The sequence below is a fragment of the Phytohabitans maris genome (genome assembly GCF_031085175.1).
Classification (GTDB): domain Bacteria; phylum Actinomycetota; class Actinomycetes; order Mycobacteriales; family Micromonosporaceae; genus Phytohabitans; species Phytohabitans maris.
The window spans coordinates 1-55,672 of record NZ_JAVHUY010000045.1 but is presented as its reverse complement, the minus strand read 5'-3'; the positions used below and the strand labels follow the sequence as shown (position 1 = coordinate 55,672).

The 55,672-nt window shown below is 73.5% G+C and carries 55 protein-coding genes and 2 riboswitches (1 of these 57 cut by a window edge); of the genes, 20 read left to right on the top strand and 35 right to left on the bottom strand.

Annotated elements, in window-relative coordinates; all coding sequences use genetic code 11:
- Positions 1 to 486: the 3' portion of a cobalt-precorrin-6A reductase gene (locus tag RB614_RS34770; protein ID WP_308716957.1), read on the top strand. It extends 246 nt beyond the left edge of the window; 486 of the gene's 732 nt are visible here — the last part of the coding sequence; its start codon lies off the left edge, out of view; its stop codon occupies positions 484 to 486.
- Here RB614_RS34770 and RB614_RS34765 read toward each other — a convergent pair.
- From RB614_RS34765 to cobG, 3 genes are read right to left on the bottom strand one after another with little or no spacing between them, the layout of a single operon-like run.
- Positions 464 to 1,957 (bottom strand): precorrin-2 C(20)-methyltransferase, encoded by a 1,494-nt coding sequence (locus RB614_RS34765; RefSeq protein WP_308716956.1) that lies wholly within the window; start codon positions 1,955 to 1,957, stop codon positions 464 to 466. The two genes, RB614_RS34770 and RB614_RS34765, sit on opposite strands and share 23 nt — an antisense overlap.
- Positions 1,957 to 2,577: a precorrin-8X methylmutase gene (locus RB614_RS34760; protein WP_308716955.1), complete on the bottom strand. Its 621-nt coding sequence runs from the start codon at positions 2,575 to 2,577 to the stop codon at positions 1,957 to 1,959. Before RB614_RS34760 ends, RB614_RS34765 begins: the two co-directional genes overlap by 1 nt.
- Complete coding sequence (gene cobG, locus RB614_RS34755; RefSeq protein ID WP_308716954.1) at positions 2,574 to 3,686, bottom strand: precorrin-3B synthase; 1,113 nt, start codon at positions 3,684 to 3,686, stop codon at positions 2,574 to 2,576. The genes RB614_RS34760 and cobG overlap by 4 nt, the downstream gene beginning before the upstream one ends.
- 9 nt (positions 3,687 to 3,695) lie before the next feature.
- Positions 3,696 to 3,832, top strand: a riboswitch (cobalamin riboswitch).
- A 31-nt stretch (positions 3,833 to 3,863) separates the two neighbouring features.
- Here cobG and RB614_RS34750 point away from each other — a divergent pair.
- The gene (locus RB614_RS34750) at positions 3,864 to 7,376 is read left to right on the top strand and encodes a cobaltochelatase subunit CobN (RefSeq protein ID WP_308716953.1); all 3,513 of its coding nucleotides are present in this window, start codon (positions 3,864 to 3,866) and stop codon (positions 7,374 to 7,376) included.
- 4 nt (positions 7,377 to 7,380) lie between these two features.
- Here RB614_RS34750 and RB614_RS34745 read toward each other — a convergent pair whose 3' ends face one another.
- From RB614_RS34745 to RB614_RS34730, 4 genes are all read right to left on the bottom strand, one after another.
- Positions 7,381 to 7,590 (bottom strand): hypothetical protein, encoded by a 210-nt coding sequence (locus RB614_RS34745; protein WP_308716952.1) that lies wholly within the window; start codon positions 7,588 to 7,590, stop codon positions 7,381 to 7,383.
- 182 nt (positions 7,591 to 7,772) lie between these two features.
- Positions 7,773 to 9,116: a cobyrinic acid a,c-diamide synthase CobB gene (locus RB614_RS34740; RefSeq protein WP_308716951.1), complete on the bottom strand. Its 1,344-nt coding sequence runs from the start codon at positions 9,114 to 9,116 to the stop codon at positions 7,773 to 7,775.
- 10 nt (positions 9,117 to 9,126) lie between these two features.
- The gene (cobO, locus tag RB614_RS34735) at positions 9,127 to 9,729 is read right to left on the bottom strand and encodes a cob(I)yrinic acid a,c-diamide adenosyltransferase (RefSeq protein ID WP_308716950.1); all 603 of its coding nucleotides are present in this window, start codon (positions 9,727 to 9,729) and stop codon (positions 9,127 to 9,129) included.
- Complete coding sequence (locus RB614_RS34730; RefSeq protein ID WP_308716949.1) at positions 9,729 to 11,600, bottom strand: VWA domain-containing protein; 1,872 nt, start codon at positions 11,598 to 11,600, stop codon at positions 9,729 to 9,731. The genes cobO and RB614_RS34730 overlap by 1 nt, the downstream gene beginning before the upstream one ends.
- 51 nt (positions 11,601 to 11,651) lie before the next feature.
- Positions 11,652 to 11,825, top strand: a riboswitch (cobalamin riboswitch).
- 34 nt (positions 11,826 to 11,859) lie between these two features.
- Between RB614_RS34730 and RB614_RS34725 the strand changes: the two genes are divergently transcribed.
- Genes RB614_RS34725 through RB614_RS34710 form a run of 4 tightly spaced genes read left to right on the top strand, consistent with a single transcriptional unit; the run spans position 11,860 to position 13,546 of the window.
- A complete protein-coding gene (locus RB614_RS34725; protein WP_308716948.1) occupies positions 11,860 to 12,048 on the top strand; it encodes a CbtB domain-containing protein in 189 nt (62 codons plus the stop codon).
- Between the two features lie 4 nt (positions 12,049 to 12,052).
- Positions 12,053 to 12,778 carry a CbtA family protein gene (locus RB614_RS34720; protein ID WP_308716947.1) on the top strand — a complete coding sequence of 242 codons (726 nt, stop codon included), beginning with the start codon at positions 12,053 to 12,055 and terminating at the stop codon, positions 12,776 to 12,778.
- A complete protein-coding gene (locus RB614_RS34715) occupies positions 12,775 to 13,134 on the top strand; it encodes a hypothetical protein (RefSeq protein ID WP_308716946.1) in 360 nt (119 codons plus the stop codon). The genes RB614_RS34720 and RB614_RS34715 overlap by 4 nt, the downstream gene beginning before the upstream one ends.
- 4 nt (positions 13,135 to 13,138) lie before the next feature.
- Complete coding sequence (locus tag RB614_RS34710) at positions 13,139 to 13,546, top strand: VOC family protein (protein WP_308716945.1); 408 nt, start codon at positions 13,139 to 13,141, stop codon at positions 13,544 to 13,546.
- Here the strand turns inward: RB614_RS34710 and RB614_RS34705 are convergent.
- Positions 13,535 to 13,882, bottom strand: a complete 348-nt coding sequence (locus tag RB614_RS34705; protein WP_308716944.1) for an MmcQ/YjbR family DNA-binding protein — start codon at positions 13,880 to 13,882, stop codon at positions 13,535 to 13,537. The genes RB614_RS34710 and RB614_RS34705 overlap by 12 nt on opposite strands.
- A 78-nt stretch (positions 13,883 to 13,960) precedes the next feature.
- On the opposite strand from RB614_RS34705, the gene RB614_RS34700 reads away from it, so the two are divergent.
- The 3 genes from RB614_RS34700 to RB614_RS34690 are packed head-to-tail and all read left to right on the top strand — an operon-like array spanning position 13,961 to position 15,187.
- Positions 13,961 to 14,368, top strand: a complete 408-nt coding sequence (locus RB614_RS34700; protein ID WP_308716943.1) for a hypothetical protein — start codon at positions 13,961 to 13,963, stop codon at positions 14,366 to 14,368.
- Between the two features lie 4 nt (positions 14,369 to 14,372).
- Complete coding sequence (locus RB614_RS34695; RefSeq protein ID WP_308716942.1) at positions 14,373 to 14,753, top strand: MmcQ/YjbR family DNA-binding protein; 381 nt, start codon at positions 14,373 to 14,375, stop codon at positions 14,751 to 14,753.
- Positions 14,754 to 14,788: 35 nt separating this feature from the next.
- Positions 14,789 to 15,187: a DUF3224 domain-containing protein gene (locus RB614_RS34690; protein ID WP_308716941.1), complete on the top strand. Its 399-nt coding sequence runs from the start codon at positions 14,789 to 14,791 to the stop codon at positions 15,185 to 15,187.
- Between the two features lie 179 nt (positions 15,188 to 15,366).
- Here the strand turns inward: RB614_RS34690 and RB614_RS34685 are convergent, their stop codons facing one another.
- The 6 genes from RB614_RS34685 to RB614_RS34660 form a co-directional block, all read right to left on the bottom strand.
- Positions 15,367 to 16,014 (bottom strand): SRPBCC family protein, encoded by a 648-nt coding sequence (locus RB614_RS34685; RefSeq protein WP_308716940.1) that lies wholly within the window; start codon positions 16,012 to 16,014, stop codon positions 15,367 to 15,369.
- On the bottom strand, positions 16,011 to 16,868 hold the full coding sequence (locus RB614_RS34680) for an FAD binding domain-containing protein (RefSeq protein ID WP_308716939.1): 858 nt from the start codon (positions 16,866 to 16,868) through the stop codon (positions 16,011 to 16,013). The genes RB614_RS34685 and RB614_RS34680 overlap by 4 nt, the downstream gene beginning before the upstream one ends.
- Entirely contained in the window at positions 16,865 to 19,252 is a 2,388-nt protein-coding gene (locus RB614_RS34675) for a xanthine dehydrogenase family protein molybdopterin-binding subunit (RefSeq protein WP_308716938.1), read from the bottom strand. The genes RB614_RS34680 and RB614_RS34675 overlap by 4 nt, the downstream gene beginning before the upstream one ends.
- Positions 19,249 to 19,794, bottom strand: a complete 546-nt coding sequence (locus tag RB614_RS34670; RefSeq protein ID WP_308716937.1) for a (2Fe-2S)-binding protein — start codon at positions 19,792 to 19,794, stop codon at positions 19,249 to 19,251. Before RB614_RS34670 ends, RB614_RS34675 begins: the two co-directional genes overlap by 4 nt.
- Positions 19,795 to 19,883: 89 nt before the next feature.
- Entirely contained in the window at positions 19,884 to 20,987 is a 1,104-nt protein-coding gene (locus tag RB614_RS34665) for a vWA domain-containing protein (protein ID WP_308716936.1), read from the bottom strand.
- Positions 20,988 to 21,043: 56 nt separating this feature from the next.
- Entirely contained in the window at positions 21,044 to 21,922 is an 879-nt protein-coding gene (locus RB614_RS34660) for an AAA family ATPase (RefSeq protein ID WP_308716935.1), read from the bottom strand.
- 82 nt (positions 21,923 to 22,004) lie between these two features.
- On the opposite strand from RB614_RS34660, the gene RB614_RS34655 reads away from it, so the two are divergent.
- Positions 22,005 to 22,205, top strand: a complete 201-nt coding sequence (locus tag RB614_RS34655; protein ID WP_308716934.1) for a hypothetical protein — start codon at positions 22,005 to 22,007, stop codon at positions 22,203 to 22,205.
- Between the two features lie 97 nt (positions 22,206 to 22,302).
- Here the strand turns inward: RB614_RS34655 and RB614_RS34650 are convergent, their stop codons facing one another.
- Both RB614_RS34650 and RB614_RS34645 read right to left on the bottom strand, forming a co-directional pair.
- Positions 22,303 to 23,841, bottom strand: coding sequence for an LPXTG cell wall anchor domain-containing protein (locus tag RB614_RS34650; protein WP_308716933.1), 1,539 nt, complete (start codon positions 23,839 to 23,841; stop codon positions 22,303 to 22,305).
- Positions 23,842 to 24,018: 177 nt separating this feature from the next.
- Positions 24,019 to 24,180 (bottom strand): hypothetical protein, encoded by a 162-nt coding sequence (locus RB614_RS34645; RefSeq protein ID WP_308716932.1) that lies wholly within the window; start codon positions 24,178 to 24,180, stop codon positions 24,019 to 24,021.
- A 161-nt stretch (positions 24,181 to 24,341) separates the two neighbouring features.
- Here RB614_RS34645 and RB614_RS34640 point away from each other — a divergent pair, with 161 nt between their 5' ends.
- Positions 24,342 to 27,776, top strand: coding sequence for an ATP-binding protein (locus tag RB614_RS34640; protein ID WP_308716931.1), 3,435 nt, complete (start codon positions 24,342 to 24,344; stop codon positions 27,774 to 27,776).
- Positions 27,777 to 28,371: 595 nt separating this feature from the next.
- Here the strand turns inward: RB614_RS34640 and RB614_RS34635 are convergent.
- The 12 genes from RB614_RS34635 to RB614_RS34580 form a co-directional block, all read right to left on the bottom strand.
- Positions 28,372 to 29,523 carry a Gfo/Idh/MocA family protein gene (locus RB614_RS34635; RefSeq protein WP_308716930.1) on the bottom strand — a complete coding sequence of 384 codons (1,152 nt, stop codon included), beginning with the start codon at positions 29,521 to 29,523 and terminating at the stop codon, positions 28,372 to 28,374.
- A complete protein-coding gene (locus RB614_RS34630) occupies positions 29,520 to 30,263 on the bottom strand; it encodes a GntR family transcriptional regulator (RefSeq protein WP_308716929.1) in 744 nt (247 codons plus the stop codon). Before RB614_RS34630 ends, RB614_RS34635 begins: the two co-directional genes overlap by 4 nt.
- The gene (locus RB614_RS34625; RefSeq protein ID WP_308716928.1) at positions 30,260 to 31,267 is read right to left on the bottom strand and encodes a Gfo/Idh/MocA family oxidoreductase; all 1,008 of its coding nucleotides are present in this window, start codon (positions 31,265 to 31,267) and stop codon (positions 30,260 to 30,262) included. Before RB614_RS34625 ends, RB614_RS34630 begins: the two co-directional genes overlap by 4 nt.
- Before the next feature lie 10 nt (positions 31,268 to 31,277).
- On the bottom strand, positions 31,278 to 32,048 hold the full coding sequence (locus RB614_RS34620; protein ID WP_308716927.1) for an ATP-binding cassette domain-containing protein: 771 nt from the start codon (positions 32,046 to 32,048) through the stop codon (positions 31,278 to 31,280).
- A gap of 2 nt (positions 32,049 to 32,050) precedes the next feature.
- Entirely contained in the window at positions 32,051 to 33,034 is a 984-nt protein-coding gene (locus RB614_RS34615) for an ABC transporter permease (RefSeq protein ID WP_308716926.1), read from the bottom strand.
- Positions 33,031 to 34,038: a sugar ABC transporter substrate-binding protein gene (locus tag RB614_RS34610; protein ID WP_308716925.1), complete on the bottom strand. Its 1,008-nt coding sequence runs from the start codon at positions 34,036 to 34,038 to the stop codon at positions 33,031 to 33,033. Before RB614_RS34610 ends, RB614_RS34615 begins: the two co-directional genes overlap by 4 nt.
- Before the next feature lie 12 nt (positions 34,039 to 34,050).
- Complete coding sequence (gene iolD, locus RB614_RS34605) at positions 34,051 to 35,937, bottom strand: 3D-(3,5/4)-trihydroxycyclohexane-1,2-dione acylhydrolase (decyclizing) (protein WP_308716924.1); 1,887 nt, start codon at positions 35,935 to 35,937, stop codon at positions 34,051 to 34,053.
- Positions 35,934 to 36,716: a 5-deoxy-glucuronate isomerase gene (iolB, locus tag RB614_RS34600; protein ID WP_308716923.1), complete on the bottom strand. Its 783-nt coding sequence runs from the start codon at positions 36,714 to 36,716 to the stop codon at positions 35,934 to 35,936. The genes iolD and iolB overlap by 4 nt, the downstream gene beginning before the upstream one ends.
- The gene (locus tag RB614_RS34595) at positions 36,713 to 37,576 is read right to left on the bottom strand and encodes a Cgl0159 family (beta/alpha)8-fold protein (RefSeq protein ID WP_308716922.1); all 864 of its coding nucleotides are present in this window, start codon (positions 37,574 to 37,576) and stop codon (positions 36,713 to 36,715) included. Before RB614_RS34595 ends, iolB begins: the two co-directional genes overlap by 4 nt.
- Positions 37,566 to 38,525, bottom strand: coding sequence for a 5-dehydro-2-deoxygluconokinase (gene iolC / locus RB614_RS34590; RefSeq protein ID WP_308716921.1), 960 nt, complete (start codon positions 38,523 to 38,525; stop codon positions 37,566 to 37,568). Before iolC ends, RB614_RS34595 begins: the two co-directional genes overlap by 11 nt.
- Entirely contained in the window at positions 38,525 to 39,370 is an 846-nt protein-coding gene (locus tag RB614_RS34585) for a TIM barrel protein (protein WP_308716920.1), read from the bottom strand. Before RB614_RS34585 ends, iolC begins: the two co-directional genes overlap by 1 nt.
- A 109-nt stretch (positions 39,371 to 39,479) precedes the next feature.
- Complete coding sequence (locus tag RB614_RS34580) at positions 39,480 to 40,265, bottom strand: phosphatase PAP2 family protein (RefSeq protein WP_308716919.1); 786 nt, start codon at positions 40,263 to 40,265, stop codon at positions 39,480 to 39,482.
- Positions 40,266 to 40,386: 121 nt separating this feature from the next.
- On the opposite strand from RB614_RS34580, the gene RB614_RS34575 reads away from it, so the two are divergent.
- Complete coding sequence (locus RB614_RS34575; RefSeq protein WP_308716982.1) at positions 40,387 to 41,307, top strand: GNAT family N-acetyltransferase; 921 nt, start codon at positions 40,387 to 40,389, stop codon at positions 41,305 to 41,307.
- Here RB614_RS34575 and RB614_RS34570 read toward each other — a convergent pair.
- Positions 41,215 to 42,135, bottom strand: coding sequence for a cytochrome c biogenesis CcdA family protein (locus RB614_RS34570; protein WP_308716918.1), 921 nt, complete (start codon positions 42,133 to 42,135; stop codon positions 41,215 to 41,217). The genes RB614_RS34575 and RB614_RS34570 overlap by 93 nt on opposite strands.
- 3 nt (positions 42,136 to 42,138) lie before the next feature.
- Complete coding sequence (locus RB614_RS34565; protein ID WP_308716917.1) at positions 42,139 to 42,717, bottom strand: redoxin domain-containing protein; 579 nt, start codon at positions 42,715 to 42,717, stop codon at positions 42,139 to 42,141.
- A gap of 93 nt (positions 42,718 to 42,810) precedes the next feature.
- Between RB614_RS34565 and RB614_RS34560 the strand changes: the two genes are divergently transcribed.
- Complete coding sequence (locus RB614_RS34560; RefSeq protein ID WP_308716916.1) at positions 42,811 to 43,725, top strand: aminoglycoside phosphotransferase family protein; 915 nt, start codon at positions 42,811 to 42,813, stop codon at positions 43,723 to 43,725.
- Between the two features lie 20 nt (positions 43,726 to 43,745).
- On the opposite strand, the gene RB614_RS34555 is transcribed toward RB614_RS34560, so the two are convergent.
- Entirely contained in the window at positions 43,746 to 44,015 is a 270-nt protein-coding gene (locus RB614_RS34555) for a helix-turn-helix domain-containing protein (RefSeq protein WP_308716915.1), read from the bottom strand.
- An 88-nt stretch (positions 44,016 to 44,103) separates the two neighbouring features.
- Between RB614_RS34555 and map the strand changes: the two genes are divergently transcribed.
- Entirely contained in the window at positions 44,104 to 44,919 is an 816-nt protein-coding gene (map, locus tag RB614_RS34550; protein ID WP_308716914.1) for a type I methionyl aminopeptidase, read from the top strand.
- A gap of 79 nt (positions 44,920 to 44,998) precedes the next feature.
- On the opposite strand, the gene gsmA is transcribed toward map, so the two are convergent.
- Positions 44,999 to 46,057 (bottom strand): sporangiospore maturation cell wall hydrolase GsmA, encoded by a 1,059-nt coding sequence (gene gsmA, locus RB614_RS34545; RefSeq protein WP_308716913.1) that lies wholly within the window; start codon positions 46,055 to 46,057, stop codon positions 44,999 to 45,001.
- A 136-nt stretch (positions 46,058 to 46,193) separates the two neighbouring features.
- On the bottom strand, positions 46,194 to 47,558 hold the full coding sequence (locus RB614_RS34540; protein WP_308716912.1) for a VTT domain-containing protein: 1,365 nt from the start codon (positions 47,556 to 47,558) through the stop codon (positions 46,194 to 46,196).
- 96 nt (positions 47,559 to 47,654) lie between these two features.
- On the opposite strand from RB614_RS34540, the gene typA reads away from it, so the two are divergent.
- Genes typA through RB614_RS34520 form a run of 4 tightly spaced genes read left to right on the top strand, consistent with a single transcriptional unit; the run spans position 47,655 to position 52,239 of the window.
- Complete coding sequence (typA, locus tag RB614_RS34535) at positions 47,655 to 49,517, top strand: translational GTPase TypA (protein WP_308716911.1); 1,863 nt, start codon at positions 47,655 to 47,657, stop codon at positions 49,515 to 49,517.
- Entirely contained in the window at positions 49,507 to 50,271 is a 765-nt protein-coding gene (locus RB614_RS34530) for a serine hydrolase (RefSeq protein ID WP_308716910.1), read from the top strand. The genes typA and RB614_RS34530 overlap by 11 nt, the downstream gene beginning before the upstream one ends.
- Positions 50,268 to 51,350: a mandelate racemase/muconate lactonizing enzyme family protein gene (locus tag RB614_RS34525; protein ID WP_308716909.1), complete on the top strand. Its 1,083-nt coding sequence runs from the start codon at positions 50,268 to 50,270 to the stop codon at positions 51,348 to 51,350. The genes RB614_RS34530 and RB614_RS34525 overlap by 4 nt, the downstream gene beginning before the upstream one ends.
- On the top strand, positions 51,340 to 52,239 hold the full coding sequence (locus RB614_RS34520; protein ID WP_308716908.1) for a C40 family peptidase: 900 nt from the start codon (positions 51,340 to 51,342) through the stop codon (positions 52,237 to 52,239). The genes RB614_RS34525 and RB614_RS34520 overlap by 11 nt, the downstream gene beginning before the upstream one ends.
- 565 nt (positions 52,240 to 52,804) lie before the next feature.
- Here the strand turns inward: RB614_RS34520 and RB614_RS34515 are convergent.
- A complete protein-coding gene (locus tag RB614_RS34515; RefSeq protein WP_308716907.1) occupies positions 52,805 to 53,806 on the bottom strand; it encodes a TerC family protein in 1,002 nt (333 codons plus the stop codon).
- A 306-nt stretch (positions 53,807 to 54,112) separates the two neighbouring features.
- Here RB614_RS34515 and RB614_RS34510 point away from each other — a divergent pair, with 306 nt between their 5' ends.
- Positions 54,113 to 54,406, top strand: coding sequence for an antibiotic biosynthesis monooxygenase family protein (locus tag RB614_RS34510; protein WP_308716906.1), 294 nt, complete (start codon positions 54,113 to 54,115; stop codon positions 54,404 to 54,406).
- On the opposite strand, the gene RB614_RS34505 is transcribed toward RB614_RS34510, so the two are convergent.
- On the bottom strand, positions 54,387 to 54,839 hold the full coding sequence (locus RB614_RS34505) for an SRPBCC family protein (protein ID WP_308716905.1): 453 nt from the start codon (positions 54,837 to 54,839) through the stop codon (positions 54,387 to 54,389). The genes RB614_RS34510 and RB614_RS34505 overlap by 20 nt on opposite strands.
- Positions 54,840 to 54,853: 14 nt before the next feature.
- Between RB614_RS34505 and RB614_RS34500 the strand changes: the two genes are divergently transcribed.
- A complete protein-coding gene (locus RB614_RS34500; RefSeq protein WP_308716904.1) occupies positions 54,854 to 55,447 on the top strand; it encodes a TetR/AcrR family transcriptional regulator in 594 nt (197 codons plus the stop codon).
- Positions 55,448 to 55,672: the final 225 nt, after the last annotated feature.

The following is a 55,672-nucleotide window of genomic DNA, read 5'->3' as shown; positions in this document are numbered from 1 at the left end:
GCCGCCGCACGGGCCACCGGCGTACCGCTGCTGGCGCTGCACCGCCCCGGCTGGACCGAGGAGCCGGGCGACGACTGGCGGCGCGTGCCCAGCGTCGAGGCGGCCGCCGCGGCGTTGGCCACGCTGGGCACGCGCGTGATGCTCACCACCGGGCGCCAGAGCCTCGCCGCCTTCGCGGATCTGGACCTCTTCTTCCTGGTCCGCACCGTGGACCCGCCGCAGGCGCCGCTGCCCCGGCGGCATCACCTGCTGCTCGACCGTGGACCGTACACGGTGGAGGGTGAGGCGGGGCTCATGCGGAAGCACGCGATCGACGTACTGGTCACAAAGGACAGCGGCGGCACCATGACGGCCGCGAAGCTGGTCGCCGCCCGGGACCGCGGCATCCCGGTCGTGCTGGTGGACCGGCCGGCGAAGCCCGGCGTCCAGTCGGTGTCCACAGTAGACGAGGCGGTCGAGTGGCTCAGGGATACCGGCGCGGCGTGAACACCGCACCGCCGCTCCCCTGCCGCGTGGCGGAGGAGCCGACGATCAGCAGGCAGCGCATGTCCACGCCAGACGGGTCGAGGTCGGCGAGGCGTACCACGCGCACGTGCTCCGCCGGCCCGCCCACGTCCCGCCCGACGACCACGGGCGTGTCCGGCGCGCGGTGCTCCAGCAGGAGGTCGCGGGCCTTCTCCACCTGCCAGGTGCGGGTGCGCGAGGCCGGGTTGTAGATGGCGATGACCAGGTCGGTACGGGCGGCGGCGGTGAGCCGCTCCACGATGACGTCCCAGGGCTTGAGCCGGTCGGAGAGGGAGAGCACGCAGTAGTCGTGGCCGAGTGGCGCGCCCGCCCGGCTCGCCACGGCCTGCGCGGCGGTGAGCCCGGGCACGACCCGCACCGGCACGTCCGCGTACCGGGGCTGGGCGGCCACCTCCAGCACCGCGCTCGCCATCGCGAAGACGCCCGGGTCGCCCGAGGAGACGACGGCGACCCGGGAGCCGGCGGCGGCCAGGTCCAGCGCGTACGCCGCCCGCGCCGCCTCCTCGGTGTTGCCGGAGGGGTGGCGCCGCTGGCGCGGGTTGGGCGGCACCCGGTCGAGGTACGGCCCGTAGCCCACCAGGTCGTCCGCCGCGGCCAGTACCGCCTGCGCCTCCGGTGTCGTCCACTCCCGGCCGGCCGGGCCGAGCCCCACGACCGAGACCTCTCCGGGGCCGGAGCGCGCGGCGGCGTCCACGAGCGGCGGCGGCACCGCCGCGACCCGGCTGGGCAGGAGCGCGAGCGAGAAGTACGGCACCGTCGACGGGTCGACATCGGACAGCGGCGCGACGCGCTGGCCGGCGGTGGTGGCCCGCTCCACGTACCAGGCCTCGTCCAGCCGGCCGGCCCGCGCCAGTGCCTCGCGGACCGCCGTGAACGTGCGGCCCAGCTTGAGGATCGCCGCCGGACCGGACCCGTCCAGGCGCCGGGCCAGCTCCTCCGGGGCGAGCGTGCCGGGGAGCACGGTGAGCACCTCGTCGCCTTCCACGAGCGGGCGTCCCAGCACGGCCGAGCCGCCGCTGACCGAGGTGACGCCGGGCACCACCTCGGTGGCGTACCGGGGCGACAGTCTCTTGTGGATGTGCAGGTACGAGCCGTAGAAGAACGGGTCTCCCTCGCAGAGCACCACCACGTCCCGCCCGGCGTCGAGATGGGCGGCGAGGCGGGCGGCGCACTCGGCGTAGAACTCGTCGATCGCGCCCCGGTAGCCGCCCGGGTGCGCGGTCGTCTCGGTCGTCACCGGATAGACCAGCGCCTCCTCGATCTGCCCCTCCCGCAGGTACGGCTCGGCGATCGCGCGGGCGATGCTGCGGCCGTGGCGGGCACTGTGGTACGCCACCACGTCCGCTCGTTCGACCAGCCGGGCGGCCTTGACGGTCACCAGCTCCGGGTCGCCCGGCCCGAGTCCCACGCCGTACAGCCGCCCCGCACCCATCACTCCTCCTCGCTGGCGATGGCGTTGATGGCCGCCGCCGTCATCGCGCTGCCGCCGCGGCGGCCGTGTACCACAAGGTGTTCGAGGTCGGTGGCGGCGAGCGCGCGCTTCGACTCGGCCGCGCCGATGAAGCCGACCGGGATGCCCAGCACCGCCGCCGGCCGGCCGGCGCCCTCGGCGACCAGCTCCAGCAGGCGGAAGAGGGCGGTCGGCGCGTTGCCCACCGCGACGAGCGCGCCGTCGAGCCGGTCCCGCCACAGCTCCAGCGCGGCGGCGCTGCGGGTGGTGCCGAGCCGCTCCGCGAGCGCCGGCACGCGGGGGTCGCCGAGCGTGCAGACCACCTCGTTGCCCGCGGGGAGCCGGCGGCGGGTCACCCCGGCGGCCACCATCGCGGCGTCGCAGAGGATCGGGGCGCCGGCGCGCAGGGCCGCCCGGCCGGCCGCGACCGCCCCCGCCGACCAGGCCAGGTCGGTGACGAGGTCGACCATCCCGCACGAGTGGATCATCCGGACCGCGACCCGGGCCACGTCGTCCGGGAGCCCCGACAGGTCGGCCTCCGCGCGGATCGTCGCGAACGACCGCCGGTAGATCTCCGCACCGTCCTTGAGGTAAGCCGTCACGCCGTCACGTACCCGTCCACTGTGGCCACCATCCGCAGGTGCTCGCCGGCCGGGCTGCCGCAGGCGCGTTCGCAGCCGACCCAGTGCACCGGCAGGCCGTGCGACGGGTGTCCACTGTGGTGGTCGAGCGCGTCGGCCCGCACGTCGGCGTACGCCCGGGCGCATCCGGGCGAGCCGACGCAGGCGGTCACCCCCACCCACGGCGAGTCGGGATCCGTGGCGAGGCCGGCCTCCGCCAGCCGGGCGAGGAAGCTCCCGTCGGGAAGGTCCGGCACCACGACGCCCCGCCACGGCGTGACCACGACGGCCGGCGCGCCGCAGAGGACCTCGACCTGCGCGGGAGAGAGCCGCCCCAGCGGCACCGCCGCCGCGACCGCGATCCGGCCGTCCACTTGGGACACCGCGCCGATCGGCCCCCACGAGACGGGTCGCGCCGCCGGCAGCCCGGGTGGTGTCGCGCCGAGCCGCGCCGCGACCCGGTTCACGCCGTCGTCCAGTTCGGACAGTCGCCAGTGGCCGTCCCGCTCGGCCAGGAACGCGTGCGCGGCCGCCAGCAGCGCCGGTACGGCCTCGTCGGGCGCCACCCGCAGCCCGCTGTCCCGCCCGGCGAGCAGGAGGGTCCGCCCGCGCAGCCCGACGTCGGCGCCGAGCCCGGCGACGTCGCCCCGCCCGTCGTCGAGCGCGAAGAGGAAGCGCCCGGGCAGGCCGGCCAGCACCGGGTCGGCGCGGAGGGCCGCGTCGAGCGCGGCGACGAGCGGGCGCACGTCGAGCACGCCCCGGCCGTCCCGCCCACTGAGCGGCGAGGCGACGATGTTCCGTACCCGATCGTGGGTGACCGACGGCAGCAGGCCGGCCACCGACAGCCGCTCGGCGAGCGACGCCTCCGCGCCGGCCGCCAGACCGCGGACCTGGAGGTTGCCCCGCGAGGTGAGCTCCAGCTCACCGGCGCCGAGGGCGGCCGACGCCTCGGCGACCGCGCGCCACTGGTCGGCGGTGAGCGCGCCGCCCGGCACGCGGACCCTGGCCAGGCCACCGTCGAGCGCAGGGTGCACCTGGACGGCGCCGGGACAGGCGTCCGGGCCGGAACGAGCTGGTAAGGAGGCGACCACGGGCCGGATACTACGGCCAGCTACGCTGGTCTCCGCAACCCGCGGCGACAAGCGGAGGAAGCCGGTGCGAGTCCGGCGCGGTCCCGCCACTGTCACTGAGCGTCAGCTCAGGAGCCAGACACTCCGGTCGCCGCGACCTTCGACCCGGGACGCGGATCCCGAGGGAGGCGGTGGGCCGTGTTCGTGCTGCTGTCGACGTCCGACACCGACCTGTTGAGCGCGCGGGCGAGCGGCGCGCCGTACCGGCTGGCCAACCCGGCGCGCACCGCGGTGGCCGACGTTCCCGACCTGGTGGAGGGCGCCGACCTCGTGGTCGTCCGCCTGCTCGGCGGGCGCCGCGCCTGGGAGGAGGGGCTCGACGCGCTGCTGGCCGGCCCCCGCCCGGTGGTGGTGCTCGGCGGCGAGCAGGCGCCCGACGCCGAGCTCATGCGCCTCTCCACGGTGCCGAGCGGGGTCGCCGCGGAGGCCCACGCGTACCTCGCCCACGGCGGGCCGGGCAACCTCGCCCAGCTGCACCGGTTCCTCTCCGACACGGTGCTGCTGACCGGGCACGGCTTCGCGCCGCCGGAGCCGACACCGGTCTGGGGCGCCGGCGACCTGCCCGAGGGCGGCGGGCCGGTCGTGGCCGTGCTCTACTACCGGGCGCACCACGTGGCCGGCAACACCGCGTTCGTCGAGGCGCTCTGCGCGGCCGTCGCGAGCGCCGGTGGGCGGCCACTGCCCGTGTACTGCGCGTCGCTGCGCACCCCCGATCCGGAGCTGCTGGCCACGCTCGGGCGGGCCGACGCGCTGGTGGTGACCGTGCTCGCGGCCGGCGGCACCCGCCCCGCGCGGGTGGGCGCGGGCGGCGACGACGAGGCGTGGGACGTGGGCGCGCTCGCCGCGCTCGACGTGCCGATCCTGCAAGGGCTCTGCCTCACCAGCGACCGGGCGGCGTGGGCCACCGGCGACGACGGACTCTCCCCATTGGACGCGGCGACGCAGGTGGCGATCCCCGAGTTCGACGGGCGGATCATCACGGTCCCGTTCTCCTTCAAGGAGATCGACCCGGACGGCCTGACCGTGTACGTGGCGGACCCCGAGCGCGCCGCCCGGGTCGCCGGCATCGCGGTCGCGCACGCCCGCCTGCGCCATGTGCCGCCGGCCGAAAAGCGGGTGGCGCTGATGCTGTCGGCGTACCCGACCAAGCACTCCCGCATCGGCAACGCGGTCGGCCTCGACACGCCCGCCAGCACGGTGCGGCTGCTGGGCGCGCTGCGCGAGCGCGGGTACGACGTCGGCGACCTCCCGGACGACGGTGACGCGCTGATGCACGCGCTCATCGCGGCCGGCGGGCAGGACCCCGACTGGCTCACCGAGGAGCAGCTCGAGGGCAACCCGGTGCGCATCCCGGCCACCGACTACATCGCGTACTACGAAACGCTCCCCGCCGAGCTGCGCGCGGCGATGGAGCGGCACTGGGGGCCGCCGCCGGGCGAGCTCTACGTCGACGCCGGCGGCGACATCGTGCTCGCCGCCCTCCGCGCCGGCAACGTCGTCGTGATGGTGCAGCCGCCGCGCGGCTTCGGCGCCAACCCGATCGCCATCTACCACGATCCGGACCTGCCGCCGAGCCACCACTACCTGGCCGCGTACCGGTGGGTGGCCGGCAGCTTCGGGGCGCACGCGATCGTCCACGTCGGAAAGCACGGCAACCTGGAGTGGCTGCCCGGCAAGACGGTCGGCATGTCGGCCGCGTGCGGGCCGGACGCCGCGCTGGGCGACCTGCCGCTCGTGTACCCCTTCCTGGTCAACGATCCCGGCGAGGGCACGCAGGCCAAGCGGCGCGCGCACGCCACGCTGGTCGACCATCTGGTACCGCCGATGGCGCGCGCCGAGACGTACGGCGACATCGCCCGGCTCGAACAGCTCCTCGACGAGCACGCCACCATCGCCGCGCTCGACCCGGCCAAGCTGCCCGCCATCCGGGCGCAGATCTGGACGCTCGTCCAGGCCGCCCGGCTCGACCACGACCTGGGCGTGGACGACCGGCCGCACGACGCCGAGTTCGACGACTTCCTGCTGCACGTCGACGGCTGGCTCTGCGAGGTCAAGGACGCGCAGATCCGCGACGGCCTGCACGTGCTCGGCGTACCGCCGGTGGGCGAGGCCCGGGTCAACCTGGTGCTCGCGATGCTCCGCGCCCGGCAGATGTGGGGCGGCCAGGTGGCGGCGCTGCCGGGCCTGCGCGAGGCGTTGGGCATGGGCGACTCCTTGAAGGAGGTCGACCGCGTCGAGGCGGAGGCCCGGGCGCTGGTCACCCGCATGGAGGAGGAGGGCTGGGATCCGGCCGCCGTACCGGACGGGCCCGCCGCCGAGGTCCTCCGCTTCGCGGCGACCGAGATCGTGCCCCGGCTGGCCCGCACCACCGACGAGCTCACCAACGTGCTCCGCGCGCTCGACGGGCGGTACATCCCGGCCGGGCCGAGCGGCTCACCCCTGCGCGGCCTGGTCAACGTGCTCCCCACCGGGCGCAACTTCTACTCCGTCGACCCGAAGGCGGTGCCGAGCCGGCTGGCCTGGGAGACCGGGCAGGCGATGGCCGACTCGCTGCTCGCCCGGTACCGCGCGGACACCGGCGAGTGGCCCCGCTCGGTCGGGCTGTCGGTGTGGGGTACCAGCGCGATGCGCACCGCCGGCGACGACGTGGCCGAGGTGCTGGCGCTGCTCGGGGTCCGTCCACAGTGGGACGAGGCGTCCCGCCGGGTGAACGGCTTCGCGCCCGTCCCCCTCGCCGAGCTCGGCCGGCCCCGGATCGACGTGACCGTGCGGATCAGCGGGTTCTTCCGCGACGCGTTCCCGCATGTGGTCGTGATGCTCGACGACGCCGTGCGGTTGGTCGCCGGCCTGGACGAGCCTCCGTCGGAAAACTATGTGCGCGCCCACGTCGAGCAGGACCTCGCCGCGCACGGCGACCAGCGGCGGGCGACCGCGCGGGTGTTCGGCTCCAAGCCCGGCGCGTACGGCGCCGGCCTCCTCCCGCTCATCGACAGCCGCAACTGGCGCGACGACGGCGACCTCGCCGAGGTGTACGCGGCGTGGGGCGGTTTCGCCTACGGGCGCGACCTGGACGGCGTGCCGGCCCGCGCGGACATGGAGACCGCGTACCGCCGGATCGCCGTCGCCGCCAAGAACGTGGACACCCGCGAGCACGACATCGCCGACTCCGACGACTACTTCCAGTACCACGGCGGGATGATCGCCACGGTGCGCGCGCTGACCGGCACCGCGCCCGCCGCGTACATCGGCGACAGCACCCAGCCCGAGGCGGTGCGGACCCGCAGCCTCCACGAGGAGACCGCGCGGGTCTTCCGCGCCCGCGTGGTCAACCCGCGATGGCTGGCGGCGATGCGCCGGCACGGCTACAAGGGCGCCTTCGAGCTGGCGGCCACAGTGGACTACCTGTTCGGCTACGACGCGACGGCCGGCGTGGTCGCCGACTGGATGTACGACAAGCTGGGCGAGACCTACGTGCTGGACGAGGAGAACCGCGCCTTCCTCGAACGCTCCAACCCGTGGGCCCTGCACGCGATCGCCGAACGCCTGCTCGAAGCGGCCGACCGCAAGATGTGGGAGTACCCGGACCCGGCCGTGCTCGACGGGCTGCGCGAGGCGTACCTGAGCACGGAAGGTGACCTGGAGGGGCGTTAGGGCCCTAGCTCTCCGGGTCGGGCATCGGCGGCCAGCCCTCGGAGTCCGGGCCGGCCTCGCGCAGATAGGGCGAGCCGGCCTCCAGCACCGCACGCGCGATCGTCTCGCACTGTGCGGGGGTCGGGTCGAAGCCGAACTCGTGGGCGTGCCGGGCCACCGCGACCGCCCCCACGGAGATGGCGACGTCGGGCAACGTACCGGATGAGTCGTTCACGGGGTTGTCCTCCTCGGTCGGTCCTTGTCGCAGTATTGCCAACGCGGTGAAGTCTCCTCCGGGAGGAAAATTGGTACAAGCACCCCAACTTATTGCAGGTGTGCGGAGCGTCAGAGTCCGACGACCAGGGGAGGTTGATCCAGCGGTCGGTGCACTTCACGCTCCTCCGTCATGCCGCCACATTAGGCGGCGGCCGCCGCCGCGACGAGACGATGGGCGATCTCGGGGTGGCCGGCCCAGTGGAGGTGGAGGTAGGAGGCGTGCACCCCGCCCGAGACGAAGCCCTCCGGGTCCGCGCCGCGCCAGGCCCACGCCGGCGCCGCGCCCGCTCTCGGGGTGACCGCCGTGCGGTGGAACTCGTGCCCGGTGACCCTCGTGCCGGCCGGCGTGACTGAGCTGCCGGTCAGCGCGACGGCGTCCCGGTAGCCGAGGGTCAGGCGGCCGGTCATCGTGGCGTCGGCGTCGAGCACGCCGCACATCTCGGCGCCGTCCAGCGTGCGGCAGAGCCACAGCAGCCCCGCGCACTCGGCCGAGATCGGCGCTCCGCGCGCGGCCAGAGCGGCCACGGCGGCGCGGAGCGGGGCGTTGGCGGCCAGGCGGTCCGCGTACACCTCGGGGAAGCCGCCACCCACCACGAGCGCCCGCGTCCCGTCGGGGAGCGCCTCGTCGCGGAGCGGGTCCACCGTGGACACCTGAGCGCCCGCCGCGCGCAGGAGCTCGACGGTCTCGGTGTATCCGAAGCTGAACGCCGGCCCACCCGCGACCGCGACGACCGGACCGGCCGGCACCGGGTCCACACAGGAGGGTGACCACGCCGTAGCGGCCAGCGGCGGTGCGGTCCGCGCCACCGCGAGCACCGCGTCCAGGTCGACGCCCGCCGCCACAAGGTCGGCCAGCGCGGCCACCGACGACGCCGCCGCCGCGGAGCGCTCGACCACCGGCACCAGGCCGAGGTGCCGCGACGGCGCGGCCACCGCCGGATGGCGGCGCAACACACCGAGTACCGGCGTGCCCACCTCCTCGCACGCGTCCCGCAGCAGCGCCTCGTGCCGGTCGGAGCCGACCCGGTTGAGGACGACGCCGGCCAGCCGCACGCCGCCGAACGACCGGAACCCGTGCACCAGCGCCGCTACCGACCGCCCCTGCGCGGACGCGTCCACGACGAGCACGACCGGCGCGGCGAGCAGCGCGGCCACGTGCGCGGTGGAGCCGAAGTCCCCGGCGCCCACGCGCCCGTCGTACAGCCCCATCACGCCCTCGACCACGGCCAGGTCGGCCCCGGCGGCGCCGTGCGCGAAGAGCGGGCCGATCCGCTCCTCCCCCACCAGCACGGGGTCGAGGTTGCGGCCCGGCCGGCCGGCGGCGAGCGCGTGGTATCCCGGGTCGATGTAGTCGGGCCCCACCTTGAAGCCGGCCACCCGCGTGCCCCGCGTGGCGAACGCGGCCAGCAGTCCGGTCGCGACCGTCGTCTTGCCGTGTCCGGAAGCCGGTGCCGCGACGACGAGGCGGGCGACATCGGTTACCACGCCGAGCCTGTCACCATTCCAACCCCCGCTGCCCCTTGCGCCCCGCGTCCATCGGATGCTTGACCTTCGCCATCTCGGTGACCAGGTCGGCCGCCGCGACGAGGTCGCCGTGCGCGTCGCGGCCGGTGACGACGACGTGCTGCGAGCCGGGCCGGTCGCGCAGCGTCGCGACGACGTCCGCAACGTCGACCCAACCCCACTTCATCGGGTACGTGAACTCGTCGAGCACGTAGAACCGGTAGGCTTCCGCGGCCAGGTCGCGTTTGACCTGTGCCCAGCCCTCGGCGGCCTCGGCGGCGTGGTCGCGCTCGGTGCCGGGGCGCTGGATCCACGACCAGCCCTCGCCCATCTTGTGCCAGGTGACCGCGCCGCCCTTGCCGGTCTCGCCGAGCGCCCGCAGGGCCGCCTCCTCGCCCACCCTCCACTTCGGGCTCTTCACGAACTGGTACACCACGATCGGCCATCCGGCATTCCACGCGCGCAGCGCCATCCCGAACGCCGCCGTGGACTTGCCCTTGCCCTGTCCGGTGTGGACGGCGAGCACGGGCTGGCGCCGCCGCTCCCGGGTGGTGAGCCCGTCGTCCGGCACGGTGTCCGGCTTTCCTTGCGGCATCAGGCGGCCCTTCCCATGCGGTTCGTCGCGGAGAGCTGGGCGAGCGGCACGCACGGGGCGTCCAGCGCGGCCGCCAGCCGCCGGGCCAGGCCGAGCCGCACCGGGCCGGCCTCGCAGTCGACCACGACCGCGGAGGTGCCGGCCAGCGACGGCACCACGGTCAGCGGGTCGGCGCCGGACGTGTTGCGGCCGTCGGTGACGAGTACGAGCAGCGGCCGGCGGCGCGGGTCGCGGCGGCGCTCGGCCCGGAGCGTACGGGCGGCCGCCTCCAGTCCCGCCGCGAGCGGGGTACGGCCGCCGGTGCGGAGCCGGGCCAGCCGCTGCACGCCCACCTCGTGGCTGGAGGTGGGCGGGAGCACCTCGTCCGCGCCCGTACCCCGAAATGTGATCATGCCCACCCGGTCCCGTCGCTGGTACGCGTCGCGCAGCAGCGACAGCACCGCCGCCTTGACCGTGCTCATCCGCTGCCGGGCGGCCATCGAGCCCGAGGCGTCGACGACGAAGAGCACGAGGTTGGCCTCCCGCCCGACGTGCACCGCCTCACGCAGGTCGCCCGGGGCCACGGTGCGGCTCCCCCGGGCGGCCGCGGCCCGGAGTGTGGCCGGCAGGTGCGGCGCGCCGGCCCCGAGCGGCAGGCGGGCGCCGACCACCCGTCCCCGCCGGGCGTACGCGAGCGAGCGGCGGCCGGCGTGCGCCCGCTCCCCGGTCTTCGGCAGCGTCAGCACCCGTGGCCGGTACGCCTGCCCGGGCGCGGCCACCGGCTGCTCGCCGGCACCACCCTCGCTTTCCGCACCGTCCACACCGTCCTCGCCGCGCGGTGCGCCGCCGCCCGGAGGCTCGGGCTCGGGCTCGGGCTCGAAGTCCTCATTGGAGAGTGTCTCCTCCAGGCGCTCCTCGTCCGTGCCGGGTGGGTCGAGCGGATCGCGGCGGCGCCGGTGCGGCAGCGCCAGCCGGGCCGCGTCCCGTACGTCCTCGGCGGTCACCGCGTCCCGCCCGTGCCACGCGGCAAGGGTCAGCGCCGCCCGGGCCACCACGATGTCGGCGCGCAGGCCGTCCACCCCGTACGCCAAGCAGATGCGGGCGATCCGGTCGAGCTCCCGGTCCGGTAGCTCCACGGCCGCCAGCCGCTCCCGCGCGTCCGCGATCCGGTGCGCCAGCGAGGCGTCCTCGGCCGCCCAGCGCGCGGCGAACCCGTCCGGGTCCGCGTCGTACGCGAGGCGCCGCCGCACCACCTCGGCCCGGGGCGCGGGCTCGTCCGGCGACGTCACCGACACGACCAGCCCGAAGCGGTCGACGAGCTGCGGGCGCGGCTCGCCCTCCTCCGGGTTCATCGTGCCGACGAGCAGGAATCGCGCCGCGTGCTTGACCGACACCCCGTCCCGCTCCACGTGCGCCCGGCCCATCGCGGCCGCGTCGAGCAGCAGGTCGACGAGGTGGTCGGGGAGCAGATTGACTTCGTCCACATAGAGCAGTCCACGGTGGGCGGTGGCCAGAAGCCCTGGCTCGTAAGCCTTTACGCCCTCCTTGAGCGCCCGCTGGATGTCGAGCGTACCCACGACGCGGTCCTCGGTCGCGCCGACCGGGAGCTCCACAAGGGACGATCGTCGGCGCACGGCCGGTGCGGTGGCGTCGTGCGGGCCGTCCGGGCACTCCGGGTCGGGACCGCTCGGGTCGCAGCCGAAGCGGCAGCCCCGCACGGCGTCGAGCTCGGGCAGCAGGATGGCAAGGGCACGCACGACCGTCGATTTCGCCGTACCCTTCTCACCCCGGACCAGCACGCCGCCGATCGCCGGGTTGACGGCGGTGAGCAGCAGCGCGAGCCGCAGGTCGGCGAGGCCGACGATCGCGGAAAACGGATAGGCGGCGGGCATGCGGGCCATGCTGACCCAGCCGGAGGGCTGGCGTCAAACGCCGGTCCGGCGTTACGCTGCCTAGGCCACGGTGTTCGGGAAGCCGGTGAAAATCCGGCGTGGTCCTCGCCACTGTGACCGGGGAGTGCTCCCCCTGCTGCACCACTGGGCCGGCGACGGCCTGGGAAGGTCGAGGGAGCGTGTCGATCCGGGAGCCAGGAGACCGGCCGTGGCAGTTCGACCGCATCGCCACGAGGCATGGACGAGAGGAACACCCGATATGGCCGCACCTTCGGCGCCCACCGCATCCGCCACCCCGATCCGCGTGCCCGTCGCCGCTTGGCTGATCGTGGCCTTCGCGCTGCTCGCGGTCTTCGTGTTGTTGCAGCTCAACAGCACCGCGTTCGCGGAGCAGATCCACGAGTTCACCCACGACGGGCGGCACGCGCTCGGCGTTCCCTGCCACTAGCGCGATGGCCTCCCTCACCCTCGGCGCCGTGCTGCGCCGGGCGGCTCTCGCCGGGCTGTTCGCCGGCGTCGCCGCCGCGCTCATCGCGTTCCTCGTCGTGGAGCCCCGGATCGACGACGCTCTCGCCATCGAGGCGGCGCGCTCCACATCGGACGAAGAGCCGCTGTTCGGCCGCACCACGCAGGTCTTCGGCGGCATGGTCGCCGCGGCGGCGGTAGCGGTCTGCCTCGCACTCGTGGTGGGCGTGGTCTTCGCCCGCGTACGGCACCGGCTGCCGGCCACCACCGACTTCGGTCGCGCGGCGCTGCTGGCGTTCCTCGGCTTCACGACGGTGGCGCTGCTGCCCGCGCTCAAGTACCCGGCGAACCCGCCCGGCGTCGGCGATCCGGACACGGTGACCGAGCGCACCGTGCAATACCTCACGCTCATCGCGGCGGCGGCCGCGGTGACCTGGCTCGCGTTCCTCGTCCACGATCGGTTGTCCGCGCGGCCGTGGCCACCGGCCTACCGCGCGGCGGTCGGCGTCGCGGTCGCCGCCGTCGGCTACACCGCGCTGCTCATGACCTGGCCGGCCAGCCCCGACAGCGTGCCGGCCGACATCCCGGCCGCGCTGCTGTGGGACTTCCGGCTGGCGTCGCTGGCCGAGCTCGCGACACTGTGGACGGTCTTCGGGCTCGGCTTCGGGCTGCTGCTCACACCGCGCCCGGTCCCGGCCGCCGCGGTGGCGTGAGCGCCGCGGTCACGGTCACGGTGTGCCGCGGCTGCTGCTGCGGCACCACCCGCAAACACCCGGGCGTCGACCATGACGGCCAGGTGGGCCGGCTGCGCGCCGCGGCCGGTCCACCCCATCGGGTACGGGTCAGCGACTGCCTCAACGTCTGCGGCGAGTCCAATGTGGTCGTCGTGCAGCCCACGCCCGCGGCCCGCCGCGACGGCGCCCGCCCGGTGTGGCTGGGCGGCGTCCTCGACGGCGACGTGGAGTCCCGCGTCGCCGCGTGGGTGAGCGCGGGTGGCCCCGGTGTGGCGCCGCTCCCATCCGCTCTCCAGGCGCACGCCTTCCCCGCGCCGCGCTGGAAGGCACACTGAGGGCATGACAGTGCGACAACTGCGGCTGGCCGTGACCGCCGACGACTACGAGGCCGCGCTCCGCTTCTACCGCGACGTGCTCGGCCTGACCGAGCAGGCGACCTACCACCGCCCGGACGGCGACGGCCGGGTGACGATCCTGGAGGCCGGCCGGGCGACCCTGGAGCTGATCGAGCCCGCCTACGCGGAGTACATCGACGAGGTCGAGGTGGGGCGCCGGGTGGCCGGGCACGTCCGGGTTGCGTTCGAGGTGGACGACTCGGCGGCGGCGACCGCGCGGGCGGCGGAGGCGGGCCTCGAGGTCATCGCCGAGCCCCGCCGCACCCCGTGGGACTCGCTCAACGCCCGCCTCGACGGCCCGGCCCACCTGCAGCTGACCATCTTCCAGGAGCTGGGCGGCTCAGCGCGGTGACGCCTCGTACTCGGCGATGACCTTCTTCGGCACGCACATCCGCCACGCGTCGACGACGAGCTCGCGCATCTCGTCCTCGTCGAGCTTGGCGAGCCAGACCCGCACCCAGTTGTACCGCTCGTCCGACTTGATCGGCATGAAGAACTTGTCGGGCTCGGCCGCGATCAGCGCGGCCCGCTCCTCCTTGGGGTAGCCGAAGCCCATCTCGGTCTCGTCGCGGGAGAGCGCCACGAACACGATCTGGCCGACCCGAAACTTCACCCGGTCGCGCACGAGCGCCTCGTAGGCCCGCGGGAGGGAGAGCGCCACCCGCCGGACGTCGTCGGCGGTCACCATCGGCCTACCGTACCCCGGCCGCCCGTGTTATGGTCGGCCCATAACTAGACACTGGCTAGATCGAGGGGTGGCGACATCATGGTGCTGAGCGACGAGAGCCGGTACGTCGCCGGGATAATGCTCATCACGATCGTGACCATCGAGTTCGGCGGCTGGTTCATGACCAGGATCGTGCGCGGCCAGGTGCCGATGACCGACTTCCAGAAGGCGTTCGCGCGGGCCGGTCACGCCCACGCCGGCGTGCTCGTGACGCTCGGCCTGATCTGCCAGGTCCTCGCCGACGCGACCACGCTCACCGGCGTGGCCGGCGCGGTCGCGCGGCTCGGCGTGCCGGCCGCCGCGATCCTCATGTCCGGCGGCTTCTTCGCCTCGTCCGCCGGGCGCGACCGCACCCAGCCCAACAGCTTCTTCTGGATACTCTGGCTGGGCGCCGCCGCCCTCGCCGCCGGGACGCTCACCCTGGGCGTCGGTCTTCTCATAGCCTGAGGTCATGACGTGGGATGAACTGCTGGCGTACTGCCTGGCCAAGCCCGGCGCGTGGCAGGACGAGCCCTGGGAGGGCGACGTCGTGGTGAAGGTCGGCAGCAAGATCTTCGCATTCCTGGGATCCGGCGCGCGGGACGCGGGCGGCCAGCCCGGTGCGGGCGGCGGGCCGGGCGTGGGCGTCAAGTGCGGTCCCAACCGCGAGGCGGCCGACGAGTGGCTGGCCCGCTACCCGCGGGACGCGTCGGTACTGCCGTACATCGGCCGCGCCGGCTGGAACTCGCTCCGGGTCGGCGGCGACATCCCCGACGACGAGATCCGCGAGGCGGTCGACGGCTCGTACGACGCCGTGGTCAGCAAGCTGCCCAAGCGGGAACGGCCAACCTGACAGCAGTTGTCAGGATCACGCGGCATGCTGGGCGCATGACCGAGTACGCCAAGGGCACGTTCACGATCGACGGCTGGGATCAGGAGACCTTCGACGAGGCGGAGGGGGCGACGCTGGCCCAGGCGAAGGTGACGAAGACGTTCACCGGCGACCTGGCCGGCACCAGCAGCACCCGCATCATGATGTGCACGACGCAGGTGGAGACCTCCGCGGCGTACGTAGGGTTCGAGCGGTTCAGCGGCACGGTCGGCGGCCGGGCCGGCACGTTCGTGCTGCACCACAGCGCCACCGCGGACGCCGAGGCCGGGCAGGCGCTCCACTGGGCGATCGTGCCCGACTCCGGCACCGGCGCCCTACGCACGATCCGCGGCGCCGGCCAGATCGTCGTCGACGCCGACGGCAGCCACACGTACTCACTGGAGTACACGATCTAAAGAGCGATGGGCCGTGATCGAAGCTCCCGTCAAGGCGTTCTAGCGACTGGACGGGAGCTTCGATCACAGGCGTGGGGAGAGCCCCTTTGTAGCGCGGAGGGTGAGGCCGCGGGAGCAACGGTCCGGACCACGACGGGCATCGCGGTAGCCCAAGTCTTTGTCTTGAAACAGCTCCCCGGTCAGCGGCGCAGCGCGCGGATCACCAGCCAGGTGAGGACGGCGGCGCCGGCGCTGATGACGATCAGGCCGGCGTACCGTGCGGCGGCCGTGCCCATCGAGAGCCTGAGCACGTCGATCGGCTCGACCTCGGCCTCCGGCTGGGTCTCCGGTGCCACGATGGCCGCCGCCGGCTCGGCGGCCGCGGGCGCCGCGGGCGGTGCCGCTGGGGCCGCGAGCTCCGTGGCGAGGCACTCGGCGAACTGGCCGACCAGCCGACCGCCCACATCGGACAGCATCCCGCGGCCGAACTGAGCTGGCTTGCCGGTCACCGTCAGGTCGGTCGACACCTCGACCCGGGTGGTGTCGCCCTCGGGCTTGAGGGTGGCGGTCACCGTCGCGGCGGCCGTACCCGCGGCGCGGGTGTCCCGGCCGGAGGCCTCGATCACCACACGGCGGGCCGCCTCGTCGCGCTCGACGAAGCGGCCCTTTCCGGTGTACGTGAGGCCGATCGGCCCGACCTTGACCTTGACCGTGCCGGTGAACCCCTCGCCGTCGAACCCGGTGAGCGCGGCGCCCGGCATGCACGGCGCGACCCGTGGCACGTCGAGCAGCACGCCCCACGCCTCTTCGACGGGGACCGGCACGGAGAAGGAGTGGTCGAGCCTCATGCGATACCTCCGGCCGCGAGCACCGCCCGCCTCGTCAGCACGGTCGCCAGGTGACGGCGGTAGTCGGCGGAGGCGAAGGCGTCGGAGGGTGGATCCGCGCCCTCGGCCGCGTGCCCGGCCGCCGACGCCACAGCGTCCACAGTGGCCGCCGACCCGGCGAGCGACTGCTCCACGGCGCCGGCCCGCAGCGGGGTGGAGCCCATGTTGGTGAGCGCCACCCGCGCCTCGGCGATGCTGCCGTTCTCCCGGCGCACCGCGGCGGCCACGCCGACGATCGCCCATGCCTGGGCCACCCGGTTGAACTTCTCGTAGTGCGTCGTCCACCCTGGACGCTTCGGGACCCGCACCGACACCAGTATCTCGTCCGGGGCGAGCGCGGTGGTGAGGAAGTCGACGAAGAAGTCCGCCGCGCTCACCGTCCGCCGGCCGCCGGGGCCGGCGATCTCGAACGACGCGTCCAGCGCCACCGCCGCGCCGGGCAGGTCGCCGGCGGGGTCGGCATGCGAGAGCGAGCCGCCGAGGGTGCCCAGGTGGCGCACCTGGCGATCGCCGACCTGCGCGGCCGCCTGGGCCAGCAGCGGCGCGTGCCGCGCGACCAGCGGGTCGCGCAGCAGGTCGGCGTGGCGCGTGGTGGCGCCGATGACCAGCGCGTCGCCGTCGTCGCGTACGCCGCGCAGCTCGCCCACCCCGCCGACGTCGACCAGTACGGTCGGCGCGGCCAAGCGTAGCCGCAGCACGGGAATCAGGCTCTGCCCGCCGGCGAGCACCTTGGCGTCCTCGCCACCCTCGGCGAGCGCGCGCACCGCTTCGTCCACTGTGGACGGCTTGGCGTAGTCGAACGCGGCCGGGATCATGACCGGTCACCCCCTTGTACGGCCCGCCACACGCGCTCGGGCGTGCACGGCATGCGGATGTCGTCGACCCCGTACGGCCGCAGCGCGTCGACGATCGCGTTGACCACGGCCGGTGTGGAGGCGATCGTGCCGGCCTCGCCGACGCCCTTGATGCCGAGCGGGTGGTCCGGCGCGGGCGTCTCGGTGCGGTCGCTCACGATGTCGGGCAGGTCGGCCGAGCTCGGCGGCGTGTAGTCGACGAACGTGCCGGTGAGCAGGTTGCCGTCGGCGTCGTACACGGCCTCCTCGAAGAGCGCCTGCGCGATGCCCTGGGCCACGCCGCCGTGCACCTGGCCCTCGACGATCAGCGGGTTGACGACCTTTCCGACGTCGTCGACGGCCACATAGGACCGGACCGTCACCCGCCCGGTCTCGGTGTCCACTTCGGTCGCGCACAGGTGCGTGCCGTGCGGGAACGAGAAGTCGGTCGGGTCGTAGACCGCCTCGGCGTCCAATGTGGGCTCGGCCCCGCCGGGCATGTCGTGGGCGGCGAAGACGGCCAGCGCGCAGTCGGCCATCGTCTTGCCCTCGGCGTCGGCGGGCGCGCCCCGCACCCGGAACCTGCCGGCGCTGAACTCGACGTCCGCCACGTCGCACTCCAGCAGGTGCGCGGCGATCGGCTTGGCCTTGTCGACGACCTTCTGGCAGGCGTTGACCAGTGCGAACCCGCCGACGGCCAGCGACCGGGAACCGTACGTGTCGAGTCCCTTGTGGGCGGTGCGGGTGTCGCCGTGCAGCACCTCCACGTCCTCGAACGCCACGCCGAGCTGGTCGGCCGCGATCTGGCTCCACGCCGTCTCGTGCCCCTGCCCGTGCGGCGAGGTGCCGGTCAGCACCTCGACCTTGCCGGTGGGGAGCATGCGCACGCTCGCCGACTCCCAGCCGCCGGCCGCGTACCCCAGCGAACCGAGCCACCGGCTCGGCGCCAGCCCGCACATCTCCGTGTACGTGGAGACGCCGATCCCGAGCTGCACCGGGTCTCTCGACTCGCGCCGGGCGGCCTGCTCGCGCCGCAGCTCGTCGTACCCGAAGAGGCTCATCGCCTTGTCGGTCGCGGCCTCGTAGTCGCCTGAGTCGTAGGTCAGCCCGGCGACGGTGTGGAACGGGAACTCGCCGTGCCCGATCCAGTTGCGCCGCCGCAGCTCGATCGGGTCCATGCCGAGCTCGGCGGCGAGGTCGTCCATCGCCCGCTCGATCGCGTACGTCGCCTCGGGCCGCCCGGCGCCCCGGTAGGCGTCGGTGGGCGTGGTGTTGGTGAAGACCCCTGTGCACTCGAACCGGTACGCGGGGAGCTTGTAGATGCCGTTGTACATGTACCGCCCGAGCAGCGGCACCGACGGTGTGAGCAGCGCGAGGTAGGCGCCCATGTTGGCGGTCAGCCGCACCCGCAGGCCGAGCAGCGTGCCGTCGCGGCGGGCGGCCAGCTCGACGTCCTGGTACATGTCGCGCCCGTGGTGCGCGGCGAGCAGGCTCTCCGAGCGGGTCTCGGTGTACTTGGCCGGCTTGCCCACCCGGCGCGCCGCCATCATGGTGATCAGCTCTTCGGCGGTCATCTGGAGCTTGCCGCCGAAGCCACCGCCGACGTCCGGCGCGATCACCCGGATCTTGTGCTCGGGGAGGCCGGTGACCAGCGCGATCAGCACCCGCAGCACGTGCGGGATCTGCGTCGACGACCAGATCGTGACCTGGTCGGCGGTCGGGTCCACCACCACGCTGCGCGGCTCCATGAAGGCGGGGATCAGCCGCTGCTGCACGTACCGCTTGCGCAGGACCACCTCGGCTTCGGCCGTCGCCGCGTCGTACGCCTGGCCGTGGCCGGCCTCGGCCGAGTCGTAGATCCAGGTGTACGACTTGTTGGTGCCCTTGTCGGAGTGCACGAGCGCGGCGCCCTCCCCGAGCGCCTCGTCCATCTCCAGCACGACCGGCAGCGGCTCGTACTCGACGTCGATCGCGCCGAGGGCGTCGACCGCGCTGGCCGCGTCCCGGGCGACGACCACGGCGACCGGCTCGCCCACGTGCCGCACCTCGTCGACGGCGAGCGGCGGGTGGTCCGGGTGCACCATGTCGTCGGTGACGACCCAGGCGCACGGGAGGCTGCCCTGCGTCTCGGCCACGTCCCGCCCGCTGAACGCCGCGACCACGCCCGGCGCGGCCAGCGCGGGGGCGGTGTCGATCCGGGTGATCCGGGCGTGCGCCATCGGGCTGCGGAGGATCGCCAGGTGCAGCATGCCCGGCAGGGTCAGGTTGTCTGTCCACATCGTCCGGCCGGTGATCAGCCGGGCGTCTTCCTTGCGCTTGCGGGGCGCGCCGACCTCGGCGGCCGGCCGCTCGTCCACGACGGTCATGAGCCGACCTCCACGGGAGCGGGTGCCGGCGCGGGCGCCTCTTCCGGCGCGGCCGGGGCCGGCTCGGACGCACCGGCGCGCATCGTCGCGGCCGCGTCGCGCACGGCCCGGACGATGTTCTGGTAGCCCGTGCACCGGCACAGGTTGCCCTCCAGCCCTTCCCGTATCTCCGCGTCGGTGGGGTCGGGGTTTTCGGCGAGCAGGTCGACCGCCGACATGATCATGCCGGGCGTGCAGAAGCCACACTGGAGCGCGTGGCGGTCGTGGAAGGCCTGCTGGACGGGGTGTAGCTCGCCGTCCGAGCCGGCCAGCCCCTCCACCGTGGTGATCTCCAGGCCGTCCGCCTGGACCGCGAGCACGGTGCAACTCTTCACGGACTCGCCACCCATGAGCACGGTGCACGAGCCGCAGTTGCTCGTGTCGCAGCCGACCACGGTGCCCACCTTGCCCAGCCGCTCGCGCAGATGGTGGACGAGCAGAGTGCGGGGTTGGACGTCGTCGTCGTAGCGGACGCCATCGACGGTGATGCTGATGCGGGTCATCATCCCTCCCGTCAGGAGCGGGAACCTACCCACAGACAAGACCTCCGCGAGGCTCCCCGCAAGGGGTTCGGCGTAACACGCCGGAAACATCATGATCGACTTATCACGCCGACCAGGTCTTCGAGCGCGGCGAGGCTGTGCCCCGCGACGAAGTCGTCCAGGTAGGGCAGGGCCGCGGCCATCCCGGCCACGAGCGGCTCGTACCCCGGCTTGCCCCGGTGCGGGTTGACCCAGACCACCCGGTGCGCCAGCCGGGAGAGGCGGGCCATCTGGGCGGCGAGCAGCGCCGGGTCGCCCCGCTCCCAGCCGTCGCTGAAGAGCACCACCACCGCGCCGCGGGCCGTGCCCCGCTGGCCCCACCGGTCCAGGAACGCCTTCAGCGAGTCGGCCAGCCGGGTGCCGCCGTGCCAGTCCGGGATCGCCTCGCCCGCCGCGCGGAGCGCGCCGTCCGGGTCGCGGTGGCGCAGCGCGCGGGTCACCCGGGTCAGCCGGGTGCCGAGCGTGAACGCCTCGGTCCGCGCCGGCCGCCGCCGCACCGCCGCGTGGGCGAAGCGCAGGAGCGAGTCCGCGTACGGCGCCATCGAGCCGGAGACGTCGAGCAGCAGTACCAGCCGGCGGGGCTTGTCCCGCCGTTCCCGCCGGGCCAGCCGGGCCGGCTCCCCCAGGTGGCGCAGCATCCGCCGGACCGTGCGGGGCGGGTCGACCGCGCCGGCGCCGGCCGGGCGGTGCCGGCGGCTCGGGCGGGCGGCGGTGGCCGGGGCGAGGAGGGCGACGAGGCGGCGTACCTCGTCCCGCTCGGCGGCGGAGAGGACGGCGAGGTCGCGGCGGCGCAGGACCTCGGCGGGGCTGGCCGCGACCGCCAGGTCGTCGTCCCGGGAGCCGGCGGCGCCGCCGTCCGGGTCGTCCTGGGCGAACAGCGCCGCCCCGCGCCGCCGGGCCGGCACGGACGCCGGCGGCCGCGCGGGCGCCCGGCCACCGAAATAGGCGGCGAACGCGGCGTCGTAGACCGGCAGGTCGTCGGGCTCGCCGCAGAGCGTGAGGCGGCCCGCCCAGTACGCGTCCTCGGGCCGGGTGACGTCGAGCGCGGCGACCGCCGCGACCATCGCCTCGACCCGCTCCCCGGTCGCCTGCACCCCCGCGTTGCGCAGCGTCCGGGCGAAGCCGACGAGGACGGAGGTCAGGTCGGTGCTCACGTCGACCACTCCTTCGGCGTCGGGCTGGTCCTCTTTTCAGCGTCGGCCCGGCTCGGTCACGCCAGCCACGGCGCCGCGGCTTTCACGCGCTCGCCGTCCTCGCGGTACTTGAGGACGGCGCCGAGCGTGGCCGCCGCCAGGTCGGGGTCGAGCTCGCGGGCGCCGAGCGCGGCGAGCGCGCTGGTCCAGTCGAGCGCCTCGGCCACGCCGGGTGCCTTGATCAGGTCGAGCTGGCGCATCCGCTGCACCGCGCCCGCGACGTCCGCCGCGAGCCGCTCGGTGACCTCGGGCAGCCGCGACCGGATGATCGCCACCTCCTGGGCGAAGCTGGGGTGCTCGACCCAGTGGTACAGGCAGCGGCGCTTGAGCGCGTCGTGCACCTCGCGGGTGCGGTTGCTGGTCAGCACCGTCAGCGGCGGCGTCGGGGCGGCGATCCGGCCGAGCTCGGGGATCGTGATCGCGGCGTCCGCGAGGATCTCCAGCAGGAACGCCTCGAACTCGTCGTCGGCCCGGTCGATCTCGTCGACGAGCAGCACGCACGGGCTCAGCTCGAGCGCCTGGAGCAGCGGGCGGGCGATGAGGAACCGGCGGTCGTAGAGGCTCGCCTCCAGGGCCGCCGTGTCCGGTTTGTCCCCCGCTGCGGCGGCCGCCGCCTCGACCGTACGCAGGTGCAGGATCTGCCGCGGGAAGTCCCAGTCGTAGAGCGCCTGCGCCGCGTCCAGCCCCTCGTAGCACTGCAACCGCACGAAGTGCGCGCCGGTCGCCGACGCCAGGGCCTGCGCGAACGCGGTCTTGCCCACCCCGGCGTCGCCTTCCAGGAAGAGCGGGCGGCCCAGCTTGATCGCCAGGTGGCCGGCGGTGGCGAGGCCGTCGTCGGCCAGGTAACCCACGCCGGCGAGCGCGTCGGCCAGCGCGGCGGGAGTGGCGGGGATCACCCGATCAACTATGCCACCGCCACGGTGAGGGGTATCACGCCTGGTTGTAACTCCCTCGTAGCGAACACGCAGTGTCATGGGGGTGGGAGGTACTTCGATGCTCTACGACTGCCCGGAGTGTGGTCTACCCGCGGAGGTGACCACGGTCGGTAACGCGTACGGGACGGACGGGCCGGTCGAGGTCGTACGGGTGCGGTGCGCGGCCGCGCACTGGTTTCTGGGTCCGGACGAGACCCTGCGCCGGCTGCTGCCCGACCCCCGACCGAGCAGCCGCCACCACTAGAGAAGGTCTCCCCACGTCCGTGATCGAAGCTCCCTCCAAGTCGCTAGAACGACTTGAAGGGAGCTTCGATCACAGGCCATGCCCCGCGCGGCTGCGGTCAGGCCACGAAGCGCGTCCGGCGGCGCCGGGCGATCACGAAGCCGGCGGCGCCCGCGAGCAGCAGCAGCGCCCCGGCGCCGGCGACCAGCCCGGTGGAGGCGCCGGTGACGGGAAGCCCGCCACCGCCCCCGCCGGTGCCGTTGACCAGGATCTTCGCGACGTCGTTCGACTTGTCGGTGTCGTTCGGGAAGGTGGGGCACTCGCACGCCGCGTTGGCCGTGACGGCGCCGGCGGCGTCCTCGACCACCTCGTCGATCCGAAATGTGAACGGGTAGACCAGCTCCTCGTCCGGGGCCAGGAAGAGGCCCGGGTCGCACTGGTACTTGCGGCCGCCCGGCTTGCCCGGGTGCTCCCAGTCCGGGTTCTCCCCCGCGAACGGGACGCAGTCCGCGGACACCTCGACGGCCGACGTGCCCGGCGGCACGTCCACGATCACCCGGGTGATCGGCTCGCCGCTGCGGCTGCTGTCGAGCACCGCCGGCCCGCGGTTGACCACGCCGAGCTCGGTCTCGTGCGTGCTGCCGGCGGCTCCGTCGAAGGTCGCGCCGACCGCCTCGAGGTCGACCCCGTTGGTGCCGGTGACGTTTACCTCGACGTAGGTGGAGTTGTTGTACGGGTCGACGTCCGCCTGCGCCCCGCGCGCCCGCATCGCGCCCGCATCGGCCAGTGTCAGCTTCGGCCCGTCGCCGGGCTCGCCGATCGAGGCGCCGTTGTCGCCGAGGAACTTCAGGAAGTCCTCGAACTCGGCCGGCGTCATCCAGACCGTCTCGAGCGCGTCGCGGCTCGGCGCGTACGTGTCCGGCCGCAGCCGGGAGGCCAGCGACGCGGCGTACTCGGAGCCGGCCGCGAGGTCCTGGTCGAACGTGCAGGTGTTGAGGTAGTTCCCGTCGTACGTGCAGTTGCTGTGGCGGGTGCCGGCCTCGATGCCGTAGTCGCCGAAGAACACCGCCACGGCGCCCTCGGCCACGGTCTCACCGGCGTTGCGCAGCCGCAGCGGCGCGGTGAACGCGGCGCCCGGCGCGGCCGACACCTCGGCCGCGTCACCGGCCGCGAGGTCGACACCCTCGCCGACGCGCACCCGCGCCTCGGTGGTCGCGGGGTCCAGGCCGGGCGCGGTGAGGGTCATCCTGAGCGTGCCCTCGTCCCCCTCCGTCGCACCCTGCGCGGCGGTGACGAGGATGTCGAAGATCCCCGAGTAGCCGAACTCGTCCACCTCGACGTCGAACGGGTCCTGGCAGACGAGGATCCCGGGGGACTCCTCGGTGCAGTCGCTGGACACCTCTTCGGCGATCTCGGCCACGCCGTCGAGGTCGGTGGCGTCGAACCGCACGGTCGGCTGGTGGAGCACGACCGGCTCGGACGCCGACATGATGACGCCCTCGACCTTGCCGGGACCGTCCACGGCGATCGTGGAGTCGGCAAAGAAGATGCTGAGCTCCACGGCCGCGCGGGCGGCGGCCGGTATGGCGGTGGTCGCGACGAGCGTGCCCGCGACTCCGAGCCCCGCGAAGACGCGCAGGGCACTTCTGACGTGCATGTGAGGGAAGCCCTCCCCGTGAGGATGCTGACGAAAGCCCGCGGAGCTTAGGACTCCCCTGAACCTGTGCGCGACCCTGTCCGGCCCCCGATCCGCGATCAGCCCGGGTTGTCGGAAACATTTGTACGACCGGGGCGGAGATCCATACCTGCTGGCGTGGATCTCCGCCCGCGGGTGCTACTCGTCGTCGCCGGCGGGAGGCGCGCTGACGCCCTTACCCTTGGCCGGCGCACTCACGCCCTTACCCTGCGTGGTCGAGCTGACCCCCTTGCCATCCGGGTCGGAGCTGACGCCCTTGCCCTGCGTGGTGGCGTCCGCCGGCTCCAGCGGGTCGGTCATGAGATCCCCCTTTGTGGACTGGCTTTGTGGACGGGAAAACAGCTCTTCGCACCTTAGTGTCCAAAGTCGCTCGTGGGCTGTCTCCTCTTGGACAGGCAACGCTACCGTGTCACTGACGCACCCTTGGCCCAGCGGCCACGAGCTGCGAGGATGGTCGCGGGATGGTCGACAAGCCGGAGCAGCGCGGCACACAGCGCGTGTGTCTGAAGTGCGACGCCCCGGCCGACCCGACCCACCAGTTCTGCGGGCGCTGCGGCGCCCCGCTGCACAGCCGGTGCGGGTCCTGCCTCTCGCTCGTGGCGCCCGAGTTCGCCTTCTGCACCACCTGCGGCAGCCCGCTCACCCGCGAGCTGCACACCGCCAGCGCGCCCCGCGAGGAGCGGCGCACGGTCAACGTGCTCTTCGTGGATCTCAAGGGCTTCACCGCGATGGCCGAGCGCCTCGACCCGGAAGACCTGCGCCGCCTGCAGGTCGACTACTTCAACACCGCGCGCGAGGTGATCCGCCGATACGGTGGCGTGGTCGAAAAGTACATCGGCGACGCGGTCATGGCCGTCTTCGGCGTACCGGTGGAGACCGAGCACGACGGCTACCGGGCGGTGCTCGCCGGCCTCGACATGCAGCGGGCGCTCGACGGCAAGCCGCTGGCCGGGCGCTACCCGATGCGGGCCCGGGTCGGCATCGCCACCGGCGAGGCGCTGGTCGACCTGGCCGCCGCCCGCAACGGCGGGGAGGCGCTGCTCTCCGGTGACGTGGTGGCCACCGCCGCGCGGCTGCAGACGCACGCGCCGCCGGGTGGCGTCCTGGTCTCGGCGGCCACCCACCGCGCCACCGCCGGCTCGATCCGCTACGCGGACGAGCCCCTCCAGCTCGATCTCGCCGGCAAGTCACGCTCCGTCGAGGCCTGGCTGGCCCAAGCCTCGGTACGGCGGCCGCCGGTCATCGACGACGAAGGCACCCCGCTCGTCGGCCGGGCCGCCGAGCTCGACCTGCTCATGGCCGCGGTGCGGCGGTGCGTCTCCGAGCGCCGGGCCCACCTGGTCTCGGTCGTCGGCGCGCACGGCATGGGCAAGAGCCGCCTGGTGCGCGAGCTGTACCGCCATGTCCACGACGACGGCGACCTGCTGGTGCGGTGGCGGGTCGGCCGCTGCCTGCCGTACGGCGCGGGCGGCACGTACGACGCGCTCGCCGAGATCGTCAAGGCCGAGGCCGACGTGCTCGACACCGACGACCCGGCCAGCACCCGCGAGCGCTTGACCGTCGCGCTCGCCGAGGTGCTGCCGCCGCCCGAGGTGTACCGGCTGGTGGGGCTGCTCGGCCCGCTCGCCGGGCTGCCCGGCCGCGCCGTACGCCCCGGCGAGATCGAGGCCGCCTGGCGCGACGCGCTGCTCGCCCTGGCCCGCCACATCCCCACCGTGCTGGTGATCGAAGACCTGCACTTCGCCGACCCGGCCATGCTCCGCTTCCTCGCCGACCTGGTCGAGGCGGGCGGCGACGTACCGCTGCTGGTGCTCTGCACCTACCGCCCGGAGCTCCTCGACGAGCAGCCCGCCTGGCCCTCCGCGCTGCCCGGCATGCTCACCGTCTCGCTGGCCCGGCTCCGCGCCGCGGAGATGCGCGCGCTGCTGTCCACATTGCTCACTCAGCAGGACATGCCCACCGACCACGCCGACCGCCTCGCCCGGCTCACCGGCGGCAACCCGATGTACGCCGTGGAGTACGTGCGGATGCTCGCCGAGCGCGGCGGCACGGCCCTGGACGCCGACGGCGACCTCGACGTGCCGGAGAGCGTGCACGGTGTCATCGCCAACCGCATCGACCTGCTCGACAACGCCGAGCGCACCGTCCTCAACGCCGCCGCCGTCCTCGGCGACCGCCTGTGGCCGGGCGCGATCGCCGACCTGCTCGCGCTCGACACCGTCGGCGTGGCCGGCGTGCTGCGCCGCCTCCAGCGCCGCGACATCCTCGTCGCCGGCACGGTGTCCACAGTGGCCGGTGAGGCGGAGCTGGCGTTTCAGCACCAGCTGGTGCGCGACGTGGCGTACCGCCGGCTCCCCAGAGCGACCCGCGCGGCGCTGCACCGGCGCGCGGCGGCCTGGCTGCAGCGGGTCTCCATCGACGGCCGCAACGACCTCGCGACCGCCGTCGCCCGCCACCGCATCCAGGCCCTCGACCTCGCCCAGAGCCTCGGCGAGGACACCGCCGTGGACGCCGAGGCCGCGCGCACCGCACTGCTCGCCGCCGCCGAGGCCGCATTCACGGTGTACGCGGTGGAGTCCGCGCTCGGCTACACGGAGGGCGCGCTCAACGCCTGGCCCGCCGACCACGAGCCGGACGCGCGCCGGGGCGCCGAGCTGCTGCACCACCGGCTGCAGTTCCTCGGCGACGCCGACCGCTTCTACCGCGACGGCGTCAAAGACGTCGCCCGCCTCGGCGACCGGATGCGCGAGGCCGGCGACCGCTCCGGCGAGGCGCGGGCGGAGACGCTGCTGGGCCAGGCGGAGTTCATGCGGGCGGAGCGCGACAAGGCCCGCGAACACCTCGACCGCGCCATCGCCCTCTTCCACGATCTGCCCGACGACGCGGCGAAGGCCGAGGCGTACGCGGAGCTGGCCCGGCTGCACCTGCTGGAGTTTCAGACCGGCCCGGCCCTGCCCGCCGCCCGCGCGGCCCGCGACCTCGCCCACCGCCTGGGGCTGGCCGACGCCGAGGTGCACGCGCTGGTCACCGAGCACGCCACCCGCTACGTGGCCGGCGACCTCACCGCCCTCGACGACCTGGCCGCCGTCGTCGAGACCTGCCGCGCCCAGGGCCTGCCCACGCTGCGGCGGGCGCTGCACAACCTGGCAACGTTCCGCCAGGAGGAGGGCGACCTGTCCGGCGCCGCCGACCTGGAACGGGAGAGCCGTAGTGTCCACGGTGGACAGCTGAGCCTGGTGCTGAGCCACTCGGAGGAGGCCGAGCTGGCCTACTTCGACGGCGACTGGGTGGCGTTGCTGCGCGCCGCCGACGAATACCTCGACCACGAGGACGAGGGCGCCGGCACCACCGACTGGGACCTGCAACTGCGCGGCCGCCGCGCCTGGATCGGCGCCCTCTGCGGCCGCCCGGCCGGCGAAGACATCGCCCGCAGCCTCGACGTGGCCCACCGCTCCGGCTTCGTGCGCCTGCGCTACAACGCGTACGCCCACGGCGCCCTCGCCCACGCGCTGGCCGGCGATCCGGACGGCGCCGCCGCCCTGCTGGCCGACCTGGCCGCGCTCTGGCGCGAGGCCCCGACCGCCCTGACACTGGAGTGGCTCTCCGCCGCCGCCCATGCCACGGTCCTGACCCCGGCAGCGAAGCCCGCGATGGCCGAGGTGATCCGCACCAGCCTGCGCCGCACCCGCTGGGTCGTGGCGGCCGAGGCCCTCGTCGCGGGAGACCCCGCGGCCGCCGCCACCCTTTACGACGAGATCGGCTGCGCCAGCGACGCCGCGCTGGCGTCGGTCTGGACGGCGCACGCCACGCGCTCCCCATCCCACCTGGACCGCGTACGGACGTTCGCCACCCGCAACCACGCCGACACCCTCCTGGACCTCGCCGGCGCACGCTGAGACCCGCCAGCCCACCGGCTCGACCGGCGCTATGCCGAAGAACCTCGGTGCCGCCATCAGAAAACAAATTTCCTACTGGGCCGCACACCCCACGGCGGAAGGATGACGCACCAAACGGTCCATGCAGGCGAAACTCGCGACCTTTCAAAATCGCAATCAGAAACAGATCGTGGTACTTTTCGGCCCCTCTGGGGGCACTTGCGTACCACGATCTATTCGGCGACTCTCTATCTACGAATGGATACATGCATGCTTTGCGTGCACACGACCGCCGGAGATGAGGCTCAGGGGTCCGCGCTGGCCACTGTTGGAGATGCCGCCGCGGTGGGTGTCGCCGTTGTCGCAGATGACGGTGACACGGCTAGAGCGCGCGGTAGGCGGCCAACAGCCGCCCGGACGGCGGCGCAGATATTGTCACGATCTCGGTCGCTCTTGGCGACCAGCGGGCGCGTTACGGGCAACGGGCCAGATGTTTGGGCGGGCGCACAGACGGGGCAGCTCGAGAGCTCCGCGCACGTCAACACCGTCCGGCGCGTGGACGCGCTCACTACGCCCCGCGGGAATGGACGACGCGGGAGGTCGGCGAACACGTGGCTCAGCCAGCGACCGGGACCCAGCCGCCGGTGCGGAAGGACTCGGCCATCGCGGCGACCGCGTTCGCGGCGTGGACGGCGTCGTCGAGGGTCGGGCCGTGCGGTGCGCCGTCCACTATGGAGCGCAGGAAGGTGGCCGCCTCGATGACTTTCAGGTCGTCGTAGCCCATCGCGATGCCGGCGCCCGGCTGGAAGGCGGCGTACTCCCCCACGCCGGGGCCGATGTGTTCGGCGGCGAGGGCGAGGTTCTGGTAGCCGTCGCCGGTCGAGACGCGTAGCTCGCCCATGCGGCGGAAGTCCCAGGCGACCGCGCCGGTCGTACCGTGGATCTCGAAGCCGTAGTTGTTCTGGTCGGCGACGCTGACCCGGCTGGCCTCCAGCGAGCCGCGTGCGCCACCCGCGAAGCGGACCAGGCAGGCGGCCCAGTCCTCGTTCTCCACCGGGCCCAGGGCGCCGCCGCCGACCGCGTAGTGGCTGGTGGCGCCGGAGGGCGTCGGGCGTTCGGGGATGAATGTGGCCTGGTCGGCGACCACCGCCGCCAGCGGGCCGACCAGGTGGCGGGCCAGGTCGGCGGCGTGCGACATGAGGTCGCCCAGCACGCCGAGGCCGCTGCGGGCGCGGGTGAACCGCCACGACAGCGCGCCCATCGGGTGGGCCGCGTAGTCGCCGAGGAAGCGGAAGCGGGCGTGCGTGACCGCGCCGAGGTGGCCGGTGGCGATCAGCTCGCGGGCGCGGATCACCGCCGGGGCGTTGCGGTAGTTGAAGCCCACCGTGCTCCGGACGCCGGCCTCGGCCGCGGCACCGGCCACCGCGGCGGCCTCCGCCGCGTCGCGCCCGACCGGCTTCTCGATCCAGATGTGCTTGCCGGCGCGGGCCGCCGCGACCCCGACCTCGGCGTGCAGGTCGGTGGGGGTGGTGATGCTGACCGCCGCCACCTCCGGGTCGGCGAGCACCTCGGCCCAACCGCCGGTGGTCCGGGCGAAGCCGTACCGGCGGGCCGCGTCGTCGCGCAGGGCCGCGACCGGGTCCGCGGCGGTCACCAGCCGCGGCGCGAGCGCCAGGTCCGGGAAGTGGTGGCCGACCCGCAGGTACGACTGGGAATGCACCCGCCCCATCCACCCCAGTCCGATGACGCCGATGCCGATCGCGCTCACCGGGCCACCAGGGTCAGCTCGAAGGAGTAGAGCGAAGCGCGGTACGCGTGCTGTCCAAACTCGACCGCCCGGCCGGCGTCGTCGTACGCGGTGCGGGCCATCGTCAACAGTGGCGCCCCGCGCGGTTCGCCCAGCGCCTTGGCCTCGGCGGCGGTGGCGCGGCGGGCGCCGATGGTCTGCTCGGCGAGGCGGAGGTTGACGCCGGCGGCGCGCATCAGCTGGTACAGGCCGCGCTCGCGAAGCTCGTCGGCGGTGGCCCGCAACAGCCCGGCGGGCAGGTAGTTGCGCATGAGCGCGAGCGGCTCGCCCTGCGCGTATCGCAGCCGCTCGACCGCCAGCACCGCCGTGCCGCTGGGCAGGGCGAGCGCGACCGCCACCTCGTCGGGGGCCGCCACCGGGCCGAACGAGAGCACGTCGGTGCGCGGCTGCTGGTGGGTGCGGTCCAAGTCCTCGTACAGGCTGGTCAGCTCGACGGTGCGGCGGACCCGGGCGTGCACGACCTGCGTGCCCACGCCGCGCTTGCGCACGAGCAGCCCTTTGTCCACAAGGTACTGGATGGCCTGCCGCATGGTCGGCCGGGAGAGGCCGAGCTGGTCGGCGAGCGCGACCTCGTTTTCCAGCCGCGTGCCGGGGGTCAGGTGGCCGGTCGCGATCAGCTCCTCCAGCCGCCGCGCCACCTGGAAGTACAGCGGCACGGGGCTGGACCGGTCGATGCTGATCAGCGCGCTCACCGAGGTCACGACGACGATTCTCCACTGTAGAGCGCGGGCCGCTCGGCCAGGTCCACGCTCGTCCGGGCACCGCGCGAGGCGACGGCGGCCTCGGCGACGGCGGTGGCCGCGTACCCGTCCCAGGCGCTCGGCCCTTCCGTCACCCCGCGGCGCACGGCGTCCACCCAGGCCTGGAGCTCGTCCACGTACGCCTGGCCGAAGCGGGCCTGCCAGTCCATCGGCAGCGCCTGCACCCGCCCGCCGTCCAGGGCCACCGCGCCGGTGGTGGGCGCCTCCAGCGCGACGGTGCCGGTGGTGCCGACGACCTCGCAGCGCACGTCGTACCCGTAGCGGGCGTTGACGAAGACCTCGGCGTCGACGACGATCCCGCGCTCGGTCTCCAGTAGCACCAGCCGCGGGTCGCGCAGCTCGGGCGAGGCGAGCGGGCTGTGCGGCACCTCGACCACGGTGGCGGCGACGATCTCCTGGTCGAGCAGCCAGCGGCAGGCGTCGACCTCGTGCACGAGCGAGTCGGTCAGCGACATGTCGCCGGTGAAGCCCGCCGGCACGCCCACATTGCGGTGTACACAGTGGACGAGCAGCGGGTCGCCGATCCGCCCGGCTCCGAGCGCCGCCTTCACGCCGAGATAGCCGACGTCGTACCGGCGCATGAAGCCCACCTGCACCAGCCGCCGCCCGTAGGTCGCCTCGGCCTCGACCACCTTGAGCGCGGCGCCGCTCGTGCTGGCCAGCGGCTTTTCGCAGAGCACCGGCTTGCCGGCGGCGACGCAGGCGAGCACGAGGTCGGCGTGCGTGTCGCCGGGCGAGGCGACGAGCACCGCCTCGACGGCCGGGTCGTCGATGACGTCGTGCGCCTCGCGGTGGGCGGTCGCGCCGGCGATCGCGGCGACCGTGGCGGCGCGGGCGGTGTCCACATCGAACACCGCGGTCACCCGGGCGCCGGCCACCCGGGCGGTCAGCCGGCGGACGTGGTCGGTGCCGATGGCGCCCGTGCCGATGACCCCAACATTCATCCGGTACCCCTCAGGTTCGCTGCAGCTCGTGCGTGAGCGCGGTCAGCTCGTCGCCGCCGGCCATCTCGCGGGTCAGGTCGTCGAGGCTGATCTCGTCTCGCCGGCGGTCCAGCCGCATCCGCCCCCGGTTGAGCAGGACGAAGTGGTCGCCGACCAGGTACGCGTGGTGCGGGTTGTGGGTGATGAAGACGACGCCCAGCCCGGCGTCCCGCGCGGCGGCGACGTACTTGAGCACGACGCCGGACTGCTTGACGCCGAGCGCGGCGGTCGGCTCGTCGAGGATGAGTACGCGCGCTCCGAAGTGGATGGCCCGCGCGATCGCCACGCACTGCCGTTCGCCGCCGGAGAGCTGTCCGATGGGCTGCTCCACGTCGCCCAGGTGGATGCCCATCCGGGCAAGCTCGTCGCGGGTGGTGCGGCGCATCGCGTCGATGTCGAGGCGGCGCAGCGGGCCGAAGCCGCGGGTCAGCTCGGAACCGAGGAAGAAGTTGCGCCACACCGGCATCAGGGCCACGACCGCGAGATCCTGGTACACGGTGGCGATGCCCCGGTCGAGCGCGGCCCGCGGCGAGCCGAAGCGGGCCGGCTCGCCGTCGACGAGCAGCTCGCCCTCGTCGTGCTGGTGCAGCCCGGACATTATCTTGATGAGCGTGGACTTGCCGGCGCCGTTGTCGCCGAGCACGCACGTTATCTGGCCGGCGTTGACCCGCAGCGACACGTCGTGCAGCGCGACGATCGTGCCGTACCGCTTGCCCACGCCGGTCATCTCGATCAAAGGCATCGTCACCTCCGTACCGCCAGCCGCCGGACCCACATGTTGAGGACCGTGGCGAAGAGCAGCATCACGCCGAGGAAGAACTTGAACCAGTCGGCGTCCCACCCGGCGTAGACGATGCCCTGGTTGGTCATGCCGAAGATGAGCGCGCCGAACGCGGCCCCGATCGCCGACCCGTAGCCGCCGGTGAGCAGGCACCCGCCGATGACGGCCGCGATGATGTAGATGAACTCGTTGCCGACGCCCTCGCCGGACTGGACGGTGGAGAACGCGAACAGCCGGTGCATCCCCATGAACCAGGCGCAGAAGCCGACGCCCATGAAAAGCGCGATTTTCGTCTGCCGCACGGGCACGCCGACCGCGCGGGCACTGTCCACATTGCCGCCCACGGCGAATATCCAGTTGCCGGGGCGGGTGCGCAGCAGGACCCAGGTGCCGACCGCGACGAAGAGCAGCCACCACAGCACGGTGGCCCGGATCGTCACGCTCCCGACGTCGAACGAGGAGGCGAAGATGGCCTTCGCGGTGTCGAAGCCGTCCATGTCGGAGATGTTGTCGGTGGCCACCTGGCCGCTCACCTGCTTGGTGACCGCGATGTTGGCGCCCTGCAGCATGAGGAACGTGCCGAGCGTGACCAGGAAGCTCGGGATCCCGGTGGTCGTCACGAGAAACCCGTTGAGGAAGCCGACGCCGAGCGCGAAGAGCAGCGAGGCGACCACGCCGACCCAGACGTTGAGGCTGAGCTGGTAGCTGAGCATCGACGCGGTGAGCGCCGAGGCGGTGACGTTGACGCCCGCCGACAGGTCGAACTCGCCGCCGATCATCAGCAGCGCCACCGGTACGGCCATGATGCCGATGGTCGAGCTGACGTAGAGCACGGTGCCCATCGAGGTCGCCTGCCGGAACGGGTCGGCGATCGCGAAGAAGAACACGAAGATGGCCACCATGCCGACCACCGAGCCGAGCTCCGGCCGGGCGAGCAGCCTCGTCACCGGGTGCCCTTCTCCGCGTACTGGGCGACGCTCTCGATGTTCGTCTGGTCGATGAAGGACGGTCCGGTGAGGACGGTCTGCCCGCCGCCGATGACGTTGCCGTTGCTCAGGTACAGCCAGAGCGAGTCGATCGCCAGGTAGCCCTGCAGGTACGGCTGCTGGTCGATGGCCCACTGCACGTCGCCGGAGCGGATCGAACCGACCAGCTCCTTGTTGGTGTCGAAGGTGACGACCTTCGCGGCGGCACCGGACTCCTTGGCCGACTCGACGGCGGTGATGGCGATCGGGGCGCCGAGCGTGATGACCCGGTCGACGCTCTTGTCCTGCTGCAGCTTGGCGGTGATGGTGGACTTCACCGAGGGCATGTCCTTGCTGTTGACGTTGAGGTTTTCCACGACGCCGGCGCCGCCGAAGCCCTTCTTCACGCCCGCGCAGCGCGCTTCGAGGGCGACGTGCCCCTGCTCGTGGATGACGCAGAGCACCTTCTTGGCGCCCTCCTGGGCGAGCCGCTGCCCGGCCGCCTCGCCGGCGATTGACTCGTCCTGCCCGAAGAACTCGGTGACGCCCATGGCCTTCCACTGTTCGAGGCCGGCGTTGAGGGCGACGACCGGGATCCTGGCGTTCACCGCCTGGCGCACCGCGCCCTGTAACGCGTCCGGCTTGGCGAGCGTGACCGCGATGCCGTTCACCTTGCTGTCGATCGCGCTCTGCACGAGGTTGGCCTGCTCGGGGCCGTCCGGGTTGTTGGAGTACCGCAGCTCGATGTTGTCCTTCTTCGCCGCCGCCTCGGCGCCCTTGCGCACCAGGTCCCAGAACGTGTCGCCGGGCACCTCGTGCGTGATCATCGCGATCGTGTAGCGGGGTGTGTCGGCGACACCGGCGGTGCCCGAGTCGCTCTTCTCCTCCTCCTGCTTGCCGCCTTCACTGCTGCAGCCGGCCGCGGCGAGGGCCAGGACGGCGGCGACGGCGAGCAGTCCGCGGGCGGTGCTGCGGGGCGTGGTCACGGTGTTCCCTCCTCAGCGTGGGGGTGTGAGGTACGGCCGCTGGTTGACCTTCGCGGCCTCGTACGACTTGCGGGCCTGGCGGGTCGTGTCCACCGTGGACACTTCGGCCACCGGTACGTCCCACCAGGCCCCGCCGTCCGGCGCGGGCGCCAGCGGGTCGGTCTCGACGTGCACGAGGATCGGGCCGTCGTGCGCCTTCGCGTCGCGCAGGGCCGCGCGCAGCTCCGCGACGGTCCGCGCCCGCAGCACGGGTACGCCGAGGCTCGCCGCGTTCGCCGCGAGGTCGACCGGGAGCACCTCGCCGTCGAGGTGGCCGGTGTCCGGGTCGCGGTAGCGGTAGCGGGTGCCGAAGCGGGGCGCCCCGACGGTCTCGGAGAGCGCGCCGATGGAGGCGAAGCCGTGGTTCTGCACGAGGACGACGACGAGCTTGACCCCCTCCTGTACGGCGGTCACCAGCTCGGACGACATCATCAGGTACGAGCCGTCGCCGACGAGCACGAAGACGTCCCGGTCGGCGTCCATGTCGAGCACGGCCATCTTCGCGCCGAGCCCGCCCGCGATCTCGTAGCCCATGCAGGAGTAGCCGTACTCGACGTGGTAGCCCTTGGGGTCTCGGGTGCGCCACAGCTTGTGCAGCTCGCCGGGCATCGAGCCGGCCGCGCAGACGACCACGTCGCGGGGGGCGGAGACCTCGTTGACCGCGCCGATCACCTCGGACTGGGCGGGCAGCGGGGCGTGCCCGAGGTGGTACGCCCGCTCCACCGTCTCGTCCCACTCGGCGGCGAGGCGGCGGGCTTCTTCCCGGTATCCGTCGCTGACTGACCAGCCGGTCAGCGCTTCGGCGAGCGCCCGCAGCCCTTCGCGCGCGTCGGCGACGACCGGGACGGCGGCCTGCTTGGCCGCGTCGAAGGCGGCGACGTTGACGTTGACGAAGACCGCGTCGCCGAACGCGCTGCGCGAGGCGGTGGTGAAGTCGCTGTACCGGGTGCCGACGCCGATCACCACGTCGGCCTCGCGGGCCATGTGTACGGCGGCCGTGGTGCCGGTCGCGCCGGTCGCGCCGAGGGCGAGCGGGTGGTCGTACGGCAGGGCGCCCTTGCCGGCCTGCGTCTCGGCGACCGGGATGCCGGTGGCCTCGGCGAAGCGCCGCAGCTCCTCGGTCGCGTCGGAGTAGCCGACCCCGCCGCCGGCGATGAGCAGCGGCCGGCGGGCGCCGCGGACCGCCGCGACCGCGCGGGCCAACGCGGCCGGCTCGGGCACCGGCCGCGGCACGTGCCACACCCGGGGCGCGAAGAGCTCCGCCGGCCAGTCGTACGCCTCGGCCTGCACGTCCTGCGGCAGCGCGAGCGTGACCGCGCCGGTCTCGGCCGGGTCGGTGAGCACCCGCATCGCGCCGAGCAGCGCGGACGGCAGCTGCTCGGGCCGCCACACCCGGTCGAAGAAGCGGGACACCGGCCGGAACGCGTCGTTGACCGAGACGTCGCCGGCGCGCGGGTCCTCCAGCTGCTGCAGCACCGGATCGGCGACCCGGGTGGCGAAGACGTCGCCGGGGAGCAGCAGGACCGGGAGGCGGTTGATGGTGGCGAGCGCGGCCCCGGTCACCATGTTGGTCGCGCCCGGGCCGATCGACGAGGTGCAGGCGAGCGTGCTGAGCCGGTTGCGCATCCGCGCGTACGCGGCCGCTGTGTGCACCATCGCCTGCTCGTTGCGGGCCTGGTGGTACGGGAGCGCGCCGGGCTCGCGCAGCTCCGCCTCGTAGAGGGCCTGGCCGATCCCGGCGACGTTGCCGTGGCCGAAGATGCCGAAGCAGCCGGCGAAGAGCTTCTGCTCCACGCCGTCCCGCTCGCTGCGCTGGGCGGCGAGGAAGCGGACGAGCGCCTGCGCGACGGTGAGCCTCATTGGACGGTCCTCCCGAACGGCAGCCGAGGGTCGACGGGCTGGGCGGTCCACGTGTCGCGGATCCAGGCGTGCGCCGGGTCGTCGCAGATCTCCCAGGCGCGGCGCGGGCCGGCCATCACGTTGAGGTAGTAGAGGTCGTAGCCGGGTGCGGCCATCGACGGGCCGTGCCAGCCGCGCGGGATCAGCACGACGTCGCCGCCGCGGACCTCCGCGAGCACGTCGATGTCGGGGCCGTAGACCCGCTGGTACGCCATGCCGGAGCCGCGCACCTCGAAGTAGTAGATCTCCTCCAGCGCCGACTCGCCGGGCCGCTCCTCGTCGTGCTTGTGCGGCGGGTACGACGACCAGTTGCCGCCCGGCGTCAGCACCTCGCAGGCGATCAGCCGGTCGGCCGCGAAGGTGTCCGGGGTGCAGAAGTTGTTGACCTGCCGCGAGCAACTGCCCGCGCCGCGCAACTCGACCGGCACGCCGGAGGCGGGGCCGTACCGCGGTGCCAGCCGCCGCGACGCCCGGGCGGTGGGGATCGCAAACCGCCCCTCCCCGGTGACCGTGACGGTGGCGTCGCGCGGCGCGTACGCGAAGTCGGTCACGCCCGCGAAGACGTCCTTCCTGCCCTCCAGCGCGAACGTGAGACCGTCACACTCCACAGTGCACGATCCGGCGAGCGGCAGCACGAGCACCTCGTCGTCGCCGGTCTCGAACGTGTGCGGACCGCTCAGCTCCACCACGCGTAGGCCCGAGTAGGCCCACCCGGCCGACGAGGGGGTCACCACGGTCATAGCAGGCTCACCGCCGTGTCCACCGCGCCGGCCACGTCGTCGTCGGCCGGGTAGAGCAGCGAGCGGCCGGCGACGATGCCCCGGACTGTGGGCAGCCGCAGCGCCTTCCGCCAGCCCTCGAACGCCGCGTCGGGGTCGGCCGGCACCTCGCCGCCGAGCAGCAGCGCGGGCAGTGTCGAGGCGGCCATCACCCGCTCCATCTCCGGGACCACCGGCACCTTCAGCCACGTGTACGCGGAGGTGCCGCCCAGCCCGGACGCGACCGAGATGGCGCGCACCATCGCGTCCGGTGTGAGCTGGTTGCGCACCCGCCCGTCGACGCGGTGGCTGACGAACGGCTCCACCATCGCCATCAGCCGCCGCCGGGCGAGCGCGTCGACCGCCCGCGCGCAGCCCTCCATCGTGGACACGCTGGCCGGGTCGTCGGGGTCGATGCGGAGCAGCATCTTGCCGCCGTCGAAGCCCATCACGGCGATCGCCTCCGCGCCGTACCCGGTGAAGCGGTCGTCGATCTCGAACGCGCTGCCGGCGAGGCCGCCCCGGTTCATCGAGCCGATCACGACCTTGCCGTCGAGCGCGCCGAGCAGCAGCAGGTCTTCCAGCACGTCGGCGGTGCCCAGGACGCCGCCGACGCCGGGGCGGGCGAGCGCCACGCAGAGCCGTTCGAGCAGGTCGCCGCGGTCGGCCATGGCCATCGGCCGGCTCCCGGCGGCGAGCGAGCCGCGTGCCGGGTGGTCGGCGGCGAGCAGCACGAGCCGCTCGCCGATCGTCCCCGGTGCCCGCGCCGCCGCGGCGTCCACGATGGAGCGTGGGCGCCGCACCCGGGCGTCGACGACGGCGGCGAGCCGCTCAGCGAACATGCCGCCGCCCCTGCGGCTGGGACATCGCGGCCTCGACCTCCGCTGCCTCCGGCATCGCGTCCGAGCAGGCGAGGCGGCCGGCGACGATCGCGCCGGCCGCGTTGGCGAAGCGCATGACCCGGGCGGTCTCCCAGCCGGCGAGCAGCCCGTGGCAGAGCGCGCCACCGAACGCGTCGCCCGCACCGAGCCCGTTCACCACCTCGACCGGTACCGGAGGCACCTCGACGGCGCCGGACGCGTCGACGGCGAGCACCCCGCGCGGGCCCTGCTTGACCACGGCGAGGTCGGCGCCGCGGTCGCGGAGCGCCTTGGCGGCGGCGGCCGGCTGCCGCTCGGCGACGGCGGTGTAGCACTCGTCGAGGTTGCCGACCGCGACGGTGGCGTAGGGCAGCGCCTGCTGGAGCCAGTGCCGCGCCTCCTCCCGGGACGGCCAGAACATCTGCCGGTAGTCGAGGTCGAGCACGGTGACCCCGACCCGGCCGCGGGCGCGGAGCGCGGCGAGCGTGGCCGAGCGGCTGGGCTCCGCGCAGAGCCCGGTGCCGGTGACCCAGAAGACGCCGGCCGCGCGGATCGCCGCGGTGTCCAGCTCGTCGGCCCTGATCTGCAGGTCAGGAGCGCTCGGCAGGCGGTAGAAGTAGAGCGGGAAGTCGTCCGGCGGGAAGATCTCGCAGAACGTCACCGGGGTCGGCAGGTGCTCCACAGTGGACACGTACCGGTCGTCCACGCCGTAGCCGCGCAGTGCACTGTGGACGAAGTCGCCGAACGGGTCGGCGCCGGTGCGGGTGATGACCGCGGCCCGGCGGCCGAAGCGGGCGGCGGCCACCGCGACGTTGGTGGGGCTGCCGCCCAGGTACTTGCCGAACGTCTCCACCTCGGCCAGCCCGACGCCCACCTGGAGCGGGTAGATGTCGACCCCGACCCGCCCCATCGTGAGCACCTCGAAGCCCATCACAGGCTCCGCAGGTAGTCCACGCCGGCGGCCACGTCGGGCAGCGGGTCGGCGTCCGGGCCGGTGAGCATGACGTCCTGCTCCAGCACGTACCACCCGGTGTAGCCGGTGGCGTCGAGGGAGCGGACGACGCCGGCGATGTCGACGTCGCCCTTGCCCAGCGGGCGGAACATGCCCGCCCGCACCGCCTCCGCGTACGACACGTCGCCGCCCCGCACCCGCGCCGCGAGCCCGGCGTCGACGTCCTTGAGGTGAACGTGCGCGACGCGCTCCGGGTGCTCGGCGGCGATCCGGGCCGGGTCGGCGCCGCCCACCGCCAGGTGACCGGTGTCCAGGCAGAGCGGCACGGCGCTGCCGGCGAGGACCCGCTCGACGTCGCCCGCGGTCTCCACCATCGTGCCCACGTGCGGGTGCAGCGTGGGCGTGAGGCCGGCCGCGGTGACTGCGGCGGCGGCCGCGTCCAGGTGGGACAGGAGGGTGGCCCAGCCGGCCGCGTCGAGCTCGGGACGGGCGTCGTACCCGGATCGGCCGGTGTCGGCCGCTAGCACGACGGTGTCGGCGCCGGCGGCGGCGTAGCGCGCGGCGACGGCGCCCACCTCCGGCCGCGGGTCGCGGCCGGGCTCGTGCAGCACGGCCGGGACGAAGCCGCCCACCGCGCGCAGGCCGTGCGCGGCGAGGAGGGCGGCCGGGTCGTCCGGGAGGTATCCCACCGGCCCGAACTCGGTGGCCACGAGGCCGAGGGAACGCATCTCGCCGAGCACCCGCCCGGCCGGCAGCTGGAAGCCCCAGCCGGGCACCTCGCACACGCCCCAGGAGATGGGCGCACCCGCGATCCGCACCTGCACGCTCGTCCTCCCCAGGGTGCCCGGAAGATGACATCCGTGTTACGGGTCACACTTCCCCCGGGGCCGAACTTTGTCAATACATTCTGACTAACCCCGTCTACCACACTGACTAGGTCGCCGCCAGCTGGAGGCGTTGCGCGCGCCGCGCCGTCCACCAGCGGACCGCAAACCAGCAGGCCGTGGTGAGCGCCGCGCCGGCGACCGCGTCCACGATGTAGTGGTTGGCCGTGAGCACGACGGCGAGCGTCATCGCCACCGGCATCAGCACGCCGATCGCCTTCACCCACAGCCGCCGGGCGGCGACCGCGATCGCGATGCCCATCAGCAGGTCCCAGCCGACGTGCAGGCTCGGCACGGCGGCGTACTGGTTGGTGAACATGGGTGGCTGCAGCACCCGGTACGCGTGCGAGCTGACCGTCACGGTGTCGACCATGCCCAGCGCCGGCGCGAGCCGGGGCGGCGCGACCGGGAACGTCGCGAAGATCACCATGCCGACCGCGCCGGACATGATCATCGCGTTCCGCGTGCGCAGGTAGACGACCGGATGCCGCCGGGCGAGCCAGACCAGCGTGACCGCGATGACCGGCCAGTGCCCCCAGATGTAGATCCAGTTGAACACCGTGCTGACCCGCGACGAGCTCGCGAAGGTCTCCTGGAGCCACTGCTCGTGGTGCAGCCCCAGCGCCGCCTCGAAGTCGACCACCCGGGCCGCGTTCGCGACCGCCGCGCTGACTGAGCCCTCGGTCAGGTGTCGGACGCCGAAGTAGATGACGATGGCTCCGAGCAGGATGAAGATCTGCTGCCCGAGCCGGATCGATGATTGTGTACGCTCCGCCTTCATGGGCGGTGCGCCGGCACCCGGCCGGACCCGCTCTGCCCCCGTAATGACCGCCATGTGCACAGCCTCCAACCTGATCTTCACACTTCCATCCGGGCCGGGCACCGACTTCTCCCTGATTCCGGGCTCGGACCGGAGGGTGAGAACGCCCTAGGGGTGGCATGGTTTGCTGGTGCGCATGGAGATCCGGCGGATCAGCTCGGCGGGGCGGCTCACGCACGCGTTCCCCCTTCAGGCGTACGCCTTCGAGGCGAGCCCGGCCCCCCTGGAGAGGGTCGCCAGTTACCGCGACTACCTCCCCTTCCAGGAGGACAACGTCACCCTCGTGGCCGAGGAGGGCGGCACCGCGGTCGCCGCCGCCTCAGCCATCCCGATGCGCCAGAACGTGCGCGGCACCCTCCATCCGATGGCCGGCATCGCGGGCGTGGTCGTGCACCCGCTCGCCCGCCGCCGGGGGCACATCCGCACGCTGCCCACCCGGCTGCTCGGCGACATGCGCGACAGTGGGCAGCCGCTCAGCGCGCTGTACCCGTTCCGGGCCTCGTTCTACGAGCGCTTCGGGTACATCGGGCTGCCCAAGGCGCGCCGCGTCACGTTCGCCCCCGCCGACCTCGGCCACCTGGTCCGCGCCGACCTGCCCGGCGAGCTGCTCCAGTTCTTCGCCCGGCACGTCGACCAGGTCGAGCGGGTGGCCGCCGACGAGCTGCCCGAGCTGTGGGCCACCGATCTGGGTACGGTCGTCGAGGCGCGCACCCGCGTCCCCGACATGAACGCCCCGATGGCCCGGGTGCTGGCCGTCCCGCCGCTCGCCGGCGCCCGCGTGGGCCCGGGGCGGGTGGTGGTCGAGGTGGTCGACGACCCGTTCATCGCCGGCACGTACCTGCTGGACGGGCGCGCGGGCCGCCTGGAGGTGGGCGGCGACGAGGCCGGCGTGCCCCGGGCGACGCTGCGGGCGGCCGGGCTCTCCGCACTCGTGTACGGCGTGCTGGAGCCGGACGAGCTGCCGCTACGCGGGTTCGGTGCCGTGCCCGCCGACGCCGGCGCGCAGCTGCGGGCGCTCTTCCCCCGCGCCGTCCCGTACCTCTTCGCGGACTTCTGAGCGGCGGGTCAGGCGGCGGGCGAGCAGCGCGGCGGCGAGCAGCACCGCGAACGCCCCCGCCACCACCTCCACGCCGGCCGAGGTGAGCGCGGCCGAGAGCGTGTGCTGGATCTGGCCGGCGGCCGCCACGACCGGGTCGTCCACCGTGGACCGGTCGGCGCTGAGCCGGATCTCGTACCAGCCGTAGTAGGCGACGTAGGCGCCGGCGAGCAGCAGGAGCACCCCGCCCAGCCGGGAGATCGCCGAGCCGGCCCGGCGCACGGCCCGGATCAGCGAGGTGCGCAGCAGCCCCACCGCCAGAGCGGCCGCGCCGACGGCGAGCCCCATGCCGGCCGCGTACGCGACGAAGAGCCCGACCCCGGCGCCGGTGGAACCGGCCCGCATGCTGGCCACGACGATGGCCAGGAAGGGCCCGATCGTGCAGCTGAGCGACGCGGCGGCGTAGGCGGCGCCGAAGGCGAACATGGACGGCAGCGTGCGGCGCAGCTCCGGCGCGCGGGGGCCGCGCCACGGCGTGGGCAGCGTGCGTCCCGCGGCCAGCCACCCGCCGACCGCGACGAGCAGCACGCCGAGCGCGACGGTCAGCCACGGCAGCCGCTCCTGGATCCAGCCGGCGGCCGGCGCCACCGCGAGGCCGAACGCCCCGAACACGGCCACGAAACCCCCGGTCATGGCCGCCGTCGAGGCCAGGGCCCGCCGGACGGTGTCGCTCGTGGACTCACCGGCGACGAGCAGCGAGAGGTACGCGGGCAGCAGCGCGAAGCCGCACGGGTTGACCGCCGCGAGCATGCCCGCGGTCAGCGCCAGTACCAGGGTGGTCTGTGTCATCGCTCAGCCGGCCAGCTCGGCGACCTTGCCCTCGAAGTCGATGCTGTCCATCCATCCCTTGCTCAGCACCTTGCCGTCCTGGTCCAGGAAGACGTACGTGCTCTGCTCGGCGATCTGGAACTTCTTCCAGACGGCGCCGGCCTGGTCGTTGAGGTGGGTGACGTTGCCGACCTGGCCGTCGGCGACGAACTCCGCCATCTCCTTGGCGTCGCCCAGCCCCGCGACGCCGAGCAGGTTGACCTTCCCGCCGAACTCGGCCTGCATGTCCGACACGGAGGCGGCCTGCCCGAAGCAGGTGGCGCACCACGGCGCCCAGAACCACAGCACGGTCGGCCGCCCGGCGAGGCTGGCCGCGTCGAACGCCTTGCCGTCCAATGTGGTCCCGGTGAACTTCAGCGTGGCCGGCACCGGCCCGGCCTTCCGCTCCGCGGCCGGCTCCTGCCCGGCGGCGGCCGGCTGTCCCGCGGCGGGCGGCCGCCCCGCGTTCCAGTCCCCGCCGGCGGTGGCCCCGCCACCACACCCACCGGCCCCGACGACGACAGCGGCGGCGAACAGAACCGCCGCGACCAGCCGGACACGCATGCGGGACCTCCTGGGATGTGGGCTGCGCCCCTGAGTACGGCACCCACCCCCACACGGTTCAACGCGAGGTCGTCGGGGAGTAGCGTCTGGGCGGTGGGTGCTGCGCTGCCGGCCGCGCTGGTTCGAAACGTCTCGGGCGTCTGGGGTGCGGACGGCAGGCGGTGGCTGGACGAGCTGCCCGCGCTGCGGGCCGAGGTGGCACGGGCGTGGGAGCTGCGGCTCGGCGAGCCGTACCGGCTCAGCTACCACTGGGTGGCGCCGGCCATCCGGGCGGACGGCACGGCCGCCGTGCTCAAGCTGGGGCTGCCCGGCGCCGACCACCTGCCGGTCGAGGCGGCCACGCTGCGGTGCTGGGCCGGCGCGGGGGCGGTGCGGCTGCTCGCGTACGAGCCGGCGTGGGGCGCGCTGCTGCTGGAGCGGGCCGCCCCGGGTACGCCGGCGAGCGCGCTCGTCCCTCGGCGCGACACGGAGGCGACCGCGGCCATCCTGGCGGTCATGCGGCGGCTCCACGCGGCCGCCGTACCCGATGGGGGTTTGCCTGGTCTTGAGACGCGGGGCGCGGCCTTCGCGGCGCATCTGCTGGCCTACCCGGGCGACCACCCGCTCCCCCGCCACCTGGTCGAACGGGCGAGCCGGCTCTTCGACGAGCTCTGCGCCTCCGCGCCGGCGCGGGTGGTGCTCCACGGCGACCTGCACCACGACAACGTGCTGCGCGCCGAGCGCGAGCCGTGGCTGGCGATCGACCCGCACGGCGTGGTCGGCGACCCCGGCCACGAGGCCGGCGCCATGGTCTATAACCCCGATCCGGACCGCCGCGAGGACGGTCTGCTCGCGCTGCTGCCGGCCCGCGTCGAGCAGCTCGCGGACGGCATGGGGCTGCCGGTCGAGCGGGTGGTGGCGTGGGCGTTCGTGACGGCGGTGCTCTCCGAGGTCTGGAACGCCGAGGACGGTGGCGAGGTCGGCACGCGCGCGCTGGACGTCGCGCTGGCGCTGCTGCCGCGCCTCTGACAGGACGGGTGCGGCGGCGGCTACACGACGGCTTCGAGCGGCAGGTCGCTGCCGCGCCAGGTGGCCGCCAGCTCCTGCACCGGCAGGTTGAGCGCCTCACCGAGGCAGATGATCGTGCCGAACCCGGGAGAAGGCAGCCGGCCGGTCTCGATCTTGCGTAGGGTCTCCGGCGAGATGCCGGCCGCGTGGGCGACCTCCGCCAGGTCGCGTCCCCCGCGCGCGTGGCGCAGCAGGGCGCCGAGACGCCTACCGGCTTCGATCTGCTCAGGCGTGAGCGGCTGGCGGACCATGCACCCCAGGATAGGACTGGTATTACTATACCGGCAAGTGTTAGCGTGCCGGTATAACTATACCGACACCCTGTGACGCGAGGTATTCGTGATTGAGCTGAAGACGCCCGCCGAGATCGAGCGCATGCACGTGGCCGGGCGTTTCGTCGCCGAGGTGCTCGCCGAGGTCGGCCGGCTCGCCGACGTGGGCGTCAACCTCCTCGACCTGGAGCACCACGCGCGCGGCATGATCAAAGACCGCGGGGCGGAGTCGTGCTACTGGGACTACGCGCCGTCCTTCGGCAAGGGCCCGTTCCGCAACGTCATCTGCCTGTCGGTCAACGACGCGGTCCTGCACGGCCTGCCGCACGACTACACGCTCCGCGACGGTGACGTGCTCACCGCGGACCTCGCGGTCGGCATCGACGGCTGGGCGGCCGACTCGGCGCGCACGGTCGTCGTCGGCAACGCCGCCGAGGAGGACCTGCGGATCATCCGGGCCACCGAGGAGGCGTTGGAGGCCGCGATCGAGGTGGCTCGTCCGGGCAACCGCCTGGGTGACCTCTCGGCAGCCATCTTCGCGGTGGCCCAGGAGTACGGTTATCCGGTCAACACGGAGTTCGGCGGCCACGGCATCGGCCGCACAATGCACGAGGACCCCCACGTCTCCAACAAGGGCCGGGCGGGGCGCGGCCTCACGCTCCGGCCCGGGCTGACGCTCGCGCTCGAACCCTGGCTCGCCCGCACGACCGACCGGATCGTCTACGACGCCGACGGCTGGACCATCCGGTCGGCCGACGGCTCGCGCACGGCCCACTCCGAGCACACGATCGCCATCACCGAGGACGCCCCGTTGGTGCTCACCCGGCGGGCGGCGGAGAGACCGCCGTCCGCCGCGCAGTCCACAGTGGAGAGGGCGCGGTAACTCGCGCGACCCGCGCCGCCGCGCCGGCTGTCGTCGGGCGTCATGGGCGAGGAGTGGGGGCCACCAAGCCGTAGCCGACTCACTTGTCGTACTTGTAGAGGTTGTACTTCTTCATCAGGTCGATGAGGTTCTGGGCGTACGTGGGTGACGTCGCGTACCCCGCCTTGTGGATCTCGATGGCGAAGCGGTTCGGGTCGCGGCTGTACGCGAACGCCTTCTTGTACCGGGGATTGACCGTCAGGAAGCGGCCGTGGTCGGCGAAGGAGCCGGTCGCGTTCCGGTAGGCGCGGAAGGTAGCCGTGGTGCGGTAGCACTTGTTGCCCTCGCACTCGCTCGTCGCGTACGAGCGGCAGCCCACCGCGATCCCGCCCGGGTCGCCGAAGCACTTGATGCCGAAGTAGCTGTGGTCGCGGCGGGTCAACCAGCTCCGCCCCCACCCGGACTCCAGGATGGCCTGCGCGATCGTCACCGAGGCGGGCACCTTGTACTGCCGGTAGCCGGCCTGGGCCGGGCCGACCGTGCGGGCGATGAACTGGCTCGCGTTCGCCGGCGGGACGGTCGGCGCCTGCTGGCCGCACCACGGCAGGGTGGGCGAGTTGCCGCGCCAGTCCACGTTGGCGTCCGCGATGTAGCGGTTGCCGGGTATGCGGTTCCACGCGGCGGAGCGGCGCATCTTGCCGCTCACCAGTTCCCCCCACACCTGGCACTCCACCCGGAGCACGTTTCCCTCGCCGAGCGTGGCCACCCGGCCCGACTTGGTGCTCGGGCCGTTGCGCACGTTGACCGGGCCGGTGCCGGTGCGCACGGTCGGCCGGGACGCGCCCTTCGGGCCGCACCAGTGCACCCAGGGGCGGGTGGGACTCCAGCGCACGTACGCGTCGGAGACGTAGCGGCCGTTCGACAGGCGGTTCCAGCCCGGCGTGCGGCGCTGCGTCCCGGAGACGAGCTCCCCGTACACCTGGCAGACCACCGCCAGGCGGCTCCCCTCGGCGAGGCGGCCGACCTGGGCGTCCGCGGTGGAGGGGCCGGCCCGCAGGTTGAGGCCGGTGCCACCGGAACGCACGGTGGCGGTGGGCGCGGCAGCGGCGGCCGCCGGGCTCGGCAAGAGGAGGGACACGACCACGACTGTCAGGCTCATTCGGGCGTACCTCATGCACTACACGGTATTTGCCTGATTTGCGACTCAGGAGGGAATTGTGAAAATTGTCCGCGCGCGGGCCTCGAGGCGCACTCCTCGCGCGGCACGGCGCGCACCATAACAGCTCGCCGTCGGCCTACCGGGGGGCCGAGCCCGACATGTCCGGTACGTCCGTCGACGGGTTTTCGACGCGCGCCCGGGTCGCCCACGCCACCATGAAAACCGCCGTCCACAACACGCCGAGCAGCACGGACGTGACGAGCTGGCTGGCCGTGTTCCACCCGACGTAGAGGCGGGCGGCGGTGACCGTCACCACAGCGACGATCGCCGCGGTCCACACCGCCACGGCGACCATCCACCGGGTGCGCCGGGCCAGCAGCCACGCCAACGTGCACAGGCTGGCGGTGACGACCGCGTGCTGGGTCAGGAAGAACCGCTCGGCCAGGGCCCGCTCCGCGACCGCGAGCAGCACCAGCGGCAGGAACGCGCCCGCGGTGGCGACCAGCGTGACCAGGTCGCCGCGCCAGGCCCGGCGGCGCCAGGCGAGCACGAGCGCGGCCACCGCGACGACCACGACGAGGCTCTTGGGCCCCAGCACGTCGACCACGAGGTCGGCCGCGCGGGCGAAGCCCTCGGTGCGCCGGGCCGCGAGCCAGTCGGCGATCACGTCGTCTACAACGGACAGTCCACTGTGGCGCACGACGGCGGTGACCACGAACGCCATCGCGAACGCGAAGAGCAGCAACAGGGCGAGCCCGAAGACCAGGTTGGCCAGGAACGCCCAGGCCGGGCCGAAGCGCATGGAGAGCAGGAAGAACAGCAGCCCGTACCGCTCGACGACCCACCGTGCCGGCGGGAGTGCCGCCGCCCGCCGGGCCAGCGCGAGCGCCGGGTCGGGGTTGCGCCCCAGCCACCGTCCAAGCAGGACGATCGCGGCGACCGCCACGAGGAGCACGAGCACCGCCCCGGTCGCCCTGCCCAGATAGCGGGAGACCGTCTCGTACGACTCGCCGGCCAGGAAGCCGACCACGACGGAGGCGCCGACCCAGGTGACCACGCCCAGCGCGTTCCACGGGGCGAAGCGGCGGTAGGGCATGCCGGCGCCACCGGCCAGGCGCGGCGCGAGCGTGCGCACGAACGCCACCCACCGCGCCCCGAACATCGCCCGCCCGCCGAGACGGGCCAGCATCGCGTCGGCCTTCTCCCAGCGCTCGTATCCGATCCGCACGCCCCACCGCCCCGAGCGCAGCCGGGGCCCGTAGCGGCGGCCGCTGCGGAAGGCGAGCGCGTCGCCGAGCAGCGCCGCGGCGATCGTCACGACCACCGCCGGGGCCAGCCGGATCGTGCCGAGGTAGGCGAGGAAGCCGACGGTGAGCAGCGTCGCCTCGGCCGGCACGACGAGGCCGACGATGACGGCGGTCTCGCCCGCGACGAGGACCGCCGCCAGCAGGTAGATCAGCAGCGGCGGCAGGTCGGACAGCAGGTTTACCAGCTCGTGCACGCGGCCCCCCGGGGTACACAGGCCAGCATGCCAGGCCGAGGTGACAGGTTTTACCCCGCTGGGCGCGGGTGATCACAGGCACGGACAATGGAAGGCATGCAGACCCGCTCGGACCTCCGCAACGTCGCGATCATCGCCCACGTCGACCACGGCAAGACGACCCTGGTCGACGCCATGCTGCGGCAGGCCGGGGCCCTCCACACCCGGGGCGAGGTGGCCGACCGGGTGATGGACTCGATGGACCTCGAGCGGGAAAAGGGCATCACGATCCTCGCCAAGAACACGGCCGTCCGGTACGTCCCCGAGTCGGGAGGTCCGGTCACCATCAACATCATCGACACGCCCGGCCACGCCGACTTCGGCGGCGAGGTGGAGCGCGGGCTGACGATGGTCGACGGCGTGCTGCTGCTCGTGGACGCGAGCGAGGGGCCGCTGCCGCAGACCCGCTTCGTGCTCCGCAAGGCGCTCAAGGCCCGCCTGCCGATCATCCTGGTGATCAACAAGGTCGACCGCCCGGACGCGCGGATCAAGGAGGTGGTCGACGACACGTACGAGCTCTTCCTCGACCTCGACGCCGACGAGAGCCAGATCGACTTCCCGATCGTGTACGCCTGCGCCCGCGACGGCCTCGCCTCCCTGGCCCAGCCGGCCGACGGCGCGCTGCCCGACTCGCCCGACCTGCAGCCGCTGTTCCAGACGCTGCTCGACACCATCCCCGCCCCCGGGTACGACGAGGGCGCGCCGCTGCAGGCGCACGTCACCAACCTCGACGCCTCCCCGTTCCTGGGCCGGCTGGCGCTGTGCCGGGTGCGGCAGGGCACGATCCGCAAGGGGCAGACGGTCGTCTGGTGCCGCGCGGGCGGCGCCGAGGAGAAGGTGCGCATCTCCGAGCTGCTCATGACCGACGGGCTGGAGCGCAAGCCGGCCGAGGAGGCCGGGCCGGGCGACATCATCGCGGTCGCCGGCATCCCCGAGATCATGATCGGCGACACGCTCGCCGACGCGGAAAACCCGGTCCCGCTGCCCCGCATCACCGTCGACGAGCCGGCCATCTCGATGACGATCGGCACCAACACCTCGCCGCTCGTCGGCCGGGTGAAGGGTGGCAAGGTCACCGCCCGCATGGTCAAGGACCGCCTCGACCGCGAGCTGATCGGCAACGTCTCGCTCCGGGTCCTGCCGACCGACCGCCCGGACTCCTGGGAGGTGCAGGGCCGCGGCGAGCTGGCGCTGGCCATCCTGGTCGAGCAGATGCGCCGCGAGCAGTACGAGCTGACCGTCGGCAAGCCGCAGGTGGTGACCCGGGTGGTCGACGGCAAGACGTACGAGCCGGTGGAGCGCCTCACCATCGACGCCCCCGAGGAGCACCTGGGCGCGATCACCCAGCTGCTGGCCACCCGCAAGGGGCGCATGGAGCAGCTGGTCAACCACGGCACCGGCTGGATCCGGATGGAGTGGCTGGTGCCGGCGCGCGGGTTGATCGGCTTCCGCACCGAGTTCCTCACCGACACGCGGGGCACCGGCATCCTGCACCACGTCTTCGAGTCGTACGAGCCGTGGGCCGGCGAGCTGCGCACCCGCAACACCGGCTCGCTGGTCGCCGACCGGTCCGGCGCGGTCACCGCGTTCGCGATGCTCAACCTCCAGGAGCGGGGCACGCTCTTCGTCGAGCCCTCCACCGAGGTGTACGAGGGCATGATCGTCGGGGAAAACTCCCGCTCCGACGACATGGACGTCAACATCACCAAGGAGAAGAAGCTCACCAACATGCGCGCCTCCACCTCGGAGGAGACCGAGAAGGTGATCCCGCCGCGCAAGCTCTCCCTGGAGCAGGCGCTGGAGTTCTGCCGCGAAGACGAGTGCGTGGAGGTGACGCCGGTGGCGGTACGGCTGCGCAAGGTCACCCTCGACGCCACCCAGCGGGCCCGGGAGACGGCCCGCCGCAAGCATGCTGGATGACCTGCCCCCGGGCGTGTCCGTCTACATCGGACCACTGGATGGGCCGGCCCGCCACACCCGCCTGCCGGAGAAGACCCACTACGCCGCGAGCACGATGAAGGTGGCCGTGCTCGCGGCCCTGCACCGCTCCGGCGCCGACCTCGACGCCGAGGTACCGGTGCACAACGTCTTCGCGTCGGCGGCGAGCGGGATGTTCGGCTGCACCCGCGACTACGACAGCGACGGGGACGTGTGGGCGCGGCTCGGCGGCACCGCGCCGCTCGGGTGGCTGGCCGACCGCATGATCACCAGGTCGAGCAACCTGGCGACCAACATCCTCCTCGGCCACGTCGGGCTCGGCGCGGTCGCCGGGGTGTGGGCGTCGGCCGGTGCGCGGCACAGCGTGACCGCGCGCGGCATCGAAGACTACGCGGCCCGCGAGGCCGGCCTCGACAACCTCGTCACCGCCGCCGACCTGGCCGCCCTCTTCACCGCGATCGTGACCGGAAAGCTCGGGCCGCCGGAGGGCATGGTCGGCACGCTGCTGCGCCAGGAACGCACCGAGGACCTCGCCGCCGGCCTGCCGCCCGGCACCCGGATCGCGCACAAGAACGGCTGGGTCGACGGGGTGCGCCACGGGGCCGGCGTGGTCTTCCCGGACGACGCGCCGCCGTACGCGATCGCCGTCTGCACCACCACCGACATGCCGGACGCCGGCGCGTGCGCGCTGATCGCGCGCGTCTCGGCGGCGGCCTGGGAGGGACGCTTCCGGTGATCGCGGAGATCAGGACCCATCGGGTATCGGCGCCGCTGCACACCCCGTTCGTGACCGCGCTGCGCCGCGCCACCACCGTCGAGACGCTCGTCGTCGAGGTGGTCGACGCGGACGGGCGGTCGGGCTTCGGCGAGGCGCCGCAGGTGTGGCAGGTCACCGGCGCCTCCGTGCCGGGCAGCGAGGCGTGCGTGCGACAGATCCTCGCACCGCTGCTCACCGGCCGCGACCCGGACGACCTCCAGGCCCGGCTGGCGGAGGCACAGCGGGCGGTCGCCGGCAACGAGGCCGCGAAGGCCGCCGTCGACACCGCGCTGCACGACCTGGCCGCGCGCCGGCTCGGCGTACCCCTGGCGCGTCTGCTGGGTGGGACGGCCGCGCGCGTGCCGACGGACGTCACGCTCTCCGCCGGCGAGGCCGGCGCCCTCGCCGCGGCGGCCCGGGACCGGGTGGCCGAGGGGTTCGCGGTGCTCAAGCTCAAGGTCGGGCTCGACGCGGCGGGAGACATTTCCCGGGTACGGGAGGTGCGGGCGGCCGCCGGCCCCGGTGCGCGCCTGCGGCTCGACGCCAACCAGGGGTGGACGCCGCGCGAGGCGGTGCGGGTGATCCAGGGCATCGAGGACGCGGGGCTGGACGTCGAGCTCGTCGAGCAGCCGGTGCCGGCGTGGGACCTTCCCGGGCTGGCCTGGGTGAGCGAGCGGGTGTCGCTGCCGATCCTGGCCGACGAGGCCGTGTACGGGGTGCGCGACCTCGTCGAGGTGATCCGCCGGCGGGCGGCCGACATGGTCAACGTCAAGCTCGCCAAGTGCGGCGGCCTCGGCCCGGCGCGCACGCTGCTGGAGCTGGCCGCCGCGCACGGGATGGGCACGGTGGTCGGTTCGATGATGGAGACGCAGGTCGGCATCGGCGCGGCCGCGAGCCTGGTCGCCGCCTACGGCACCACGGCCGTCTGCGACCTCGACGCCGCCTGGTGGCTCGCCTCGTCGCCGGTCGAGGGCGGCATCCGGTACGAGGGTGCGGAGGTCCTGCTGCCCGAGACACCCGGACTGGGGCTGAAGATAATATCCATGGATGGCGACTGAGCCGGCAGTAGGTTTCGTGGCGGCCCCGGTGGCGACGCTCTGGTCGGACCCCGCGGCGGTACGCCCCGTCGACGCGCCCGCCCTCGCCTCCCGGGCCGACCTCGCCGCGTGGGTGTCCGCTATGGACCGTGACCAGCGGGTCGGTGACTGCGTGGTCAGTCAGCTGCTGCTGGGCGAGCGGGTGCTGGTCGAGGAGGTACGCCCGGACGGCTGGGCCCGCGTGGTCGCCGTCGAGCAGCCGGCCGCCCCGCTCGACCCGCGCGGCTACCCGGGTTGGCTGCCGGCCGCCCAGCTCGCGTCGGGCGCGCTCCCGGAGCCCTCCCTGGTGGTCGACGCGGTCGAGACGGCGCTGCTGGACGCGCCCGGCGGCCGGATCGCGCTGCCCGGCGTGGGACTCGGCACCCGGCTCGCCCCGGCCGGCCCGCCGGTCGGCGGCTTCCAGCCCGTACACGTCCCCGGCCACGACGGTCCACTGTGGGCGCCGCCCGGATCCGTGGTACCGCTGCCGGACGGCGCACCGGCCACCGAGACGCTGGCGCTGGCCCGCCGGCTGCTCGACGCCGTGTACGTGTGGGGTGGCATGTCCGCCCACGGCATCGACTGCTCCGGGCTGGTCCACCTGGCGTGGCGGCGGTTCGGCGTGTCACTCCCCCGCGACGCGGACGACCAGGCGTGCGCGACCCAGCCCGTACCGCCCGGCGCCGAACGCCCGGGCGACCTGTACTTCTTCGCCCGCCCCGGCCGCCCCGTACACCACGTGGGCCTGGTGTCGGACCGCGGGCCGGGGCACATGCTGCACGCCTGCTACCAGCGGCGAATCGTCATCGAGGAACCGATGCCCCCCGACCGCGCCGCCACCCTGGTAGCGACCCACCGCGTGCGCCGATAGACCCCGGGTCCGTTTCGCGGCCAGGGTGCGGCACGGTCCCGCCCTCCCACAGCCCCGCTTGCTCGGTCAATGATTCAGGAGGAGGCGGCACCTTGCCGCTCACCGCGTGCCTGGGACGACCGCTACTCGGCCAGGCACCGTTGGGGCGGATCCGCGTGAGTTGATCTCCGACTGCGCGGGCGCGTTCTGGGCCGACAAGAGCGGGTGTCCGCTGCTGCCCGCGGCGCTGGCGCTGCAGACCATCGGGTGGCGCCGGGCCCGAGGCACGTTTGCCCCGTCTGTGCGGGCAGCTCGAGAGCTCCGCGGACGCATGGTGGCGGCCGCGGTCGGGGCCTTGACGCGGACGGCGCTCGTGCGGACCTGGTCGGGCTTGCCGGCGGACCCAGCAGCGGAGGCCGGGGAACTCGGCGAGCCCTGCGAGCCGCCGGCCGCAGCGCAGCCCGCGGGAAAGCACCCCAAGAAAACGCTCCGCTGCGCTCCACGTTTCCCCGGGGACCCCGCGCATGCGGTCCGCAGGCGACGCGGACCGGGGCGAGTATCTGCTTTGGCCCCGGCCGAAGGCTCCCTAGTGGTCCGCGCCGACCAGCTCGCGCTTGCTGTCGCGGGACGACTTGATGAGGCTCGCCACCGTCGCGACGATCAGGGTGCCGATGATGACGGTCAGCGACAGCCAGATCGGGATGTGCGGGGCCCAGCCGACGTGCTCGCCGCCGTTGATGAACGGGACGTTGTTGTCGGCGAGTGCCTCGAGCACCAGCTTTACGCCGATGAAGCCGAGGATGACCGACAGGCCCAGCGACAGGTAGACCAGCCGCTCCAGGAGGCCGCCGAGCAGGAAGTAGAGCTGGCGGAGGCCCATCAGCGCGAACACGTTGGCGGTGAAGACCAGGTAGGGCTCGTCGGTGATGCCGAAGATCGCCGGGATCGAGTCGAGCGCGAAGATGAGGTCGGTCGTGCCGATCGCGATCATCACGAGCAGCAGCGGGGTGAACATGCGCCGCCCGTTGCCGTTGAGCGTGGTGAAGCGGCCGTTGCCGTAGTCGCTGGAGACGCGCAGGGCCCGCCGCGCGTAGCGGATGACGATGTTTTCCTTGTAGTCCTCGGCGTCCATCTCGCCCTCGCGGGCGAGGTTGACCGCCGTGTAGATCAGGAACGCCCCGAAGATGTAGAACACCCAGGAGAACTGGGAGATCAGTGCCGCACCCGCCGCGATGAAGCCGCCCCGCATCACCAGCGCCAGGATGATGCCGATGAGCAGCACCTCCTGCTGGTACTTCCGGGGCACCGCGAAGCGGCTCATGATGATCACGAAGACGAAGAGGTTGTCCACCGAGAGGCTGTACTCGGTCAGCCAGCCGGCGTAGAACTCACCGGCGATCGTGCCGCCGCTGGTGACCCACACCCCGACCCCGAAGAGCAGCGCGAGGGCGACGTAGAACGTCACCCAGATGCTGGACTCCTTGATGCTCGGCTCGTGTGGGCGGCGGCCGATGATGAGCAGGTCGACGGCGAGCACCGCGCCGAGAACGACGAGTGTGACGACCCACACCCCGGCGGACACGTCCAAAGGAAACCTCCGGCAGACATACGACATCGCCCCGTCGTGGACGAAGCGATGTGAACTCTGTCGGAGGTCTCTTCCGCCGCCCCCGGACTGCGCCCCCGATGGACTGGCGACCGACTATGCCGGGTCGGCGACGGGTTTGCGCCGGCGACGACCGTGTTGACGACAAAGTCGCGGGGGAATACTCCCCTCCTACGCGCTCCATCATCCACCATCGGCCCGCTTTTGGCACATCCACCCGCTGTGTAATGCGACTCCTAGCACACTCATTCAAGCTTCCTAGGAGGCTAGGCCCGGTAAGCTACGATCATGGTCCTCGAAGTCGCATTGATCGACGTCAAGCCAGGTCAGGAGGGCGACTTCGCGGCGGCGTACGCGAAGGGCCACCCGGTCCTGGCCGGAACCGCCGGCTGCCGCTCGGTCCGGATGACCCGTGGCGTGGAGTCGCCGTCACGCTTCGTGCTCCTGGTGGAGTGGGACTCGGTCGAGGCGCACGTGGAGAACTTCCGGGAGACCGAGCGCTTTACGACGTGGCGCTCGCTCATCGGGCCGTACTTCGCGGCGCCCCCGGTGGTCGAGCACTTCACCGACGTCCCGGCCTGACCTCGCCGGCGGCGGCCCGCGCCAGCCCTCGCGCGCAGCCCTTGATGAAGCCGCCGAGGAACCACCGGTAGAACCCACCCATCCACGGGCGCTTGGCGGTGAACGTGGAGTGCCACCGGATCAGCGTCCCGTCGCCGTCCGGGGTGAGGTCGACGTCGGCACGGTAGTCGTTCAGAGCCATGCCGGAGAGCAGCCGGTAGCTGAAGCGGCGCCCCGGGACCGCCTCGACGATCTCCTCGTGGTTGGTGAACGGCCAGGTCCGGAAGATCCGGACGGCGCCGACACCCTCACCGCCCGCCGGGTCCGCGCGCTCCAGCTCGAACGACCCCAGGCCCGACCAGGCGGGCCAGGTGGCGCCGTCGACGAGCAGGCGGTACACCGCGTCGGCGTCCGCCTCCGAGCGCACCGTCACATCGATGTCCCGCACTCGCATGTACCATATGGTACATGCCCGATCCCCGGCAGCGCCTCCTCGACGCCGCCATCGACCACCTCGCCGCGCACGGGATCAGCGACCTGAGCCTGCGCCAGCTCGCCGCCGCGCTCGGCACCAGCCACCGCATGCTCATCTACCACTTCGGTTCCAAGGAGGGGCTGCTGGTCGAGGTGATCCGGGCGGTCGAGCGGCGCCAGCGGGACGCCTTCGCCGACCTGGGGCTCGACGAGGCGGCCACGCCGGGCGACGCGATCCGGCGGATGTGGCGGCGCTTCTCCGACCCCGCGCTGGCGCCGCACGAACGGCTGTTCTTCGAGGTGTACGGGCAGGCGCTCCAGGGGCGCACGCACGCGCTCCCCCTGCTCGACGGGGTCGTGGAGTCGTGGTTGGAGCCGGCGGTGGAGTTCGCCCGCGCCCGCGGCGTACCCGAGGCGGCAGCCCGGGCCGACGCGCGGCTGGGCGTGGCGGTCATGCGCGGGCTGCTGCTCGACCTGCTCGCCACCGGCGACCGGACGGCGGTCGACGCGGCGGCCGAGCGCTTCGCGGTGGCCTACGACACGCTCGCCGCCGCAGCGGCGGTGCACGGCCGGGACGCTCGGCGCTGACGCGGCGGCGGGCCCGGCGCTGAGGCTGCCCGGGGCGCTCACCGCTGACGCGTACGGCCGGCGGCCCGGGCCGGGCGCTCACCGTTGACGCGGACGGCCGGCGGTGGCCGGCGCTGAGGCGGTCGGCGCGGCGCTCAAGCCGCCCGCCGGCGGCCGGCGGGTGGGCCGGTGCGGGGGCCGCCGGTGCGGCGCTGACGCGGACGGCGCGGGCGCTCGAGCGGACGG

What these genes read in the sequence shown, in the direction of transcription:
- RB614_RS34765 (WP_308716956.1), bottom strand. Translation starts at nt 1,957, where the DNA reads ATGGGTGCGGGGCGGCTGTACGGCGTGGGACTCGGGCCGGGCGACCCG.
- cobO (WP_308716950.1), bottom strand. Translation starts at nt 9,729, where the DNA reads ATGCCGCAAGGAAAGCCGGACACCGTGCCGGACGACGGGCTCACCACC.
- RB614_RS34730 (WP_308716949.1), bottom strand. Translation starts at nt 11,600, where the DNA reads ATGCCCGCCGCCTATCCGTTTTCCGCGATCGTCGGCCTCGCCGACCTG.
- RB614_RS34725 (WP_308716948.1), top strand. Translation starts at nt 11,860, where the DNA reads ATGGCCGCACCTTCGGCGCCCACCGCATCCGCCACCCCGATCCGCGTG.
- RB614_RS34720 (WP_308716947.1), top strand. Translation starts at nt 12,053, where the DNA reads ATGGCCTCCCTCACCCTCGGCGCCGTGCTGCGCCGGGCGGCTCTCGCC.
- RB614_RS34710 (WP_308716945.1), top strand. Translation starts at nt 13,139, where the DNA reads ATGACAGTGCGACAACTGCGGCTGGCCGTGACCGCCGACGACTACGAG.
- RB614_RS34705 (WP_308716944.1), bottom strand. Translation starts at nt 13,882, where the DNA reads ATGGTGACCGCCGACGACGTCCGGCGGGTGGCGCTCTCCCTCCCGCGG.
- RB614_RS34700 (WP_308716943.1), top strand. Translation starts at nt 13,961, where the DNA reads ATGGTGCTGAGCGACGAGAGCCGGTACGTCGCCGGGATAATGCTCATC.
- RB614_RS34695 (WP_308716942.1), top strand. Translation starts at nt 14,373, where the DNA reads ATGACGTGGGATGAACTGCTGGCGTACTGCCTGGCCAAGCCCGGCGCG.
- RB614_RS34690 (WP_308716941.1), top strand. Translation starts at nt 14,789, where the DNA reads ATGACCGAGTACGCCAAGGGCACGTTCACGATCGACGGCTGGGATCAG.
- RB614_RS34685 (WP_308716940.1), bottom strand. Translation starts at nt 16,014, where the DNA reads ATGAGGCTCGACCACTCCTTCTCCGTGCCGGTCCCCGTCGAAGAGGCG.
- RB614_RS34680 (WP_308716939.1), bottom strand. Translation starts at nt 16,868, where the DNA reads ATGATCCCGGCCGCGTTCGACTACGCCAAGCCGTCCACAGTGGACGAA.
- RB614_RS34675 (WP_308716938.1), bottom strand. Translation starts at nt 19,252, where the DNA reads ATGACCGTCGTGGACGAGCGGCCGGCCGCCGAGGTCGGCGCGCCCCGC.
- RB614_RS34670 (WP_308716937.1), bottom strand. Translation starts at nt 19,794, where the DNA reads ATGACCCGCATCAGCATCACCGTCGATGGCGTCCGCTACGACGACGAC.
- RB614_RS34650 (WP_308716933.1), bottom strand. Translation starts at nt 23,841, where the DNA reads ATGCACGTCAGAAGTGCCCTGCGCGTCTTCGCGGGGCTCGGAGTCGCG.
- RB614_RS34645 (WP_308716932.1), bottom strand. Translation starts at nt 24,180, where the DNA reads ATGACCGACCCGCTGGAGCCGGCGGACGCCACCACGCAGGGCAAGGGC.
- RB614_RS34640 (WP_308716931.1), top strand. Translation starts at nt 24,342, where the DNA reads ATGGTCGACAAGCCGGAGCAGCGCGGCACACAGCGCGTGTGTCTGAAG.
- RB614_RS34625 (WP_308716928.1), bottom strand. Translation starts at nt 31,267, where the DNA reads ATGAATGTTGGGGTCATCGGCACGGGCGCCATCGGCACCGACCACGTC.
- RB614_RS34620 (WP_308716927.1), bottom strand. Translation starts at nt 32,048, where the DNA reads ATGCCTTTGATCGAGATGACCGGCGTGGGCAAGCGGTACGGCACGATC.
- iolD (WP_308716924.1), bottom strand. Translation starts at nt 35,937, where the DNA reads ATGAGGCTCACCGTCGCGCAGGCGCTCGTCCGCTTCCTCGCCGCCCAG.
- iolB (WP_308716923.1), bottom strand. Translation starts at nt 36,716, where the DNA reads ATGACCGTGGTGACCCCCTCGTCGGCCGGGTGGGCCTACTCGGGCCTA.
- RB614_RS34595 (WP_308716922.1), bottom strand. Translation starts at nt 37,576, where the DNA reads ATGTTCGCTGAGCGGCTCGCCGCCGTCGTCGACGCCCGGGTGCGGCGC.
- iolC (WP_308716921.1), bottom strand. Translation starts at nt 38,525, where the DNA reads ATGGGCTTCGAGGTGCTCACGATGGGGCGGGTCGGGGTCGACATCTAC.
- RB614_RS34580 (WP_308716919.1), bottom strand. Translation starts at nt 40,265, where the DNA reads ATGGCGGTCATTACGGGGGCAGAGCGGGTCCGGCCGGGTGCCGGCGCA.
- RB614_RS34575 (WP_308716982.1), top strand. Translation starts at nt 40,387, where the DNA reads ATGGAGATCCGGCGGATCAGCTCGGCGGGGCGGCTCACGCACGCGTTC.
- RB614_RS34570 (WP_308716918.1), bottom strand. Translation starts at nt 42,135, where the DNA reads ATGACACAGACCACCCTGGTACTGGCGCTGACCGCGGGCATGCTCGCG.
- RB614_RS34565 (WP_308716917.1), bottom strand. Translation starts at nt 42,717, where the DNA reads ATGCGTGTCCGGCTGGTCGCGGCGGTTCTGTTCGCCGCCGCTGTCGTC.
- RB614_RS34555 (WP_308716915.1), bottom strand. Translation starts at nt 44,015, where the DNA reads ATGGTCCGCCAGCCGCTCACGCCTGAGCAGATCGAAGCCGGTAGGCGT.
- gsmA (WP_308716913.1), bottom strand. Translation starts at nt 46,057, where the DNA reads ATGAGCCTGACAGTCGTGGTCGTGTCCCTCCTCTTGCCGAGCCCGGCG.
- typA (WP_308716911.1), top strand. Translation starts at nt 47,655, where the DNA reads ATGCAGACCCGCTCGGACCTCCGCAACGTCGCGATCATCGCCCACGTC.
- RB614_RS34530 (WP_308716910.1), top strand. Translation starts at nt 49,507, where the DNA reads ATGCTGGATGACCTGCCCCCGGGCGTGTCCGTCTACATCGGACCACTG.
- RB614_RS34520 (WP_308716908.1), top strand. Translation starts at nt 51,340, where the DNA reads ATGGCGACTGAGCCGGCAGTAGGTTTCGTGGCGGCCCCGGTGGCGACG.
- RB614_RS34510 (WP_308716906.1), top strand. Translation starts at nt 54,113, where the DNA reads ATGGTCCTCGAAGTCGCATTGATCGACGTCAAGCCAGGTCAGGAGGGC.
- RB614_RS34505 (WP_308716905.1), bottom strand. Translation starts at nt 54,839, where the DNA reads ATGCGAGTGCGGGACATCGATGTGACGGTGCGCTCGGAGGCGGACGCC.
- RB614_RS34500 (WP_308716904.1), top strand. Translation starts at nt 54,854, where the DNA reads ATGCCCGATCCCCGGCAGCGCCTCCTCGACGCCGCCATCGACCACCTC.